The organism is Microcoleus sp. PH2017_08_TRC_O_A (assembly GCF_020738665.1).
Classification (GTDB): domain Bacteria; phylum Cyanobacteriota; class Cyanobacteriia; order Cyanobacteriales; family Microcoleaceae; genus Microcoleus.
In genome coordinates this window covers 1-40967 of record NZ_JAEQCE010000067.1, presented here as the reverse complement: position 1 = coordinate 40967, position 40967 = coordinate 1, and the positions used below count along the sequence as shown (strand labels likewise).

49 protein-coding genes and 1 pseudogene are annotated in these 40967 nt (G+C 44.5%); 27 read left to right on the top strand and 23 right to left on the bottom strand.

Translation table 11 applies throughout. The annotated features are described in order from the left end of the window. The first annotated feature begins 204 nt into the window (after positions 1 to 204). Both JGK22_RS22075 and JGK22_RS22070 read left to right on the top strand, forming a co-directional pair. On the top strand, positions 205 to 2073 hold the full coding sequence (locus JGK22_RS22075) for a 3-oxoacyl-[acyl-carrier-protein] synthase III C-terminal domain-containing protein (protein WP_293313674.1): 1869 nt from the start codon (positions 205 to 207) through the stop codon (positions 2071 to 2073). After that, complete coding sequence (locus JGK22_RS22070; protein WP_293313671.1) at positions 2073 to 2999, top strand: hypothetical protein; 927 nt, start codon at positions 2073 to 2075, stop codon at positions 2997 to 2999. The genes JGK22_RS22075 and JGK22_RS22070 overlap by 1 nt, the downstream gene beginning before the upstream one ends. 399 nt (positions 3000 to 3398) lie before the next feature. Here the strand turns inward: JGK22_RS22070 and JGK22_RS22065 are convergent, their stop codons facing one another. Continuing rightward, positions 3399 to 3536: a hypothetical protein gene (locus tag JGK22_RS22065; RefSeq protein ID WP_293181883.1), complete on the bottom strand. Its 138-nt coding sequence runs from the start codon at positions 3534 to 3536 to the stop codon at positions 3399 to 3401. A 315-nt stretch (positions 3537 to 3851) separates the two neighbouring features. Between JGK22_RS22065 and msrA the strand changes: the two genes are divergently transcribed. From msrA to JGK22_RS22045, 4 genes are all read left to right on the top strand, one after another. Next, the gene (gene msrA / locus JGK22_RS22060; protein WP_293181881.1) at positions 3852 to 4505 is read left to right on the top strand and encodes a peptide-methionine (S)-S-oxide reductase MsrA; all 654 of its coding nucleotides are present in this window, start codon (positions 3852 to 3854) and stop codon (positions 4503 to 4505) included. A gap of 311 nt (positions 4506 to 4816) precedes the next feature. Continuing rightward, on the top strand, positions 4817 to 5146 hold the full coding sequence (locus JGK22_RS22055) for a hypothetical protein (protein WP_293181879.1): 330 nt from the start codon (positions 4817 to 4819) through the stop codon (positions 5144 to 5146). A gap of 35 nt (positions 5147 to 5181) precedes the next feature. After that, positions 5182 to 5523, top strand: a complete 342-nt coding sequence (locus JGK22_RS22050) for a YtxH domain-containing protein (RefSeq protein ID WP_293181877.1) — start codon at positions 5182 to 5184, stop codon at positions 5521 to 5523. Positions 5524 to 5703: 180 nt separating this feature from the next. Beyond that, positions 5704 to 6282 carry a DUF948 domain-containing protein gene (locus JGK22_RS22045; protein WP_293313668.1) on the top strand — a complete coding sequence of 193 codons (579 nt, stop codon included), beginning with the start codon at positions 5704 to 5706 and terminating at the stop codon, positions 6280 to 6282. A gap of 245 nt (positions 6283 to 6527) precedes the next feature. On the opposite strand, the gene JGK22_RS22040 is transcribed toward JGK22_RS22045, so the two are convergent. Continuing rightward, positions 6528 to 7031 (bottom strand): DNA-binding response regulator, encoded by a 504-nt coding sequence (locus tag JGK22_RS22040; RefSeq protein WP_293197419.1) that lies wholly within the window; start codon positions 7029 to 7031, stop codon positions 6528 to 6530. A 630-nt stretch (positions 7032 to 7661) separates the two neighbouring features. Here JGK22_RS22040 and JGK22_RS22035 point away from each other — a divergent pair. From JGK22_RS22035 to JGK22_RS22025, 3 genes are read left to right on the top strand one after another with little or no spacing between them, the layout of a single operon-like run. After that, complete coding sequence (locus JGK22_RS22035; RefSeq protein ID WP_293313665.1) at positions 7662 to 9053, top strand: FHA domain-containing protein; 1392 nt, start codon at positions 7662 to 7664, stop codon at positions 9051 to 9053. 27 nt (positions 9054 to 9080) lie between these two features. Further along, complete coding sequence (locus tag JGK22_RS22030; protein WP_293313663.1) at positions 9081 to 10592, top strand: caspase family protein; 1512 nt, start codon at positions 9081 to 9083, stop codon at positions 10590 to 10592. A 25-nt stretch (positions 10593 to 10617) separates the two neighbouring features. Next, a complete protein-coding gene (locus JGK22_RS22025) occupies positions 10618 to 12075 on the top strand; it encodes a hypothetical protein (protein WP_293313662.1) in 1458 nt (485 codons plus the stop codon). A gap of 175 nt (positions 12076 to 12250) precedes the next feature. On the opposite strand, the gene JGK22_RS22020 is transcribed toward JGK22_RS22025, so the two are convergent. Together JGK22_RS22020 and JGK22_RS22015 are read right to left on the bottom strand one after the other, a co-directional pair. Beyond that, positions 12251 to 12649, bottom strand: coding sequence for a PIN domain-containing protein (locus tag JGK22_RS22020; RefSeq protein WP_293313660.1), 399 nt, complete (start codon positions 12647 to 12649; stop codon positions 12251 to 12253). Continuing rightward, complete coding sequence (locus JGK22_RS22015; RefSeq protein WP_293181865.1) at positions 12646 to 12846, bottom strand: type II toxin-antitoxin system VapB family antitoxin; 201 nt, start codon at positions 12844 to 12846, stop codon at positions 12646 to 12648. The genes JGK22_RS22020 and JGK22_RS22015 overlap by 4 nt, the downstream gene beginning before the upstream one ends. Positions 12847 to 12928: 82 nt before the next feature. On the opposite strand from JGK22_RS22015, the gene JGK22_RS22010 reads away from it, so the two are divergent. Next, complete coding sequence (locus JGK22_RS22010) at positions 12929 to 13093, top strand: hypothetical protein (RefSeq protein WP_293181863.1); 165 nt, start codon at positions 12929 to 12931, stop codon at positions 13091 to 13093. Here JGK22_RS22010 and JGK22_RS22005 read toward each other — a convergent pair. The 4 genes from JGK22_RS22005 to JGK22_RS21990 are packed head-to-tail and all read right to left on the bottom strand — an operon-like array spanning position 13061 to position 14254. After that, on the bottom strand, positions 13061 to 13324 hold the full coding sequence (locus tag JGK22_RS22005) for a DUF4926 domain-containing protein (protein ID WP_293181861.1): 264 nt from the start codon (positions 13322 to 13324) through the stop codon (positions 13061 to 13063). The two genes, JGK22_RS22010 and JGK22_RS22005, sit on opposite strands and share 33 nt — an antisense overlap. Further along, positions 13308 to 13652 carry a DUF6883 domain-containing protein gene (locus tag JGK22_RS22000; RefSeq protein ID WP_293181858.1) on the bottom strand — a complete coding sequence of 115 codons (345 nt, stop codon included), beginning with the start codon at positions 13650 to 13652 and terminating at the stop codon, positions 13308 to 13310. The genes JGK22_RS22005 and JGK22_RS22000 overlap by 17 nt, the downstream gene beginning before the upstream one ends. Before the next feature lie 12 nt (positions 13653 to 13664). Beyond that, positions 13665 to 13964 (bottom strand): DUF5615 family PIN-like protein, encoded by a 300-nt coding sequence (locus JGK22_RS21995; protein ID WP_293313658.1) that lies wholly within the window; start codon positions 13962 to 13964, stop codon positions 13665 to 13667. Further along, positions 13961 to 14254, bottom strand: a complete 294-nt coding sequence (locus JGK22_RS21990; protein ID WP_293181854.1) for a DUF433 domain-containing protein — start codon at positions 14252 to 14254, stop codon at positions 13961 to 13963. The genes JGK22_RS21995 and JGK22_RS21990 overlap by 4 nt, the downstream gene beginning before the upstream one ends. 630 nt (positions 14255 to 14884) lie before the next feature. On the opposite strand from JGK22_RS21990, the gene JGK22_RS21985 reads away from it, so the two are divergent. Then, entirely contained in the window at positions 14885 to 15223 is a 339-nt protein-coding gene (locus JGK22_RS21985; RefSeq protein WP_293181850.1) for a hypothetical protein, read from the top strand. Next, positions 15220 to 15609: a type II toxin-antitoxin system VapC family toxin gene (locus JGK22_RS21980; protein WP_293181848.1), complete on the top strand. Its 390-nt coding sequence runs from the start codon at positions 15220 to 15222 to the stop codon at positions 15607 to 15609. Before JGK22_RS21985 ends, JGK22_RS21980 begins: the two co-directional genes overlap by 4 nt. Positions 15610 to 15700: 91 nt before the next feature. On the opposite strand, the gene JGK22_RS21975 is transcribed toward JGK22_RS21980, so the two are convergent. From JGK22_RS21975 to argB, 3 genes are all read right to left on the bottom strand, one after another. Then, on the bottom strand, positions 15701 to 16141 hold the full coding sequence (locus tag JGK22_RS21975) for a hypothetical protein (RefSeq protein WP_293181846.1): 441 nt from the start codon (positions 16139 to 16141) through the stop codon (positions 15701 to 15703). 1 nt (position 16142) lies between these two features. Continuing rightward, positions 16143 to 16622: a hypothetical protein gene (locus tag JGK22_RS21970; RefSeq protein WP_293181844.1), complete on the bottom strand. Its 480-nt coding sequence runs from the start codon at positions 16620 to 16622 to the stop codon at positions 16143 to 16145. Positions 16623 to 16764: 142 nt separating this feature from the next. Continuing rightward, positions 16765 to 17664: an acetylglutamate kinase gene (argB, locus tag JGK22_RS21965; RefSeq protein WP_293181842.1), complete on the bottom strand. Its 900-nt coding sequence runs from the start codon at positions 17662 to 17664 to the stop codon at positions 16765 to 16767. 38 nt (positions 17665 to 17702) lie between these two features. On the opposite strand from argB, the gene JGK22_RS21960 reads away from it, so the two are divergent. Both JGK22_RS21960 and JGK22_RS21955 read left to right on the top strand, forming a co-directional pair. Continuing rightward, positions 17703 to 17840, top strand: coding sequence for a hypothetical protein (locus tag JGK22_RS21960; protein WP_293313655.1), 138 nt, complete (start codon positions 17703 to 17705; stop codon positions 17838 to 17840). Positions 17841 to 17938: 98 nt separating this feature from the next. Then, on the top strand, positions 17939 to 18730 hold the full coding sequence (locus tag JGK22_RS21955) for an HAD family hydrolase (protein ID WP_293207506.1): 792 nt from the start codon (positions 17939 to 17941) through the stop codon (positions 18728 to 18730). Positions 18731 to 19258: 528 nt separating this feature from the next. On the opposite strand, the gene mreD is transcribed toward JGK22_RS21955, so the two are convergent. From mreD to JGK22_RS21940, 3 genes are all read right to left on the bottom strand, one after another. Next, complete coding sequence (gene mreD, locus JGK22_RS21950) at positions 19259 to 19825, bottom strand: rod shape-determining protein MreD (protein ID WP_293181838.1); 567 nt, start codon at positions 19823 to 19825, stop codon at positions 19259 to 19261. Then, positions 19822 to 20628 (bottom strand): rod shape-determining protein MreC, encoded by an 807-nt coding sequence (gene mreC / locus JGK22_RS21945; protein WP_293181836.1) that lies wholly within the window; start codon positions 20626 to 20628, stop codon positions 19822 to 19824. The genes mreD and mreC overlap by 4 nt, the downstream gene beginning before the upstream one ends. Before the next feature lie 87 nt (positions 20629 to 20715). Beyond that, positions 20716 to 21723, bottom strand: a complete 1008-nt coding sequence (locus tag JGK22_RS21940) for a rod shape-determining protein (protein ID WP_293181959.1) — start codon at positions 21721 to 21723, stop codon at positions 20716 to 20718. Positions 21724 to 22053: 330 nt separating this feature from the next. On the opposite strand from JGK22_RS21940, the gene JGK22_RS21935 reads away from it, so the two are divergent. The 6 genes from JGK22_RS21935 (at position 22054) to JGK22_RS21910 (ending at position 26681) form a co-directional block, all read left to right on the top strand. Continuing rightward, positions 22054 to 22413: a single-stranded DNA-binding protein gene (locus JGK22_RS21935; protein WP_293181834.1), complete on the top strand. Its 360-nt coding sequence runs from the start codon at positions 22054 to 22056 to the stop codon at positions 22411 to 22413. A 48-nt stretch (positions 22414 to 22461) separates the two neighbouring features. Beyond that, positions 22462 to 22983, top strand: coding sequence for a tetratricopeptide repeat protein (locus JGK22_RS21930; RefSeq protein ID WP_293181957.1), 522 nt, complete (start codon positions 22462 to 22464; stop codon positions 22981 to 22983). A gap of 92 nt (positions 22984 to 23075) precedes the next feature. Then, entirely contained in the window at positions 23076 to 23681 is a 606-nt protein-coding gene (locus tag JGK22_RS21925; RefSeq protein ID WP_293181832.1) for a hypothetical protein, read from the top strand. A gap of 215 nt (positions 23682 to 23896) precedes the next feature. Continuing rightward, on the top strand, positions 23897 to 24055 hold the full coding sequence (locus JGK22_RS21920) for a hypothetical protein (protein WP_293181830.1): 159 nt from the start codon (positions 23897 to 23899) through the stop codon (positions 24053 to 24055). Positions 24056 to 24228: 173 nt separating this feature from the next. Then, positions 24229 to 25533 (top strand): TldD/PmbA family protein, encoded by a 1305-nt coding sequence (locus tag JGK22_RS21915; RefSeq protein WP_293218500.1) that lies wholly within the window; start codon positions 24229 to 24231, stop codon positions 25531 to 25533. A 320-nt stretch (positions 25534 to 25853) separates the two neighbouring features. Further along, entirely contained in the window at positions 25854 to 26681 is an 828-nt protein-coding gene (locus tag JGK22_RS21910; RefSeq protein WP_293181826.1) for a DUF3153 domain-containing protein, read from the top strand. Here JGK22_RS21910 and JGK22_RS21905 read toward each other — a convergent pair. Beyond that, positions 26678 to 26860, bottom strand: a complete 183-nt coding sequence (locus JGK22_RS21905; RefSeq protein ID WP_293181824.1) for a hypothetical protein — start codon at positions 26858 to 26860, stop codon at positions 26678 to 26680. The two genes, JGK22_RS21910 and JGK22_RS21905, sit on opposite strands and share 4 nt — an antisense overlap. A 48-nt stretch (positions 26861 to 26908) precedes the next feature. Between JGK22_RS21905 and JGK22_RS21900 the strand changes: the two genes are divergently transcribed. The 4 genes from JGK22_RS21900 to JGK22_RS21885 all read left to right on the top strand — a co-directional run bounded on the left by JGK22_RS21900 (position 26909) and on the right by JGK22_RS21885 (position 30063). Beyond that, positions 26909 to 27283, top strand: coding sequence for a LapA family protein (locus JGK22_RS21900; RefSeq protein WP_293153976.1), 375 nt, complete (start codon positions 26909 to 26911; stop codon positions 27281 to 27283). A 110-nt stretch (positions 27284 to 27393) separates the two neighbouring features. Next, entirely contained in the window at positions 27394 to 27552 is a 159-nt protein-coding gene (locus JGK22_RS21895) for a hypothetical protein (RefSeq protein WP_293181821.1), read from the top strand. Positions 27553 to 27643: 91 nt separating this feature from the next. Then, complete coding sequence (locus tag JGK22_RS21890; protein ID WP_293191638.1) at positions 27644 to 28456, top strand: segregation/condensation protein A; 813 nt, start codon at positions 27644 to 27646, stop codon at positions 28454 to 28456. Between the two features lie 443 nt (positions 28457 to 28899). Further along, on the top strand, positions 28900 to 30063 hold the full coding sequence (locus tag JGK22_RS21885) for an NDP-sugar synthase (RefSeq protein ID WP_293181817.1): 1164 nt from the start codon (positions 28900 to 28902) through the stop codon (positions 30061 to 30063). Positions 30064 to 30364: 301 nt separating this feature from the next. Here JGK22_RS21885 and speA read toward each other — a convergent pair whose 3' ends face one another. The 4 genes from speA to JGK22_RS21865 all read right to left on the bottom strand — a co-directional run bounded on the left by speA (position 30365) and on the right by JGK22_RS21865 (position 34897). Next, positions 30365 to 32374, bottom strand: coding sequence for a biosynthetic arginine decarboxylase (gene speA / locus JGK22_RS21880; RefSeq protein ID WP_293197431.1), 2010 nt, complete (start codon positions 32372 to 32374; stop codon positions 30365 to 30367). Between the two features lie 161 nt (positions 32375 to 32535). Next, the gene (locus tag JGK22_RS21875; protein WP_293203312.1) at positions 32536 to 32784 is read right to left on the bottom strand and encodes a hypothetical protein; all 249 of its coding nucleotides are present in this window, start codon (positions 32782 to 32784) and stop codon (positions 32536 to 32538) included. A 1-nt stretch (position 32785) separates the two neighbouring features. Then, positions 32786 to 33928, bottom strand: a complete 1143-nt coding sequence (locus JGK22_RS21870; protein WP_293181811.1) for a helix-turn-helix domain-containing protein — start codon at positions 33926 to 33928, stop codon at positions 32786 to 32788. Positions 33929 to 34306: 378 nt separating this feature from the next. Further along, positions 34307 to 34897, bottom strand: a complete 591-nt coding sequence (locus tag JGK22_RS21865; RefSeq protein ID WP_293313652.1) for a DUF3611 family protein — start codon at positions 34895 to 34897, stop codon at positions 34307 to 34309. Between the two features lie 165 nt (positions 34898 to 35062). Here JGK22_RS21865 and JGK22_RS21860 point away from each other — a divergent pair, with 165 nt between their 5' ends. The 3 genes from JGK22_RS21860 to JGK22_RS21850 all read left to right on the top strand — a co-directional run bounded on the left by JGK22_RS21860 (position 35063) and on the right by JGK22_RS21850 (position 36582). Beyond that, a complete protein-coding gene (locus JGK22_RS21860; RefSeq protein ID WP_194065476.1) occupies positions 35063 to 35233 on the top strand; it encodes a hypothetical protein in 171 nt (56 codons plus the stop codon). 507 nt (positions 35234 to 35740) lie between these two features. Then, on the top strand, positions 35741 to 36037 hold the full coding sequence (locus JGK22_RS21855; protein WP_293181807.1) for a hypothetical protein: 297 nt from the start codon (positions 35741 to 35743) through the stop codon (positions 36035 to 36037). 116 nt (positions 36038 to 36153) lie between these two features. Further along, on the top strand, positions 36154 to 36582 hold the full coding sequence (locus tag JGK22_RS21850; protein ID WP_293181806.1) for a heavy metal-responsive transcriptional regulator: 429 nt from the start codon (positions 36154 to 36156) through the stop codon (positions 36580 to 36582). Positions 36583 to 36893: 311 nt separating this feature from the next. On the opposite strand, the gene JGK22_RS21845 is transcribed toward JGK22_RS21850, so the two are convergent. From JGK22_RS21845 to JGK22_RS21830, 4 genes and pseudogenes are all read right to left on the bottom strand, one after another. Further along, positions 36894 to 38117, bottom strand: a complete 1224-nt coding sequence (locus tag JGK22_RS21845; RefSeq protein ID WP_293313649.1) for a transposase — start codon at positions 38115 to 38117, stop codon at positions 36894 to 36896. A 290-nt stretch (positions 38118 to 38407) separates the two neighbouring features. Then, positions 38408 to 39433: a fused MFS/spermidine synthase gene (locus tag JGK22_RS21840; RefSeq protein ID WP_293199385.1), complete on the bottom strand. Its 1026-nt coding sequence runs from the start codon at positions 39431 to 39433 to the stop codon at positions 38408 to 38410. Between the two features lie 117 nt (positions 39434 to 39550). Then, positions 39551 to 40435 (bottom strand): DMT family transporter, encoded by an 885-nt coding sequence (locus JGK22_RS21835; RefSeq protein ID WP_325315380.1) that lies wholly within the window; start codon positions 40433 to 40435, stop codon positions 39551 to 39553. A gap of 46 nt (positions 40436 to 40481) precedes the next feature. Further along, a pseudogene (locus JGK22_RS21830) lies at positions 40482 to 40967 on the bottom strand (transposase); the annotation flags it as partial.

Sequence of the window (40967 nt, the reverse complement as noted above, 5' to 3'; positions counted from 1 at the left end):
TGACAGTTGACAGTTGACAGTTGACAGTTTGAGAGCGGCCTCTACCCTTAAGTCCGAGGATTGGAGTAATGAATAGTCTGATTTTAATTTCTCCCGATCGGGCGGGCTTTCAACCAATTCTTTCTGGTTAAATTGATTTACACTCACTTACTTACTTAACAAACAACGAACTCGACTAAATTAGTATTTTGAGAGGTTGACGGTATGCACAGCGCTTATATCAATCGGATTGGGAAATTTTTGCCGGGAGAAGCGATTAATAATCATGAGATGGAGGAGTATCTAGGCAAAATTGCCGATCGCCCTTCGAGAGTCAGACAGCGCATTCTCAACAGTAACGGGATTAAACAGCGCTATTACGCGATCGACAAACAGCAGCAAACACTCTATTCTAACAGCCAAATGGCAGCGTTTGCTGTCCGGGATGCGATCGCCCAGGCAAATTTGGAACCAGGGGCGATCGACTTACTCGCCTGCGCTACCACTTTACCAGACTTATTAGTACCAGGATTTGCCAGCACAGTACACGGGGAACTTTCCGAATTATCTCCCCTAGAAATAGTTTCAACTCAAGGAGTTTGCTGTGCGGGAGTTACCGCCTTAAATTACGCCACATCTCAACTCGAACTCGGCAAAAAACAAACAGCAATCGCCGTAGCCTCGGAATTTCCCTCGCGCCTGTTCAAAAACAGCAAATTTGAAGTAGAAACATCAGTCCAAGCCGGAAAACCCCTACCTTTCGATACAGAATTTCTGCGTTGGATGCTATCCGACGGCGCCGGAGCATTTTTGCTCCAAAACCATCCGAATGCCTCAGGAATTAGCTTAAAAATAGAATGGATTGAATTGATTTCTCACGCCAACGCTTATCCAGTTTGTATGTATTCAGGATTAGCAAACGAAACATCAACCAAAAGCTGGTTAGATTATTCATCCTACCTCGATGCAGCCACAGCCGGAGCCTTTGACTTGCGGCAAAATATTCGCTTGCTAGACAATGTAATGAAATTAGGCGTTGAAGGTTGGCTGGGCTTGATTAAATCAGGGAGAGTTTGTCCGCAGGAAATTGACTGGCTGCTGTGCCACTATTCGTCTCACTTTTTCCGGGGACAAATTGTCGAACTTTTGGAACAAGCAGGCTGCATGATTCCCGAAGAAAAATGGTTTACTAACTTGTACTCGCGGGGAAATACAGGCTGTGCAGCGATTTATTTAATGTTAGAGGAATTGTTCAACTCTGGCAAGTTGCAGTCTGGACAAAAAATCTTTTGTTTTGTTCCGGAAAGCGGTCGCTTTACAACGGCATACATGATGTTAACTGTTGTGGAAAACACTAATAAATCTATGACTTCTCAAAGTTTTCAATCCCTTGATGTTCCCGAAGCTTCGCCTCTCGAAAGTGTTAAACCGGAAATGTTTTACTCTCCGCAAGCTTATTTGTTGCGGGAGTTAGCCTGGATTTGGCTGAGATTCGATCGCGAAATTCGTTCCGTTCCCATTGTCCGCAAATTGTACCGGGGAGAGTTTACAATAGAAGACTATCAAGCTTTGCTGTGCAATCTCCGCCCGCAAGTTGTCGAGGGAGCGCGCTGGATTGCTCGGGCTGCTTCTAACATGACTGACTTTCGTTTGCGATCGACTTTTATAGGACACGCCCAAGACGAACACCGCGACTATCAAATGCTCGAACGGAATTATGTTTCTGTCGGAGGCGAGTTGTCAAAAATTGTGGAATATGATAAGAATATTGGCAGCGAAGCACTGTCAGCTTTTATCTTCCACCAAGCATCGCGGGAAAATCCGGTTGATTTAATTGGCAGTATGTTTATCATCGAAGGATTGGGAAATCGGTTGGCGGGAAAGTGGGCAAAAGAAATCAAAGAAACTCTCGGTTTGCAAGACGAACAAGTATCATTTTTAGCTTATCACGGAGCTAATGACGAGTCGCATCTAGCGAAATTAGAAAATTTGATTAATGCCGAATGGATGACGGATGATATCGCCCGCCGCATTGTCAAAACCGCCCGCGTTACTGCTCGTTTATATTTGCTGCAATTGGAGGAAATCCGCTAATGCAAAAGCTGCAAAAACAAGATATCGAAAGTCTCCCCGATGAGCGGCAAATCCCCTATGCGACGAAACCGTACAACCGCCGAGATCCGAATGTTTGGGATGTCCTGTTTTGCGATCGGTCAATTCCCGTCGATTTAGTTGCAAAAGCATATATGATGCGGGATTTGCAAAACTGGACTCGCAATTATTTGCTCATCCCGATCAAAATAATTGCTAACTTGTTGCTAGCGGTAATTATGATCGCAAAGCGTTTGTTGCCCTTTCAATTTCGCGCTTACACTTTAATGCACAAATCGGCTGCATTTTTCCTAAATAACTTTGTCTCGCCCGAAGCTTGTTATTTAATTGTGCGGCACATCAGCATCGGTTCCAACATTATCAACTTCTTAATTGACAACGGCCCGGACACCGAGATTGAAAAGTCAAAACTTTATCCGCGTACAGTTAGCGATTTAGCAGAAAATGCCTTTCTCGAACACGATTTAATTTTGTATAACTTTGTCTGGGATTACAACCAGGCAATGCTGACAAATCCCAACTGGTTGCAGCTTGTCCAAAAACGCGGAATTAATTATGATAGCATTCAACCTGTAACAGTTGCAATAGATTTTGAAAGGCCGAGGTGGCTGAGGATTTTGGATTTAGAATCTGCGATCGAATTGTTTAAAGTATTTTATTCTCTCTGTTTGACTAGCGACGAATTTGCGCGAGCAGTAATGTCGCTTCAGTTAGATGAAAACTTCGGAGTGTACGTCAGCGAGATTACCGGAAATCATGACTGGAATCATGTAATTGTCAACCGCCATCCGCTAGCACCAAACAGTCCGTTTAATGCAGCACGAGACTTGTTTTTGCACGGAATAATTTCGGAATATCTCTATCGGTATTTAGAACTACAAAAAGAGATGAGCATTGCTGAAAATTAGGGTGCATCAGCTCTCGAATAAAAACACTCAAATAGGTTCGTAGTGAGGACTTAAGTCCGCATAATTTCAAGAGAACTAAATTCCTCACTACAAAAAATTTTACTAAGGATAATTGAGTGATATGATATGATACCATTTAGAAAAAATGTGGCAACTATAAAATTGTTGGGCGGAGTGAAACGGAGGGTTGTTTAGTTTACCCAATGTGTAAGGTGCGTCGCCCCACCGATTTTTACTCTTTTTTAGAGATTGTGGATGAATCCACACCCTGCATATACTCTTGCATTAATTTGGCAAATTGGTATAATTTGATTTCCTGAATCCTCGAAAACCTCTAAGCTGAGCCACCCAACAAGTTGCCAAACATTCTTGATTTCAAGATAAAATCAATAAAAAATCTCAAGCCAGTGCTAGCTGTGGTTGTTCTGCTAATTTCGACAAATCATGATAGATCACAATCCACTTACCTGTAATCGGATCGCGGTAAGTAATAAATGGATTAGATTTTAAAGGTTTATTGCAAGGTTTAGCTGCCATTTCTACACACTCCAAATAAATCGTATTGAATAATTCTACAACGCCATACTTTTAATGATCGCCTGTTTTGCAGAATATCCGGGTGATTGTTGCCTCAACAACAGGTGATATTTCAGGCATTTTATGGTGACAGATAGCACTATGTAGTGTGATTGAAAAATTCATTTATAGTGAGCGATATCACAAAAAAACTCCGAAAAACAATTCTGCCTCGTGCCTTTTATCGTCTATCTTCAAAAGGCCGACTATTTTCCGCAAAAATCTGATATTATTAAGTAAGGTAAAGACGTTTATCAGAGATCTCCTCACAAACTTATGGCGCTATTTGGATTTGGCAAAAAGTCGAGTCTGCCGTCTCCCCAAGACGCATTGCCGGGACGGGCAGAGTTGATGCCGATACCGGCAACTCACTTTGTTAATGGCAATCCCCTCAAGCCTCCGTTTCCAAACGGCATGGAAACTGCGATGTTTGGCCTGGGCTGTTTTTGGGGCGCGGAACGCAAATTTTGGCAGGAAAAAGGTGTTTTTTCGACTGCGGTTGGCTACGCTGCGGGGATTACTCCGAATCCTACTTACAATGAAGTTTGCAGCGGGATGACGGGACATAATGAAGTTGTTTTGGTTGTGTTCGATCCGAAAGTAATTAGTTACGAAACGCTGCTAAAGGTTTTTTGGGAAAGCCACAATCCGACTCAGGGAATGCGGCAGGGTAATGATTCGGGTACTCAATATCGATCGGGCATTTACACGTATTCAGCCAGCCACAAGCAGCTAGCTGAGGCTTCGCGTGATGCTTACCAGACAGCTTTGACGCCTGCTGGTTACGGTAAGATTACGACTGAAATTATTGATGCTCCTGAGTTTTATTACGCGGAAAGCTATCACCAGCAGTATCTTGCTAAAAACCCGAACGGTTATTGCGGTTTGGGCGGTACTAAGGTTTGTTTGCCGGCGATGTCTCAGGCTTGAGGTTTTATCCCGATTGATGGGGACACAATCATGTTCGTTGGTGTCAATTTAAGATAAGACGTAGTGCAGATTTGCTGTCTGACGATTAAGGCCTGATCCCCCCTAGCCCCCCTTAAGAAGGGGGGGACAGGAAGTTATCAAAGTCCCCCTTATTAAGGGGGATTTAGGGGGATCTTGCCTCAGATAAAAGCGAGATTTCTCAGGCTTCAGACTTGATTTGACACTAATGAACACTGCTGTGTCGCTACAACATAGGGCTATAATTTCGCCAAAAACAGCGGAATATGTTAATAATTGAAAATAGGTAAGAAATGCTGACGGCTGTTGTAATTATCAATTTAATGATATCTGTGATCGGTTTTTATATAGCTGCGAGAGTGTGGAAAATCAGACGGACGATCGCGCGTTTTGAAGTTCGGATCGCAGCAATCGAGCGCTGTAGCAGCAATGTCCTCGCAAAATCGCCGAATTTCTTTGCAAAAAGGCAGCAAGGTGCTCACCAATTACGCCGGGATTATCAACAACTGGAATCGCAACTGCAACAGGTTCAGCAACTTTTGGGATTGCTGGGTTTGGGGCGGATGCTTTGGCTCAGGCGCGATTCCCTACGGGATAGCTTCGCTTCACGACCTTTGAGGTAAGGTATCCTAAAGTTGTATGGAGAGAAGTTATAAAAATGTCAAGTAAACGTTCGGGATTATTTATTGGCGGTCTGTTGGTGGGTTCGGCGATCGGGGCCGTGACTGGCTTGCTGATGGCACCGCGAACGGGCAAGGAGACGCGGCAGATATTGAAAAAATCGGCCGATGCTTTGCCGGAGTTGGCGGAGGATTTATCGACTAGCGTCCAATTGCAAGCCGATCGACTTTCGGAGACTGCACTGCGAAATTGGGACGAAACTTTGGTTAGACTCAAGGAGGCGATCGCCGCCGGTTTAGAAGCGACTCAGCGGGAACGTCAAACACTGTCGGAAACTGAAGTCGAAGTGACTCCCCCGTCGCGCCCTCCCGTCCGCTAACTCGACCACTTTCAGCCATTATTCATTGCTGTTTGGGACGGGCAAGATGCCCATCCCACAAGAATATTCAGCCTTCGGGACGGGCAAGATGCCCATCCCACAAGAATTTCATGACACATTGACTGTAAAATTAAATCCACAGCAGCCTATGAATTCCCAAACCCCAAATCCGAGATTCAAGTGAGCGATCCCTTATTTTGGCTAGGACTTTCGATTTTGCTAGTGGCGGTTAGCTTAACTGCTGTTTTAGTGACTCTGATACCTGCGGTGCAAGCATTGACGCGGGCGGCGCGCAGCGTGGAAAAGCTCGCTGACACGCTTTCGCGCGAGTTTCCGCCGACTTTGGAGGCGATTCGGTTGACGGGGCTGGAAATTAGCGAGTTGACGGATGATGTCAGCGATGGGGTGCAAAGTGCGGGGGAGGTTGTCAAGCAGGTCGATCGCAGTATTGGTAGCGCCAAAAAGCAAGCCCAAAACGTGCAGGTAACTACTCGCAGCGTGGTGACTGGGATTAAGGCTGCTTGGAAAACTTTAACTCGCAAGCCAGCAATTTCTGGGACAAATCGCCGATCTGATCGACTGTCGCAGAGTCAAAGAAGTGCGATTTCGCTGAGGGATTCGGGTTTGGATGACAGGTATTCTGGGAATTACGCTGCGGGTGCGAGTAATGGGGAATCGCCGCGGTTGAGGAATGGCGAGGGTTCTGGTTTGCCGGCGGATGCTGAAGATTTTGAGCAAGTGCGATCGGGCGATTCTTGATGTTTTGGATAGTAGATCAAAGAAGCCTCGGCGGTGCCTCGGCGGTTGAAACCGCGCGTAGATCAACGAAGCCTCGGCGGTTGAAACCGCGCGTAGATCAACGAAGCCTCGGCGGTTGAAACCGCGCGTAGATCGAGGAAGCCTCGGCGGTTGAAACCGCGGCTATACAAACGATGTCCGCCTCCGCGGACTAAGAGAAGAGAGGGTTGATTTGTGGGATTTGTTTGGGTTGTGCGATCGCACATCTAACCGTTTTTATCTAAGTCTTCTTTTTTTGGAGTTTCTGAAGTTGAAGGGAATGTTAACTGAATATTGATATCCATCGATATTGTACTTTGTTCAAGCCAACCTATATTAACTATTTTTACTAATGCTTCTGTCGGCAAAGAATTATTAACTTTAAATTGTGCTGACGACTGAACTTTAAATCCTCCTTCCTCTAGCCGATCGCAAACATTTCTCCAATTTCCCACTGGTTCGTTCGGTAAATCTGCCAGTTTTTTAACATATTGGTATAAAGTCTTACACAGATAAACCTCTGCACTTTTGGGAGTCTGAAACATTTTTTTAGCTATTTCGGCGGGACTGCAACCGGAAAGTAGTCCTCGGAGATAAAGCTTTTCAGTGTCTGTTAGTCCTCTGCGCGATCGGGGAGAGATTTGCCGTTTAGCTTCTGCGAAAGCTTCGTAAAGCCTTTCTAAGTCCCAGTTTTGGGCTGCTTCGGCAAATAAGTCTTCTTTTTGTGCCATTTTCAGATTTTATGATATTTAGCTAACGCTAGCATAACCAAAATTGCTAATGTTCGTTAGTTGACATTTAAATTTACAAAGTGTAATGTTACAGATATCAACTTCAGTTGAGTTCGTTGATGCGGTGTGACGCCGAGTAGGAATACTCAGATTCAACAATGGGCGCGATCGCTGCAACGAACCTCAAAGCTAATATCTGCGAACGTCAGACGGCGCTGGATAAAGTTTTGTAACAAAAAACCAGTATTTTGCATAAAACTTGGGGACTGAGCCTGATAGATAAATAGAGCTTGAGAAGTACCGCTACTGTTGCGGTTCGTCGGGGCTTAGGGTGCATTAGGGCGATCGTTTCAATTAATCTCAAAACTACTATCTCCGAACGTCAGACGGTGCTAGGTAAAGTTTTATAACAAAAAAGCAGTATTTTGCATAAAACTTGCGGACTCAGGCTGATAGCTATATGGAAGTTCACAAGAACCTAGGGCAGCTAAGAAAAATTAGGGAGGACAACCCTTTTAAACTCAGTTTGTGTCTTACTTTTGGGGCTATTGGTGGTAATAATTCCACAGATGGCTGACTGAGACAGGCTCTAGATGATCTGAAAAATCTATTAAACTTTAACCAAAATTCATGCAACTCAAACTTAAGTTAGAACAAACTGGTCAAAGTTGGACGCTGAAGCCAAACGGGAGAGAGTACGTTATTGGCAGTGGCTCAGACTGCGACATTCCTCTACCCAACGTTAATGTTGTGGACACCCGCCATCTGAAATTCAGTTTTAACCAATATACGAATACTTGGCACGTCTGCGACTTAGGTAGTAAAAATGGCACTTTCATTGACAGTCAGCCGATAACTGATTATTCCATCAAAGCTGAAACGCGAATTGCGATCGCTGGTGGAGTTTTATTGGTCGCAACACCTATAGATAACAGCGTGAATGTAACTCAACAACAGACATCACAACCAACTGTTAATCAGAGTAAACCAGTGTCAGCACAGACAATTCCAAGTCCGTCAATCTACTCTCCATCCATACCAATATCGCATCCTGCTACCGTACCGCCACAAAGTTCACAAAGAATTTCACAAGAGCCAGATCGAAAGTTAATTCGAGCCTATTTTGAATGCTTAAGAAAACGCAATAATGCGGCAGTAGTCCTGGAAAGCATTATCAAAAAAGTGGTAGACGACTTTATAGCATCTATCAAGGAAAAGCGATTGCCTCTAGATGGAATTTTGGTCTATGTTTTCATGATGTTAATAATTATTACACTTTTCATTAATACTTGGTACACATTTCTGCTAAGTATTATTGCAGTCATTTTATATAATTTCAAAACTCTGCGTCCCCCAGTATCAGACGAGCAAATTCAGAAATGGCTAGAATACGATCTGCAACAACTGATTGATATTGGTCAGCAGGAATTGAGAATTGTGGAAGGAAATGGGGAAGATATCGGAAATATAATTGACGGCAAACCGATACCGCTGTTCAGTGGAGTTAGTCAGAAACTAAGCGATTCTAATTTTATTAATTGGAAAGAACTAATAGATACTGTAGGCATAAGTGATTATTTTTGCGAACCCGGAATTGACAAAAATAATAAATATAGCATTTATGACTTTATTGCGATATTTCCGTGTAAAAACTTCATAGCATATTACAGATGTAAGTGGAATTTTATCAGAGGAACCTCATTAAGAGATGAAACTTGTGAGTACCTTTATGATAGTATTGTCTCTGTAAAAACGATCGAAATTTCTTCATCCAATGTTTCACATTTACCAAAAGTTAGTAAAGAGATATATGGAGAAGCAATTCTGATTACGACTACAGATAGCAAGGAAGTTATATTCCCTATAATTGATATTCGCATGATTTCGGAATCAAGTTCAAGATCTTATAATTCAACTGCCAGAGATGCAGCTCACAACATTCGCCAGCAGGTGAGACAAAGAAAACCTGGTTTTATCAGAACAGAATCAATGAGCGAACGACGCCAGAGTCTTTTTGATTAAATAAACTAACTTGGAGAATTACTAAAGATGTCTAATACTTTCAACCATGGCTATGCACTACTTATTGGTGTTGGTGAATGTGCTAACTATAAAAACTGGTCGCTTCCCGTTACTGTCAAAGACATTAATGCACTTAAATTTATCCTCACAGATCCCAATTTCTGCTCCTACCCAGACAATCAGCAACACATCCGTTTACTTCACAATACTAAAGCTACACGCGATCAAATTTTGGACGGTTTAGTCTGGTTGCAAGAACAAGCTGCGAAAGACTCAGAAGCCACTATTTTTGTGTATTTTTCCGGTCACGGCTTACTTCACGATACTGGTAAATACTATCTAATAACGCACGATGTCGAGCCTTTCGACATCCCAAATACTACGCTTTCGGCTGAAGATTTTAATAGTGCATTACGCCAAATTCAAGCTAAGCGACTGTTCGTTGTAATTGACAGTTGCCACGCACGGGGGATGGCAAGTGCTAAAAGTGAAGAAGCTGCAATGAAACTGCCATCTGGTTTTGTACAAACTGCACTGCCTAAAGAGATAACTGCCAACCTCAGTCAAGGTAAAGGACGAGCGGTTTTTACATCCTGCGATGGAGGGGAACAATCTTACATTCGTACCGATAATAAGATGAGTATCTACACTTACCATCTTATTGAAGCGCTGCAAGGTGCAGGGAATCAGCCTCATGATACCAATGTGTGTCTTTCTAATATTATGAATTATTTAGCGAAAGCTGTGCCGGAAAGCGCCCAGATTCAATGCAACGCTAAACAAACGCCTAATTTCGACATTTCTAGCGAGGACTTTACTGTTGCTGTTGCTATGTTACAAGGTGGCAAAGGTTTGCCGGTAGATGGATGGGAATCTGTGAAGGAAAAAACGGCTGAGAAGATGAATCAAATTATTCAAGCATCAGGCGATCGCAGTATAGCATCTGGTCGCGATGTTGTGGGCAATCAGGGAACGAACACAGGAAATATAGCTCTTGGAGGTGATATTCAAAACAATCATGGCGAAACTATTTATAATACTCAAGGTGGAAAAATGAACGTTGAAAATCGCAATGGGGACACTTACAACCAGCAGGATTCTACTAATTACAACAATCAAGGGGCAAACTTTCACAGTGAAGTCCAATTTGGCGATCGCATTTATCAGACCCCTGAAAAACCAAAAGCAGGTTTTGACAACCTTGTTAAAGGAATTTTTAACAAGTATCGATATTTAGAAAACCTGGAGCCTTATGACGCTGATGATGTCTGGAAAATGTTGCGATCAGCTTCTCCAGAAGAATTTGGGACTTTTGAATTAAAAGTGTTTAAGTTAGTCGTCAGTTACTGCTGTTATTATTGCAAACGCCGTCTTACACAATCAACAGAATATAAGCATTTTGGAGAAATTGACTATTATCAAAGAGCGAATGAATTATCGCGAGAAGGAAATTTAAGATGGAGCAGTCATCGGTTAAGTTCTATCATTAAAGCCACACAAATGGCTGAAATTATCAAAAGTATAGAGTTAAATAATTAGGAAGTATCTAAAGGAATAGTGGTTTATGCAAAATCAGAGCCAAGGAATACCTTATCGCATTGTGTTAAGCAATCGCCAGGGGCGAGGCTTTTCTGAGCCAGAAGTGACAGAATTTTTGCGACAAGTGCTGCCACAATTGGCACAGTTGCACGATCAGGGATTGGTACACGGCGCTATTTCTCTGGATACTTTCGTACAAGAGAAAGTGAGTTTAAAAGCGGTTTTAGTTCAGGCTAGTAGTTTTGTCATTTCTAGTTATGTGGCACCGGAGCAATTGCAGACAGGGCAAGTGAGTTTTGCCGGAGATATTTATGCTTTAGGAGTAACAATAATTGTGCTATTGACAGGGAAAAGTTCTGAAGTTTTGCGAAATTATGACGGGACTTGGAATTGGGAAGATCGCTGCACTATCAGCGACCAACTAGCAGCAGTTATCAACCGTATGATTGTAGGTAAATCGCCGAACAGCTTTGCTTTAGCTAATGAGGTTTTATCTGCCTTGAACTTTTCTCCAGCTCAATATGGCTATGCCGATACCATACAAGTGCTACCGGCAATTGACCAAAATCCAGCGGAGTTTTATGTACCTGCAACTGCGATTGAATTTGATAATCATGAGTCGCAAAAACCGCAACCAAAACTATTAGTTTGGCAGTGGATAGCGATTGGTGTGGGAGCAACTTTGTTCGCAGGTATAGCTGGGTTTGGGATTGCCAAAAAATTGAATTATCAATCTGAAGTATCAACTACTTCGGGGGTCACACCTCAATCTCAATCATCGCCCTTTGAATCATCTCCCGAATCGCGATCGCCTACATCTCTGACTTCAGTTAGCACCGAACGAGTTAGCTTTGCGATTGGCAGCACTGGAAGCACAGTTACAGGTAACATTTCGCCTGCTCAGATTAAGCGTTACTTAGTCAACAGCGGAGAAGGGCAACAGTTTAGTGTCCGAATTTTGCAAGGAAATGTGAATGTTGCTGTCATCGATCCATCGGGAATGACGCTGGGAACTGCAAGAAATAGTTCAACTTTTTGGCAAGGGCGACTGCCCCGCACGGGAGACTATATAGCAGAAATTACTTCCCAAAACAACTCAAATTATACCATTATCATTGAGATTTTAGCAGCCGTAACACCTCCAGCAAATTCTGATTCCACTGCATCTCGTCCAGTTAATTCATTTGATAGCGTCAGATTTCCCCAGAGTACGTGTGGCGATTCTCCGCCAACCTCTGCTAACGCTTATCCTCTTAATTTTTATCCGGTTTTTGTACCCTATAGTGAGGCGAATTTACAAACAGTTAAATCGCTATTTTGCGGTGACGCTTATCCAACTGTGAGAAAAACTTTAGGAATAGAAGCAATCCAAGTCGCATCTTTTACCAGCTTGGAAAGAGCAGAATCATTCAAACAATTTATGAACAACAAGGTGCGAGGTGCAGAGGTCGGAGAACCACGAAGAGTAGAATCAAGAGAATGATAAATAATTTGAGAATGCGATCGCCCTTTTCCCCCAAATAACCAAAAGGGCGATCGCCTTTCCCATGTCGAATCCCAAAGGGCGATCGCCCTTATTGTCCCAAAGGGCGATCGCGCTTATTGTCCGAAAGTGCGATCGGCATCTTTAAGTTAAGATATAAACTGAGAAATCACCCTCATAGTAATACGACAGGAATGTGCGATCGGAAATTCTCAAAATCTTTATCAGTAGTCAAAATGCTGTAGCCGCGACGATGAGCAACAGCACATAGCAGAAAATCAGTATTTGAACCCTGAACGCCGTTACTGCGACAGGTATTGAAAAACTCTGCGGCTAACTCAAAATCTTCAGTTGTTAAATCTAAATCAGGAAAAGCACGAAGATACTCTTGCAATCGAGTGAATTGTTCCTTGTAGCGCACCCCAGAAAGCACCTCCTGACGAATAGCCCCCAGTAAAACAACTCGTCCATCTGCAATCAAATCGCGTAGGACTTTAACGATCGCGATCGCATCATTTGTTGTGTTGCGCCGCAATGCCAGCGACCAAACGGAACTATCAACAAGAACATTCATGTTGTTTGTCGCTGTTCCTTGTAGTTATAATTTTCATCGTATTCAATAGTACCAAACAATTCTAATATTTTTAATTGTTTGCGACGTTGGATGTACTCGCGTAAAGCCGCTTCGATTAATGTAGTAGGTGTTGGATGGTTACTCAAATCAAGGGCTTCTTGAAGAAGAGTTTTGTCAATTTCGAGCGTAGTTACCATGTATTTTCCTCGTGCAAGTAGGGTATGACGCAATTGCCACCGAACAATGCTGTAATTTTAGTGTAGCACTGAAACTCCATCAATGGGCGACAGATACACGGGAGTGAATGACCCTAAAGATGAATCTTTAGCTTGCGTCACTCAGTTTGTCGGCATCTATGAAGACTCGTCAAAGTGCGATCGCCCTTATCGAACTTCTATTCCCCTCACATTCCTAAGCAACTGCAAGTTCATATTGCAGAACTAAAATTTCATCTGCCTTCAAAATAGCCATAGCATATTCAATCCCTTGACTATCAGCAAACTCCACTAAATACTGACATTCCCGAACCGTATCATACACTTCGACAATAGTTCCCACAAGTCCTACTGGCAAACTAGAAACAGATTCGTATTCCGGTTCCACTAGCGTTAATCGCGTATTTGAAACCGGCTTGAGAATCGCCACAGAATCCAAAAGTCTAAAGTTTTTTATCATGGTTTAAAAAAGCTGAAATCAAACGAGGGTTAGAATTAGTCAGAGTAATTTCCCAGATTGTCCGAAGCTCAATCCCCGCTGTATCGGGTACAGTCCAATCAACTTTAAACTGTTGCCCAAAATCAGTAGTATTTTCTTGGACAACTTCACCTTCAATGGCTGCTTTTTGAATAAGCTCTTGCAAAACTTCTGCATTATTAGCCGTGATTCCCAAAACCGATGCAAAGACTCTGGCTTTGTGTTTTCCGCGAGAATGCTCTGGATTTAAGCAGTAGCCGACTAGCTTTTGCAGAGAAACTTCAGCCCGATCGCCATTGGGTAGTTTCATTATAACTCCTGCTCACCCCCTAATTATTTTCAATTGGACAATCTCATAGGCGTTCTTTTGAGGAGTCACAATAATTCCAGAATGTTCCCGTCCTTCTGTCATATATTCTAGGTGTAATCGCTCAAAATCCACACGATTGTGAGTCAGCAAACATCGAACGACAGATGCAGCATAAGCCAATTGTTGGTTATCCAATTGACTCAACATTCCCTGTTCGCTCGTTGTCGTCACATCAAAACCTCTAGCCCGCAGCAAAGTCGCTACGAGCCTAGAAACATCTTCATCTGTATGAATAGTTGCAAATAGTTTCACGGTTTTTTCATGGCAGCTTTCACAGCAGGATGAATCAATTCTTCGGGAATTCGATTGCGCTCAATATAAGTATTTATTTCTTCCTGGTTATCCAAATAAAAGCTCAGTGCGTCAAAAATTTGAGCTAATTTCAGATGAGGTAAGTGCATCGGGATTTCTTCAGGAGTAATACCCAAACGCCACAATTCCACGATCGCACGAACGGAAGTTCTCGTTCCTGCGATAATTGGTTCCCCTTGCAAGATTCCAGGGTGACGTGCGACATAACGCGAAGCAGATTGTGTAGTCATGGGAGATTAACCGGACACATCGATCTTGATTATAACTTACGCTAAAACGCCATCTGGCTAGTTGTAGTTTAACATAACCTAATTTTCACCTTTCAAATGTTAAGCTTATTTAACTATAAAGCCGGGTTTCGCTGCTACTTTCAGTGAGGGAAAAGACATGAAAATTAGAGAATCAGTTGGTCAAAGTGTCTGGAATCATTCTGAGGGCTGGACTGGGATATCGAAGAAATTGGCGAAAAAGCAGGTTTTGATATTCAGTACAGATACACGGGAGTCAATGACCCGAAAGATGAATCTTTAGCTTGCGTAAGTCAGTTTGTTGGCATCTATGAAGACTTCTCAAAGCTCGATCGCGCGATGGAAGCTTTGATTGCAGCAGGCATCCCCAGTCATTTATTCAAAATACTTACTTCCAACGATGATATCGATTTGAAGCCAGTAACGCAATACCTCAAAGCAGTCTCATAATGTTTTGGGTGTAGCGTAATTGTTTCTTTTTCCCAAAGTACGATCGCCCTTTTTGTCCGAAAGTGCGATCGCTCTATAATTTCAGCATGGCAACAACTGTCAAATTCAACAGAGCGATCGGTATAATTAAAAAACCAACATCAAATATAGTCAATTAATGCCATGATTGCTAATTTACCCCTCAAACTGCCTCACTTACCCAACAGCTTGCCCAGCGAAGGTTCTGTCCACATTGAGTTGGTCAACGGACTCTTAATATTCAGCGCTTCTATTCAAACCCAGGAACGAATTAAAAATTTAACAGCTCAACAACAAGTATCAAATCTAACTTCCGAAGAACAAACAGAATTGGATGGATATCGAGAATTCATTAGCTATCTAAATTTGGTAAATGAAACCATGAAAAATACTTTTCTCTATCCTTTGCGTGGTACAGTCATTCATTATGATGAACCGTTTGAACCTGCGGTTTCGTTGGAAGATTGGGAAGTCTTACAATGATTGTACTAGATACTCATATATGGATTTGGTGGGTTGACGATAACACACGACTGACTCAGAAACATCGGGACTGGATACAACAATATCAATCTCAAGGTTTAGGAGTCAGCATCATTTCTTGTTGGGAGGTTTCTAAATTAGTAGAAATGGGAAGACTTACTTTGTCAGTTACAGTTGATGAGTGGTTAAAACAAGCTTTGGCTTATCCCGGAGTGCAGCTACTCGAACTCACCATTCCCATCATTGTTGAGTCAACTAAACTCACCGGTTTTCACCGCGATCCAGCAGATCAAATCATTGTGGCAACTGCGAGAATTTGCGCGTGTCCGTTACTAACTGCTGATGCAAAAATTCTGGCATATCCTAATGTACAGACTCTTCAGTGACAGGTAAAAAATGCCTTAAGACGAATCTTTAGCTTGCATTAGTCAGTTTGTCGGCATCTATGAGGACTGGTCAAAGTACGATCGCCCTTTCCTAATTTACCGCACGTTTGAGAATTTGACCGATAATTCCGTACCTGTCGCCAACCAATCCATCGAGTTCATGTTCAATATCTTCTAACCAGCCAAGCTTACTCGTCCACTTACCATTCGCTAATTGTCTAGCTGCATGAGTTGGAATACCGATCGAATTAACATATATCGCTATTTTCTGATATCCAATTTCTAATCCATCGCCTTTACAAATTTCATATCCCAGCGTTTGATAAGCCTGAATATACGCTTCTAGAGTCTCCTCTTGCGGCACACCGTCAGGCCAATAAAATTGCTCTTCAGGTATCGGTTGCCACCAACGATCGTCTTCCCCAGCAGCCCATGCAAAGCAGTTATATTCTTGAGATTTCGGACTGGTAACTTGATAATCCGTGCCAGACAAATTCGGCCACTTAAATTCAAATTCTGGTATTCTATACATTCTATTCAATCGCGTAGCCTTGATTTCTACCCCACTCTATCCAAGCTGAAGCCATCTGTTTTATCCTTCCCCTTTGTTCTGGTTTAATCGGATTTTCACCCGTAATTGCACCCAAAGCCGACAACCAGTAAACAGGATTTTTTTTCAATTCTGATAGCAACAGCGGTAGGATTTGAGTTCCCATACTAATAATTTCCTGATAGGCAGGATGCTGAGACATTTGGGCAGTTGAAGACAGTCCAGCAACATCTTCCTCCCAATCCGAGGCTAGTGCATAAAATTTCTCAACTATCTCAGGGGAGATTTCAGCATTTTTGTTGAGAATATTTTGAGCGGTATTTTGTGAAGAAACTTCTTCCTGTGCGAGTAAGTTTTCTATGCCTATTAAAACTAACTCTTCTATCGAGACATTTAAGTTGTTCGCGACTTGTTGTAATTTTAGTAGGCGTTCATCTGAAAGGGCGATCGCGATCGTGTTCATCTGACTTACAAACTAGCATGATGCCTTAAGTATAGCAAGTCAATTACTCACCTTTTATGCGATTTGACTATTGGTTGCTACAGTTTTGAAAAAAGGACGATCGCACTTATTGTCCGAAAGTGCGATCGCCCTTCAATACATTTTACTTCGTCCCACCGTATCCCGAAGCAACAATCATCGACCCAATACCCGAATCGCTGAAAATTTCTTGCAGCAAAGCGTGTTCCAGGCGACCATCAATAATATGAGCAGCCTTAACGCCCTGAGCTAAACTCCGCACGCAACAATTAACCTTCGGAATCATCCCCCCAGAAACAATCCCAGACTCAATTAACTGTCGAGCCTCTTGAATATCTAACTTCACAATCAAACTGTCTGGGTTGTGATAATCCTCCAAAATTCCCGCAGTATCAGTCATCAAAATTAACTTTTCTGCTCCCAAACCAGCCGCAATCTCTCCAGCCACCGTGTCAGCATTAATATTGTAAGATTGACCGTTTTCGTCCGCAGCCACACTCGACACCACCGGAATATATCCGCTGTTGACCAAAGATTCCAAAATCTGGATTTTTACGCCGCTGACTTCGCCCACAAACCCAATCCCCTCCCGGCCATCTGGACGAGCTTGAATCAGATTGCCATCAATGCCGCACAACCCTACTGCCTTGCCACCAGCTTGGTTAATTAACGAAACAATTTCCTTATTCACCTTCCCCACCAAAACCATCTCCACGACTTCCATCGTCGCGGCATCAGTCACCCTCAAACCATCCTTAAATTGCGGCTCAATGCCCAGCTTTTCCAGCCAAATATTAATTTCCGGGCCTCCACCGTGAACCACCACCGGACGCATCCCCACGCAGGATAGCAGCACAATATCTCGGATTACCTTTTCTTTGAGACGGCCATCCTTCATTGCCGCGCCGCCGTATTTGACCACAATCGTGCGGCCGGCAAACTGTTGAATGTAAGGCAGTGCTTCTGAAAGCACCTGAACCCGATTGGTTTCTACGTTCCGCGCAAAATCGCTGTGTTTGAGCATATGAGGACAAATGGCTAAAAACTTAAGTCTAAAGTTTAATGTCTCCAGCTATCATCAACAAACGCAAAAAGAATGAAGAAGTCATTAGTCAGCAGTCACCACACAGATTAATGTCCATGCACCATGCCCGATCGCCCGTTGGCGCAGCCCTCGAAGAGGATCCCGAATTTAAATAGGTTTTCTTAATAATCTAAGTTTAATCTTTCTATTCTAACTTATACAATTCTTGCTAAAGTAAATAAATGTATCGCTACCCAGATTTACTTAACCTTTTATGTTAACTGCTGTCACACCGGACTCCGAAAACCTTCAGTACAAGCTACCATCAGACGCTGACTCGTCCCCCCGGATGACCGTATTTTGCGATTTAGACGGGCCTATTGTCGATGTGTCCGATCGCTATTACACAACCTATCAACAGGGATTAAGCGACACTCAAGCAGCCTACGGGGTTCAGGGAATCAACCTCAAACTCCAAATTCTCAGCAAACAGCAGTTTTGGCAAATGAAGCAAAACCGAGTGCCCGATGCTGAAATAGCCAAAAGTTCCGGCTTGTCGGGAGAAGAAATTCACATTTTTCTCGGATGCGTGAGTCGGATTGTCAATCAGCCAGACTTGTTGCACTTAGATCGCATCCAGCCAGGAGTACAATGGGCGATCGCACTTCTGCATTCTCGCGGCGTGCGGCTGATTTTAGTCACCTTGCGGCCGAGAAATCAAGCCGTTCAACTATTGCAAAATTACGGTTTAGCCAGACTGTTTACCAGCATTCGCGGCACTCAGATGCCGGATGCTGCATATCACAACTATACAGCCTTAAAAACTGAATTGTTGGCTGAAGTTGCAGAAGAATTTGAGTCATCCCTGAACTCGGCTTGGATGATCGGAGATACCGAAGCAGATATCCTCGCCGGACAAGCATTGGGAATACCTACAATTGCCGTTACCTGCGGCATTCGCAGCCGCTATCAACTGCAAAAGCACCAGCCGAATTTCATTCTTAGCGACTTGATTATTGCCGTTCATCACTTATTAGGTTCAGCACCACAAGTGATAGTAGACTGACTACAGTCTTGGACGCATTCCGAATTTTATAAACCGGGTTTTTTACCGAATCAGTGGGCTGATTAGAAGTATTTTCGTAAAAAACCCGGTTTCTCGCTACCCGTGTGTAAGCCCCAATTAAGCTAACTAATAGACCTCTTGCATAAGTCTTCGATCGATCCTTCAACCGCAGATTTCAGACAGATAAACACAGATAAACGCAGATAATTTCAGGGTGTTTTCCGATTTTTGCAAGAGGTCTAATGAAAACTGCCAACTGTTAACTGTCAACTGTCAACTGAGAGAGAGAGAGGGCGGGCACGCTGACGGGTGTAGTTTTTTGGTAAAAGCCTTATCCCATAAGAGTTTGAGATTTTAAGAGGCAAAAGCCCAAAACCTTTGCACTGTCTAGATTTGCTGGGTTTTGCCAGGGGAAAACCTACACCTGTCAGGGGCGGGAACGGGGGCACCGCCCCTACCAACTGTCAACTGTCAACTGTCAACTGTCAACTGTCAACTGTCAACTGTCAACTGTCAACTGTCAACTGACTAAGATTTTTCTAATTTCTTTGTCATTTCCCACAAGCGATTGAGGGGAAAATAAATCACCGGAGCCCAAAGACTGCTGAGAATAGCAGAACACAAAGCCACACGCTGGTGATAACTCCAAATGTCCAGTAAAGCCCGATCGCCCATAGCGAAAAATTGCAGGCCCATCACCGTTTCCGCCACCACCGCCATCCCAAACACAATTAAGGCGATCGGAATCGGATCTCTCTCAACAATATCAGCCGGAATCGACCAGCTTTTCTGCAAAACAACAGTTAAGACACCGACAACAACTAGACTTACAGCATGGGTGGGATGAGGAGCAGTCATCGCATCTTGAAGAAACCCCAAAGCCATACCCATGCTAGCAGCTCCCAAAACTGTACGCTTCCGCTTAATACTCCAAGCTACCAACCAAATTAACAGCCAATTCGGGCTAATTCCCAACAATTCCATTCCCGGCATCCGGGTGGGCAATATCAATATGCACAGCATCACAGAAACAAATGTAACGCCGAAGTTGAGAAATTGGCGCAATCGCGAAGACATCCGAGGTAAACGCTTCATTGCTGCTTTGCTCCCCCTGACGGTGCAGAAGATTCACCCTGCGAAGCCTTGAGTTCGGCTTGCTTATCGTGGGGGTAAACTACCCCCCATTCCAGAGAATTCATCGGTGCAGAAAACTCAACAATAGCTTCCGGGGCCGGAGTTTTATTCAGATCCACCGAAACCACTTTTCCCACCGGCAAACCAGCAGGAAATAACTGGCTGAAAGAAGAAGTTGAAACCACATCCCCAGGCTTGACATTGGGAACATTATCAAAAAACTCCATCACAGCCTGATTTCCGCCTTTACCGTGCATAAAACCCATGTTGCGACTGCGGGTAATTCCCACACCCAATTTACTTGTAGGGTCGCTAGCTAACAGCACCAAGCTAGTATTAGGAGTAACGCTGACAACCCGACCTACTAAACCGCCCGGGCCCATCACAGTAAAATCTGTTTTGATACCATCATTACTGCCGCGCCCCAAAGTTACTTGCTGCCACCAGTGGTCAGCACTGCGGCCGACAATAGGAGCGACAATCCCTTTAGATTTCTTAGCAGACACGTAACCTACAAGCTCTTTTAGCTTCTGATTTTGAGTTTCTAATTCTAATACCTGTGCTTGCAATTCTTGAGTGCGCGCCGAGATGAGCTGCTCTTGACCAGAACCGTTGGCGTGAAACGGACGAGTCACCCAATTGTAAACTTCAAATAGTGCAGCACCTTGTGTTTGTCGAACTCCCCAAGCGGCTGTTACAGCTAAACCTAAAAGAGCAATTTGTAGACGCAGATCCCACCACCTGCGGAGTGTGTTTTTTAGCATAATCTCACTAATCTAAAATTGTTATGTCAGGATTTTAGATTTTAGATGGCAGCCCTAGTTCTAAATCCAAAATCCCAAATTTGTTAACTACATATTGCGTGACGACTGCCCGCTGAAAACCCGTTCCAACTGTTTGTTTTCCAAGACCCTACCGGTTCCCAAAACTACGCAGCACAGAGGATCTGCTGCCACGTGAGTGACAATTCCTGTTTCGTGACTGATCAGAGTATCTAAACCTTTCATCAGCGCCCCACCACCGGCCAGCATAATTCCTCTGTCAATAATATCTGCTGCTAATTCCGGGGGAGTGCGTTCCAAAGTACGCTTGACGGCTTCCACGATTACTGAAAGAGGTTCCGACATACTTTCGCGAATTTCTGGGCCTTTGATCGTAACAGTTCGTGGCAAACCGGAGAGCAAGTGCAACCCACGCACTTCCATCATCACGTCGTCATCCTGTGGAGTTGGATATGCTGAACCAACCTGAATTTTAATTTCTTCAGCAGTACGTTCGCCGATCACCAAATTGTGAACTTTTTTCATGTATTGGACGATCGCCTCATTGAGTTCATCGCCCGCCACCCGGACTGACTCACTGATCACCGTACCTTGCAAACTCAAAACCGCAACTTCCGTCGTACCCCCACCGATATCTATAATCATATTGCCAGTCGCCTCAGCCACAGGCAGTCCAGCCCCGATCGCCGCAGCGATAGGTTCATCAATTAACCGTACTTCTCTAGCACCAGCTTGAGTAGCCGCCTCAATGACAGCCCGCCTCTCGACTCCAGTGACACCGCTGGGGATGCCAATAATGATCCGCGGCGAAACTAAGCTTTTGCCTTCGTGAACCCTGCGGATAAAAGTCTTGAGCATGAGTTCGGCAGTATCGAAGTCGGCGATTACCCCGTCACGCAGCGGGCGCAGTGCTATGACGTTCCCAGGCGTGCGCCCGAGCATTTTTTTAGCATCTTCTCCAACCGCCAGCGGTATTTTTAAGTCTTGATCGATCGCCACTACGGACGGTTCTTGCAGAACAATACCTTTGCCGGATACATAAACGAGCGTGTTAGCAGTACCGAGGTCGATACCCATATCTCTAGATAAGGAAAATCGATTGAGAAGACCCACTGATTTGTACCCCCCCAAAACTAAAATACTAATGTGTGCAATAATGTTGTTACAAAAGTGTAACCGAGGTGGATTCTATTACGTTTTTCATCCTGAGTCTAGTCAGAAATGTACATTGTCGAGCATATGTTGAATTCAGGCTCGCCAATCATCCACAATAAATATGTTCTGGTAAGTGGGTGTAAAATCAGGATGAAGCCCTGATTCGCGCTGTTCCAAGTTAATTTTGGAGGATCTCGCCGTTCAGGGAGATTTTAACTACATCACCAATCGAGCACATTCCCGAAAAAATTTATGAGTCTTAATGTTGTGACTTTGGTCGGCCGCGTCGGTGGCGACCCGGACGTGAAGTATTTTGAGTCTGGTACAGTTAAGTGCAAGTTGACGCTAGCAGTGAGGAGGCGATCGACCAAGACCGACGAACCAGACTGGTTTACCCTCGAAATCTGGGGAAAAACAGCCCAAATTGCTGCTGACTACGTTCGCAAAGGTGCTCAAATAGGGGTAACAGGCTCTTTGAAGTTCGATCGCTGGCAAGATCGGAGCACCGGAGCAAATCGATCGATGCCTGTCATCAGAGTAGACCAGTTAGACTTACTGGGTTCCAAGCGTGACAACGAGTCCGGTATGTCGTCAAACAACAGCGAATTCTAGGGTTTGGGGAATTTGGTAAAATAATATTTGTCAATTGGGTGGGCGCTGGTGACTTCAGAAAAGTTAGAAATAGTTGAAACTGAGTACCAAGCTGGTCGAGTAGCTTTTGAGAGCGGCCGCTACGGTCAAGCTATCCAAAGTTTAGAAACAGCGACAGGTTTGGTCGATCGCACTTCCCGACTAGGTGGCGAGGTGCAGATGTGGCTGGTGACAGCCTACGAAGCCTCTGGCGACACAGAAAGGGCGATCGAGCTTTGCCGCAAACTCACCCGCCATCCCCGCCAAGAAACCCGCCAACAAGCAAAGCGCCTGCTATTCATTCTCGAAGCCCCCAAACTCAGTATCCCTGACGAATGGACAGTAAAAATTCCCGATTTAGCAGCTTTGGATGAAAATAAATCAATCAATTTTCAAGCCAATCCGAACGCTGATATCAAGTACGCCAAACCCAAGCCAGTTGTAGCCGAACCTGTAGATTTGAGCCAAGTTAATACGAAAGATAACAGGTTTATCTGGGTGGCGTTAATTGCGATAGTTTTGATTTTAGGTGGCTTATTTATCAATTATTAATCATTTGATTTGTGAAGGCGAGCTGCGCGACTTCTTTAAGAGGTTGGGGAGCTAACACAAGAACGTTTTACGTTATTCAGATAAGTTAAGCAATGCCTTTTAGCAGTTATAAAAGCATCAGCGCCGTCGCCAAGGAATTCCAGATTAATTACCTGCGGGATAACTTCATTGTCGAAACAGAATTTGCAGTCAGCGACATTTTTCGGAATGAATTAGAACTGATTTTCAATGAGGGAGTATTTGACAACTCGGAAATCGCCATTTGTGAAAATATCATTTATCCTGTTTTGAAAGAAGTTTGGAAAATTTATCGCAGTAATTTCCTCCTCTGGAGTCACCAAACCTTAGTCTACAATGAAAATTTGTCAGGGATTCCAGATTATATATTGGCAAAGCGCTCCAGCCTTGGGACAGTAGTTTTTGATAAGCCCTATTTCATCTTAGTTGAAGCCAAGAAAGAGAGCGCCTTTGATGAAGGATGGGGGCAGTGTTTAGCAGCAACGATCGCTGTGCAGCGACTGAACAATGAACCAGAACAAACTATCTTTGGGATTGTTTCTAATGGGGCAATGTGGCAATTTGGCAAGCTCAAATTAGAAATGTTTACTCAAAATAAAGTTTTCTATACAATTCAGGACTTAGAGCGACTGTTTGCAGCGGTTAACTATGTTTTTCAACAGTGCGAATTACAATTATAGAGGAATGAACTTCGGCTTGACGCGCGGGTATCGAGAAACCTGGTTTTTATCTAATACTTCGCTGTAGCCGACAGATTCGCGAAAAACCCAATTTCTAAGTTTTGACGCGTGGATGTCCAGAAACCAGAATTTTCTGACAATACTTCGCTGTAGCCGGTAGATTCGCGAAAAACCCGGTTTCTAAGTTTTTGCAAGGAACAACTGCTACTTTCGCAATGCTTGGACAGTTGTTAGCAAAGCAGGGATATTTTGACCAAGCTTTCAATTATTTACAGCAATCTTTGGAGATTTTACAGCATTTGCGATCGCCCGACGTGGAGACAGTGAACGAAATTATTGCTAGAGTTCAGCAGATGGCTGGAGATCGATCGTAAGTTTGCGCGCGCGATTTAGAAACCCGGTTTCTCGCGAATATCTCGTGAGGATGCGTAAAATCTCGTAGAAACCCGGTTTCTTCGACTAGGCGTGCGGGATTTAGAAACCCGGTTTCTGGCCACACCCAAAATCGCTAAAATAAAATAAAGACCAAACCAGAAAGGCGATTATTGTGAGCGATTCAACCATAGAGCAGATTTTGAAATTGGCAAGTCAGCGAGCGGATGCCGCTGAAGTATACTATCTGTCCAGTCAAGACACGCCGATCGAATTTGAGAACAATCGCCTCAAATCCCTCCAAACCAAAGCCCTCCGAGGCGTAGCACTCCGGCTGATTTACAATGGCAAAATCGGCTTTGCTAGTTCCACCGATTTAACCCGGATAGACGATTTAGTCGATGCAGCCATTCAAACCGCCGAAATCGGCGACCCCGCAGAATTTGAACTGGCTTCCGACTTCCACCTAAAAGGCCCGGAAACCACCTATACTCCGCCCACAACAGCCGAATTAGTCGAAAATGGCAAAAACCTCATCGAGCAAGTCCACGCCTACAATCCCGATATTATGGTAGATGTCGGCTTTCACGTCCGCCACGGCCGCGTGAAAATTGCCACGACGCGAGACGTGTATGCCGAAAGAAGCAGCCAAATAGTCAGCGGGACGATCGCAGGCAATTTGGTAGTAGGAGAAGACTTTATGCAAGCATACAGTTACGACGTAGCGCGCGATCGACCCCTCGACACCAACAGCATCCTGCAATCACTCCTCGAAAAATACCGCCTCGCCGAACATTCAGCCACCATCGCCAGCGGTTCCTACCCAGTATTATTTACCCCCAGAGCCGCCGCCAGCACCCTCGGAGGCCTCTTTGATACCATCCTTTCAGGTCAAGCAGTAGTTCAAAAAGCCTCTCCCCTAGCCGACAAAATCGGCGAAACCTTATTTGACGAACGCTTCACCTTTTTTGAAGACCCCACTTTGGGCCCATCTGCTTGTCCCTTTGACGACGAAGGAACCCCCACCACCCGCAAAGTCTTAATTGACAAAGGAACTGTCACCGGATTTTATTGGGATCGCAGGTGGGCTGCTCGCGCCGGTGTACGATCAACCGGCAACGGTTTTCGTGGCGGATTGTCTCGCCCGGGCCCAAACTTGACCAACTTCTGCATTTCCCCAGGAAACACCAGCACCCAAGACTTGATTGCTAGCATGGATGAAGGTCTCATAGTAGAACAAGTTTTAGGTGCCGGTCAGTCCAATCAGTTAGCTGGCGAATTTTCTGTCAACTTGGACTTAGGCTATAAAGTAGAAAAAGGCAAAATTGTCGGTCGCGTCAAGAATACAATGGTGGCAGGCAGTATTTTTGAAGCCTTTAAAAATTTGGCAGATTTAAGCAGCGAAGCCGAATGGGTAGGCGGTGGAGCATATTTACCGAGTATGCTATTTCAACAGTTGGGTGTAGCTTCGAGGCAATAAGTTCAGTGCGGTTAATTTCAGGTGACTCCGACACAGCCACAAAAAAAACTGTTTCTGTCACCAATCGACTGCTATAAAATAGGTTTGTAGTGAGGACTTTAGTCCTCTTATCCTAGTTGAGTCAAGAAGGACTGAAGTCCTCACTACAAACCTGGCTTTGCAAAAAAACTGTTTCTGTCACCAATCGACTGCTATAAAATAGGTTTGTAGTGAGGACTTTAGTCCTCTTATCTTAGTTGAGTCAAGAAGGACTGAAGTCCTCACTACAAACCTGGCTTTGCTAATTCATGCAAATAGGAAAAAATAGGGAAAAAGGTACCATGAAAGAGCAAAATGTCAAGGATGGAACTGGGAAGAAGAAAAAGCACTTTTTCTTTCTTTTACCTTTGGTTTTTTGCATTTTAAATTTAGTGACTGGATGCGTTCAGTACGATGTCGGAGTCAACTTTGACAGTCAAACTCACGGCGCAATGGTGCAGCACATTAAACTGGGGGAAAGGTTGACAAGCTTCAGCAGCGAAACAGTTGGAGATTGGTTGAAAAGTGTAGAAAAGCGGGCGAGATTGCTCGACGGAAAAACTAAACGGCTTTCTGAGAGAGAAGTTATAGTGACGATTCCATTCAATAATGGAGCGGAATTAGAAGACAAGTTCAACCAATTTTACAATCCGATCGCACAAACTGCCAAATCTCGCGTCGCAAGTCCCCTAGAAACCGATTTGCCCAAGTTTGAATCTCACCTGAGTGTCAAGCAGAATAATTTGTTATTGGTGCTGCGAAATCGGTTAAGTTTGGAATTGGATTTGCGCTCTCTGGCTCTGGTTTCCTCAAACGGCAGTCCTCTGCTGAATCCGGGGGGACTTTTGGAGCTAGACTTTAGCTTGAACACGCCTTGGGGTGCCGAAAATATTGAAACGAATGTCGCCGGTGCGCTGGTTCCCCAAAGCTATCAGCAGGGAAAGCAGTTAGTGTGGAAGCTGAAACCTGGAGAAGTTAACTATTTGGAGGCGACATTCTGGATTCCAAGTCCCGTAGGAATTGGGGCGCTGATTATTGCCTTATTTGTGGCGGCGGGCATTGCTGTAAAATATCAAATATTGCCAGCCCTCTTAATCGGTAAAAAACAGCAAAACATCGGTCAAGCCTAAATATGTTTCTCAGTTGGAGGTCGCAGTTGGATGACTGAACTTTTGGTCATCCAAGGGAGAATCATCAAGATGCGATCGGATTTTTTATCAATTGAGTCGCCGGATACAATGATTAATTGACCAGACTTGATATTATTAAACAAACAGCCAGCATCTACTAAAAAATAGTTAGTTGACAAATAGCAAAGAATTTGCTTGACCCAAATTGAGAATTAGGAACAGAGAAAATGCGATCGCTAAATTTCTTCTTCATCTTTCTGATTTGCTTGGCTCTAGTATTGTTCAGCATCGAAAATACAGAGCCGACCACCGTTCAAATTATTAAAGGCGTCCAAGTTAAAGCCCCGCTGTGCGTAGAACTAATTGTAGCGACAGGATTGGGAGCTGTTTTAGCGTGGCTGTTCAGTTTGTGGTCGAGAATGCAGCGAACCCTCGCCTCTCGCCAAGAAATCCGCCAAGTTCGCGAAAAAGAGCAGCAAATTCAGGAGTTACAACAAGATATCGAACGCTATAAAGCAGAAGTAGAAGCAAAACAACCTTTGTTAGAAAGTGCAGAACTGACAAGTTTAGGAACAGCAGCAGCCGAGGTCAAAGCTGGTTAAATAATGTATCTGGCAATTAAATTGAGTTATTCGGGTGCATCTCACTTTAGAAGAGGGCGAAGCATGACCGCATATAAGTTATTAGTTATAATCTCATATTCACGGAGGTCATGCTTCGCCCCTACAAACATATTTTCAAAACTCAGATGCACCCAGTTTCTATCTGGTTTGTGGCGATGGAAAATCTCAAATCTCATTTCTGTACCCACGGTTGGCTAGAAACTAATACGGTTTGTCTGAGAACAACCCAAGCCTATTGGATTGATTAAAACCCTCAATTTCGGTTGAAAAACCCGATTTATTGGCGGGTGAGTGTATCAGCCCTAAATCTAAAATCTAAAACCTAAAATCTAAAATCGAATGGTTGTTTCCAGAGACCAAGATGGTTTAGAAACGATTTCTGAGGGGATCGCAATTTTAATTGATTTAGCAGAACGGGGAGAAATCGATCCTTGGGACGTTAAGGTAATTGAAGTGTTCGATCGATGTTTGAGCAAGCTGACCAACGCCTCTGATGCCGATCAGAGTTCGGATTTCTCCGATTTGTCCCACTCCGGCCAAGCGTTTTTGTACGCTTCAATGCTGGTTTTGCTCAAAGCAGAAAGTATTGTCCTCTGTGAACCCCCGCCGAATCCCGAATTGGACGAAGCAGCCCTCGAAGACACAGAGCACTCAGGAGGGCGACATTTGCCGCAGCATCTGGAGCGACAACTGCGCCGTCGCGGTGTAGCTCAACTCCCACAAAAACGCCCGGTAACTCTCCCAGAACTAATCGAGCAATTGCAGCTCATGAAAGCAGCAATGGAGCAGACAGTTGCTCCTCGGCGCCGCCCGACTTCAAAAATGCGATCGCAAGCTGCCCAAGCTATCTTTGAGCTAGCTCACCAAGAAAATCTCGTGGAAACTGCTAGCGAGCTCGATCGATTTCTGGCAGAACGGGGCCAGGAAATTGATGAGGGTTGGCTCGACTTGGACAAATTGCTGGAACTCTGGCACCATCACGGTTTTAACTCATCTGTCCACCCCGACCCCCCGCTATCGACTGAGGAAGTTCATTTACCAAATTATGACCGCGTGGGTGTTTTTTGGGCGTTGTTGCTGCTCTCGGCTCAGTCTAAAGTAGAGTTGCTTCAAGAGGAGTTTTACCAAGACCTCAAAATCCGGGCGCTTTGAGCTTGGATCTGCATCAGATAGGCTTATGGGGCCGGTTTACCAGTCCTTGGAACTCTTGACTTCCGGACGAACCTGCCTGTAGAGGACTTTTAGGTACATTCAACCGGACTTGAGATTATTTCTGATTTCTGATTCCTGGTTGGTTAAATCCAGGCAAATTCCGGATAAATGATTGATAGCCTGGTAGGATATCGCCTATAAACAGGTCAGTCGATTTTAGATTTTAGATTTTAGATTTTAGATTTTAGATTTACTCGCAGCGCAGTAAATCTGAGAGCTTGAACTAGCGTCTAAAATTTTGAAATCGATCCGAACGCTCGCGTCGGAAAATTATACCCGTTTTTGGGCGGGGTTATGATGGTGCTGCGATCGATAAAGGTCGCAACCGCTAGCATCTAATTGTTGAGTTGATATCAATTAACAGAGGGTTGAGGAAGTTAATCATGAAAGCGATGATTCTGGCGGCCGGTAAAGGCACTCGCGTCCGTCCCATTACTCACACGACACCAAAACCGATGATTCCCATCCTGCAAAAGCCTGTGATGGAGTTTTTGGTTGAATTGCTCCGCCAGCACGGATTTGACCAGATTATGGTCAATGTTTCCCACTTGGCCGACGTAATTGAAAACTACTTCCGCGACGGTCAAAAGTTTGGGGTACAAATTGGCTATTCTTTTGAAGGGCGAATTGAAGACGGACAAATGATTGGAGAAGCCGTCGGTTCGGCTGGCGGTATGAGGCGAATTCAGGACTTCTCACCGTTTTTTGACGATACTTTTGTGGTGCTGTGCGGCGACGCTTTGATTGACTTGGACTTGACTGCTGCTGTGAAGTGGCACCGAGAAAAAGGGGCGATCGCTACTATTGTAATGAAATCTGTTCCCCGCGATGAGGTTCCCAGTTACGGAGTAGTGGTAACAGACGATTCTGGCAGAATTAAAGATTTCCAAGAAAAACCTTCTGTAGAGGAAGCTCTGAGTACCGACATCAACACTGGTATTTATATTTTTGAACCGGAAATATTCAATTATATTCCCCATGATATGGAATATGATATCGGTTCGCAGTTATTTCCCGCCCTAGTAGCAGCAGGTGCGCCTTTTTACGGAATTAGCATGGACTTTGAGTGGGTGGATATCGGGAAAGTTCCTGATTATTGGCGAGCAATTCAGAGCGTGCTGTTGGGAGAAATTAAAAATGTTTCGATTCCAGGAATTGAAGTGCGCCCCGGCGTTTACGCTGGTTTGAATGTAGCTGTCAACTGGGACAAGGTTGATATTACCGGGCCTGTTTACATTGGTGCGATGACGAAAATTGAAGACGGAGCCAAAATTGTCGGCCCGACAATGATCGGCCCGAATTGTTGGCTTTGCAGCGGGGCGACTGTAGAAAACAGCGTGATCTTTGAGTATTCCCGTTTGGGGCCAGAGGTGCGGTTGGTTGACAAACTGGTGTTCGGGCGCTACTGCGTTGACAAAACCGGGGCGGCGATCGATTTGCAAGCGGCGGCTCTCGATTGGCTGATTACTGATGCCCGTCAAGTGTTACCAAATATACTAGGAGAAGAGCGACGGGCGATCGCAGATATTCTCAGCACTGCTGACTAATTGGTAATTGGGAATTGGGAATTGGTAATTGGTAATTGGTAATTGGTAATTGCTAATTGGTAATTGCTAATTGGTAATTGCTAATTGGTAATTGCTAATTGGTAATTGCTAATTGCTAATTGCTAATTGCTAATTGCTAAAGTTCTTCGTTTGCACTCTACCTAATAAGTCATTAGTCATCAGTTATCAACTAATGACTAATGACCTTGGATGAGGTTCGCGAGCGGAGACAGCACTCCTAATGACTAATGACTAATGCCAACTGCCAACTGCCAACTGCCAACTGCCAACTGCCAACTGATTAGGACTGCAAATAAGTATATTGGGTGAGACTCCGCTCATAATTTTGCAGTAAAAGTTGAGCCTCCGAAAGAGTAATTTTATTTTGCTGCAAAGCTGATTCTGTCTGACGGCGGATGCTTTCAACCAAACTTTCTGCATCGTACTGTACGTAGCTGAGAACTTCTTTCATCGTGTCTCCCTTCACAACGTGTTCAATATGATATCCCGAAGGAGTTAGCTGAATGTGAACCGTATTTGCATCGCCGAATAAGTTGTGAAGGTTGCCCATAATTTCTTGATAAGCACCTCCCAAAAACAGCGCTAAATAGTAAGGTTCTCCAGGTTTGATTGTATGCAGTTCCAGAACTGACTTGACATCTCGCAAATCAATAAATTGGTCGATTTTGCCGTCGCTGTCGCAGGTGAGATCTGCTAAAATACCGCGCTGAGTCGGTTCTTCATCGAGCCGGTTAATTGGCATAATAGGAAACAATTGGTTAATAGCCCAACTGTCTGGCACTGACTGGAAAACAGATAAGTTGATGTAATAAATGGACGCCATCACCTTTTCTAAGTCTTCCAAATCTTCCGATACATAGTCTTTTTGCCGCGCGATTGTCTGTATTTTATCGCAGCAAGCCCAGTACAACTGTTCGGTTTTCGCCCGTTCCGCAATTCCCAAATAGCCTAAGTTAAATAAACTGACTGCTTCTTCCTTGAATTGGATAGCATCGTGATAGACTTCTTGGTAATTTTCGGGAGTGATAGATTGGTAAATTTCGTAGAGATTGCGCGGAATTTGGTGGGCGTTTTCGTCTACTGGTTCTGGTACTTCTCTGGGGACATCGCTAGTTCCGAGTACGTCAAAAACTAGGACTGATTGGTGAGATGCGATCGCCCGCCCGCTTTCGCTAATGATAATTGGCACAGGAATTTTCCGCTCGTCACAGGCATCTTTGACTCCCGCTACTACGTCGTTGGCGTAGTTTTGCATATTGTAGTTTTTGGAAGCGTGGAAGTTGGTTTTAGAGCCGTCGTAGTCAACGCCGAGCCCGCCCCCTACGTCCAAATATTTCATGTTAGCTCCCAATTTAGCCAATTCTACATAGATGTGGCTGGCTTCTCGAATGGCATCTTTGATGACGCTAATTGAGGAAATTTGAGAGCCGATGTGGAAGTGCAGTAACTGCAAACAGTCGAGCATTCCAGCTTTTTCTAGTTCGTTGACTGCGCGGATAATTTCAGGAATTGTCAAGCCAAATTTTGCCCGATCGCCCGTGGAACCTCCCCAGCGGCCAACGCCTTTGGTAGTTAGTTTGGCTCGCACTCCCAAAATCGGTTTAATTCCTAATGCTTTGCTCGCTGTGATTGCGAGTTCTACTTCCTCAATTTGCTCCAGTACAATTACCGAAGTTTGACCGAGCCGCTGCGCTAAAATCGCGGTTTCTATGTATTCGCGGTCTTTATAACCATTACAAATTAACAAAGCCCCTGGAGTTTTTAAGGTCGCCAAAGCAATCATTAATTCTGGTTTCGATCCGGCTTCCAGTCCGAAGTGATGGGGTTGACCGAAACGCACCAAATCTTGAATTAATTGTCGGTGCTGGTTGCATTTGACTGGAAAAACACCGCGATAGACATTTTTGTAATTGTAGCGGGCGATTGCTCTGGCAAAACAGGAATTTAGGCGATCGATCCGGTCTTCCAAAATATCAGAAAATCGAATTAGCAGCGGCAAAGCCAAATTTCGCTGCTTGAGCGATTCTACCAGTTCGCACAAGTCGAGGGAACCGCCGCGATCGCCCTTGGGAGAGACTGTAACGTGACCGGCGGCATTAATCGAAAAATAGGGTTCGCCCCAACCTTGAATTCGGTACAGTTTCTCGCTATCTTCTATTGTCCAAGATTTTTGTGGCACTTGAGCAGCAGCTACCAAAGCACTGTGCGATACAGTCAAACTCGTGACTGTTTGTGCCTGAGTCGATAGCGGCTCGATATCGGAGGAAGCAGCGGTGGCTGGTGAACTCATCTTATCGGAAACCTCTTTTAGGACTGGTCAAATAGATAGTTTATCGCACATATTGGGTTTCCTGATGTACTTGAAAATTCACTTTGGGTGCAAGGCTGAGCGATTTGAGATTTGAGTTTTGAGTTTTGACTCCACAGATAGTTCAAGGTGAGGGATTGAACTTAAAATCTCAACCGCGATTGTTCTCCACAACTCATGTCTTCAAGCTGTGTATCCCATGTGGGTGAACTCCGAAACTCTGTTTGGGAGTTCAACTGCGCTAAGAGTCTTGTCGGACGATCGATCGCCCGACACACTCTCACCCAGTCCAATTTAGACAAGAAAGTTCGATCGGCAAAACCCTGCCAACAAAAGATACTGCGATTGCTTCGCTCCTGCCAATGACAACCGATCGCAATCGCGTGTAGCACTCTAACCAAAAATCACCTCCGGCGGTGCCATGTCAGCCCCCATAATCATGCCCCCGTGACTCTTAGACTTCTTCAAGCCCGGTTGAGGCGCTTTTTCTTGGCTTTTTGGAGACGGTGCAACAGAAGCGGGCGGTGTCACCTGTGGCTCCACTGCATTGGCCCCAGGTACAACGGGTTGCTGCGACAACCAACCCACACCCCCTATCGCCCCAGCCATCAAAGCAGTGTAGCCGATGTACAAATGCACCGGACTCATTTGAAAGCCTTCGCCGGAGTCGGAGTTGGAAGCAGACAAATAGGTACTGGGAATTATTGGACTCGGAGCGGGTTTTGGCAAAGCATTCGCCATCGCGGTGCCGTCTAGCCCTAAGGCGTCGCCCAATCTGCGGATAAAACCTCTAACGTAAATATCTTGGGGCAGTTTGTCGATTTCCCCATTTTCGATCGCTTCGATGTGGTGCAGCGGCACGAGAGTTTGACTGTGGAGTTGCTGGAGGGATAGCGATCGAATTTGCCGTCCCTTACGCAACTCTCTACCCAACTCCCGCAGGCACTCTTCTCGCTCTTGAACTGCTAAAGCTGCTTCCTCTTCCTTGGTAAGTTTTTTCTCCTTCTTGGGAAAACCAAACCCTGGGAAGGATTTAGCGGGGGCGATGACAGTTGCAGGTGCAGCCGAATCGACTTTAATTTCGTCTTTGAGCGCTTCTTTGTTTTCTTCTAAAGTGTTAGAATCTCGATCGCAATTTTCAGTCTCGGACTCTGTTGTAACAGGAGCTTCCACAGCAGCACTGCGCCAATAGAAAACAGGAGCAGGTACTGGTGGCTCTTCTTCTCTAACATAGGATGCGGTGTCACTTGGAGCCGCGACACTCTCTTGGACGACTTGCATTTCCGTTTTGTTTGGTTTGCCAAATCGATCGAATGCGAGCTTGACTGCTTCTCTGCTAACTGCTCTAATTAAAATTTCGGCAGCAGATGCTGCTTCGCCCAACATGGTTTGCAAGCTAGCTAGAGCTTGGCTGTAGGTGTCGCTACAGAGGAGTTCAGCTTCTATTTGACCGAGAACAGAACGAAAACTTTCTTGAGAAATTTCAATAGTTGCGTGATCTGTCACCCCAAAATAAGCCTCGGGTTTCAGTGCCATGATGTTTGTGTTGTCTTGCTAGAAGGTATCTGAGTACGTTCTTCTAAAGCTTGGCAGTGATTCCGGATGCCACTTGGGGGATAGTGGGATAGTCCGGGAGGTGGGATAGTGGCAGAGGGGGAGAGGGGGAGACGGGGAGAGGGGGGAGAGGGGGAGAGAAGACCAATTCTCAATTACCAATTACCAATTACCAATTACCAATTACCAGAAAGAATTGGTTGAAAGCCCCAAGCCTTTGAGGAAGAAATTAAAATCAGACTATTCATTGCTCCAATCCTCGGACTTAAGGGTAGAGGTCACTCTCAAACTGTCAACTGTCAACTGTCAACTGTCAACTGTCAACTGTCAACTGTCAACTGTCAACTGTCAACTGTTGAACTATTGCTTGTGGATGCGATCGAGCAACCAAAGACTACCGATAATCCCGACAAAGTGGGCAACAGTCGCGTGAGTATTGGCTAGCACCACAAATATGTCTAAAGGCTGAATAAATCTGCTGAAATCTACTGCCGCACCGAACAAAGCTTGCGGCTGAGCTAAAGATTTGGCTAAAAGCGTGCCGCTGATAGCTTCTGCACCGATCAGCGTCAGCAGCATTCCTGATAAGTTGCTCATCAGTGTCAACTGCACTTGTTTGATGGTGTCTGCTTTTTTGGGGCGAACAGGGTTGGCGGGCGATCGCAATTCTCTCGACAAGCGGGTGAAACGGAAAGCGCGATACACGCTGTAACCGAGCACGGCCAGCCCGCAAAGAGCAAAAAAGACACCGCCGCCGGTGCCGGCACTGGTTGAACTCCCAGGCGCAGTGGCGCTCGGGATAGCAAAGGGGATGGCAAAGAGCAAAATAATCGTCGCTACCACCGCCAGCACTGACTGCACCCAGAAGCACACCCAGCCTGCTGTCCGAAGGGCAAAGGCAACTCGCTGTGCGGCTACCGGAAGCTTATCGTTATCTAACTGATTAGTCATATTTTGAACGGATATAATTGAGTGGCTTTAATTGGCAACAGTTTTTTTAGCGTGGACGGTTGATGGCGGTTAACCCTCCTTATAATGGAAGCAGAAATGTTTAAGATTTGTAACTAACATTCGATTTCACATTTGAATAGCGTCGATCGCAAGGTATCCAAAGCAATGACACAACTACAACCTACCGTCACTCCCAAACTGGAACAACCAAAGTTTGGCTTCAACAGCTACGCGGAACGCCTGAACGGTCGAGCCGCGATGATCGGTTTTTCCCTAACTTTAATTATCGAGTATGTCACAGGGCAGGGGTTGCTGGCCTGGTTAGGTCTCAACTAATTTTAGCAAGGGCGCGGTCAGTCGATTTTAGATTTTAGACTTCGGCTAGCGCGAGCGTCGAACGATTTTAGATTTGATGCCACAGATTCATCTGGGAAAACGAACAGGATTCTAAAATTGGGGGATTGACCCTAAGCGAGCGTTGAGGGCTTGTACCCGTTTTTAGGCGGGTGAACCTCACACTTTGTCTGGACTGTCACTCGCAAGGGTGTCACCCTGCTGACCGCGACCACTTCGCGAATTGATTAGAATATTAATTAGGAACAAGCCCAACGACTTGTCGATCGAGAAACATCGGTTTAGACAATGCAAGAGCTAGCTTTGGGTTTGTATGTCGGATGAAATTTTGATTGGGCAAGCTTGGCAATTTGGCCTCGCTCCCGTACAATTCGCGACAGGCGAGAAGATTAATTGAGGTGAAGCTAGTTTCAAAGCTAGAAATCCCGATCGCACCGCCAACTCTAAGTTTTAGAGATTTTAGATAAATATAGAACAGAGTAAAACCACATGAATGCTTCGTGGACGCGACTTTTGAAGTCAGCTTACCGTAGAGAGCCAATTACCAGCTTTGTTATAACAGTGGGCGTTGTCGATGCAGCCATCGGCAGCATTGGTGCGAGCGGCTCTTTATTGGCTTTTGGACTGGGTACTGCTGGGGTAGCGATGGGTCTCCGTTGGTGGCAAGTTTACCGCTCTGAAGCCGAACAACCCGCCCCTGCTGCCGAATACTATCTTCCTCCTCAGTCTTCTCGACCTCAGTTGCCCACGCTCAACAACGTGTCTAAGAAAAATCCTCCTTATTAAGATTAGCGCGCAACGGCGACGGGGGTGAGGTGGCGATCGCGCCACTCTGCATCTGAGGCATTACTAAACATAGGATCAAAAAAGTCTTTCGATCTTCGATCTTTGAGGCTTGCTGTATGAATATTACTGTTGCCGAGAAACTGTACAAAATTGGCTCTGTAGCGGGTTGTAGCGGTTTATCGGTGAAAACTGTTCGTTACTATGACGAAATGGGCCTGCTGTCTCCGGCGGTAGAGCGATCGCCGGCTGGTTATCGCTTGTTTGGGGAAGCGGTATTCAACAGGTTGGCGTTTATTAAACGATCTCAGGCTCTGGGTTTGAGCCTTCAGGAGATTAAGGATATTTTACAAGTTCGCGATCGGGGAGAGTTGCCTTGCTCTGAAGCGAAGCAGCATCTAACGGCCAAGGTTGAGGCAATTTCCGGGCAAATTGCAGCGTTAGAAACTTTGAAAGGAGAATTGCAAGGAATTCTCAACCGCTGGCAAGAGAAACCCTCGCCGGAGTGTATTACTCGCACCATTTGTCCGAACATTCAGCGGGATTGAGCAACGGCAGAAAGATACAAAAAAAGGGAAGGAATTATCGGTTTCCTTCCCTTTGTGGTTTGGTTTGTGGTTTGGTGGGCGATCGTTTGGGCGATCGTGCTGAGCTTTTAACTTTTTTCGGAGAGTTTGCTGTTGCTTTTTGAGCTGTCTAGCTCTGGCCGAGCCACCTTTGCCTTTAGAGTTTCTGCCCTCGTTGCGGGGAGACTCCCAACTTTTTAGTCTCATGTTTTTATTATATGTGTACTACTTACATAATACACTATTACCATTGCACTGTCAAGTAGTTGGTTTAATAGCTGGTAAAAGTATAGTCATTTATAGACATGGGAGGCTTCAAGTCCCTCCCCCTTCACTTTCACTTTAAGCGGATTGACCCGCCTCGGCTGAACTACGCAGCTCGCTATCCCATCGCCGAACGCATTTGGGATTGCTTTTCTGAGAATCCGTTTTCCGGTAAATACAGGTTCTGTTTTTGTTTTTCCGTAAACAGGAATTGGATCTAAGCCCAAGAAATTGGCTTTGGAGGTAAAAGATTCCTCCTGCACGATTACCTTGATTCCAACCAAAAAACCTTTGTATTCTAGCATCTCAATTAATCGAGCGTGAGGAATGCTGACAAAGTTTTGGTTGGTCTGTTTTCCGAGGTTGATATCGGTTTTCCACTGTGCGTTTTTGCCAATTACTAACGTTCCAATTCGTTGCGCGACCAAAATATCAACAATCCTGCGACTCGTATGATGCAAATAATTGTCTACTTTTTGATTGCGACAGCGAGTTAAGCGTTGAATCCGAGGTGAAGTTTTGCGCCTCCCTTTCAATTGGGATTGTAATCGCGATGAGCGCTTGTTATAGAACTGATTGATCGATTTCAATGTCCGCCCGTTAATCAACAGCGGGATAAATCCCGGTTGATTTGAAGTTAGCGCCACTAAATTATTCAGCCCCAAATCAACACCGGCTGCAAAGTCGTTATATGAGGCGGTGGACTCCGGTTCACTTCGACTATGCTCAGTACAAGCATCATAAATTACCTCAATTACATAAGAATCACATTTCGGAACCAACCTAACTTGACAAATTCGATCGGGATCGACTTTGGTTTTGATTAAAAGTTCAGTACCCGAAAGTTTAACGATTCCTTTCTTCAACTGTTTACTACTAATCGCTTGAATCGTGTAGACGAGAAGGTTTCGCCCTTTGGTCTTGTCTTTGTACTTTGGCAATTTCGGGCGACCCGTGAATTTTGAAGAATCGGCTTTATAACCTTTAACGGCTTCAAAAAACGATTTCCAATTCTGATCTAGAACCATCAAGATTTGCTGGCTTACTTTAGCAGGTAAAGCCTTGTAGGCTTGATGAGACTTCATCAATCGGTTCATCTCGTTGTAATTAACGTAGCCCCATCCATAGATAAAGTTATGACGAATGACGTAGTTAGCAGCATTGTACAGATTTTTGGATTTGAAAGCTAGTTCGTCAATTTCGGCGAAACGGTGTTCCGTTGATTTAATGATGTGCCTCTCTGTTAGTTGCATTTGAGACTTCCGTTTTTTGGGCTATGCGTATTCCTTGTTCAACATTCTCAACAATATAATACCATTATTGTTTATAATTGCTTATAAACTCAATGAAGTTTTACAATACCAATTTCAACAATCAATGCAACAGTATCTGTAGGGTGCGTCGCCACTGCTAATCCTCAAAAAAGAGAAAAAATCTCATCGCGACGCACAACCGAGAATCTTTGAGAACACAACCATCCATTTAACTCTACTTAAATTTGGTGTTGTAGCCAGAAATTTTCATGCTTAGTATAATATTGCGATCAGTCCAAATATTCCCTCGGCATTGCAGCATCTGTAAAAATTGGTAGCGTTTCCCAAATTTTCAGCCATTCCGGCAATTCCGCTAATGTTTTGAGCTGAAACGACATTTCTATTAAGGAAAATTCTAAATTGTGGAAATCTTGAATAAGTTCGGCTTTCAAGAAGATTTCATTTCTAGCTAAATCTGGAGCATTAGTCGCGAACGCTATACTGTTACCAGCATCTAAATTGCAGATATAAACTTGTGCGAACACACTTTGAATTGTTTTAACCGCCGCCGCATTAAACTCTTGTTTGTGGAATAGGTGGATAGCTACAACGCCCGTATTTGACAAGTGCGTTTTGCAGAGTTGGTAAAATTCTTGTGTGACCAATGGATAGGGCATATAGCCGCTGCCAAAACCAGCATCCACAATAATTATATCATTTTTTATGGTGGGATTTTGTTCGGCAAGATATTGACGACCATCTTGAATGGCTACTTTTAGTCTGTCATTAAATTGAATGCCAAAAAACTTTTGAGCAACTTCGACAACTGTTGCGTCTATGTCAGCAGATTCGACTATCGCGTTAGGGAAATAGTGATGCAAAATTCTGGGAAGAGTGCCACCCCCAAAACCGATTATATAGATATTTTTTGGTTGAGTTTTCCAGAGTAATGCTAACAGCATTGCTTGGGAATATGGAAATATTAATTTAAGTGGATTGTTGAGGTCGAGGATTGATTGAGCTACACTTGTACTCAAAGTTTCTCTGTCTACCAAAACCAGGAGTAAGCATGATTTATCTTTTTTGATTGCTACAATGCTGTCGCCGGAATCTTGCTGAAATATAATGCCATCTGGCTGTTTTTTAAGCCAGTCAATCTGTTGGTTGGCAATTGCTAAATAATACCAATTATCTAAAATTGTGCAACACTCTTCGACCCCCCCTAGCCCCCCCTTGCTAAGGGGGGGGACAAGAATACTGTTATTTCGTTGAAAATTGGTATAATTATTGTTTTGCTTGCCTGCATCATAATTCATAGTATTCTAAATTAGACGTTTGAGATTAAAAATTGATGACTAAAATCGTGGTTGGGATCTGACGTATAGTTTCATTATTGTTGAGAACTTATATCAAATCTAAAATCTAAAATCGAATCACCTCAATCCCAATAATAGCGCGATTCCGCCGATCGCACAAACCACACCCACAACAGCCCGGAGACTAACCTTTTCGCCCGCGAGTACGGCTAGAGGCAGTATAAACAGGGGACTTGTAGAACTAAGTGCTTGAGCGATGGCTGCGGGTGCATATTTCAAGGAAGTCTGTTGCAGGAAAATTCCGAGATAGGTTCCCAAAAAAGCTGCTAAAATTATTGCACCTAATATTTTTGGCGCTTTTAATTGTTGGAAAGTGCCAAGGTTTGTGGGGTTGAGAAAGCACAGCATGACTGCCATACCTCCGCTCAAACGTAAGGCCGCTGTCCACAAGGGATCGATATCTATTTGAGCGAAGGCGGCGCGGGATAAAACTGCTCCGGCTGCGTGGGCTGTTTGTCCTAATAAACTAATGCCTAATCCTTGCCAAAGATGTTTTGATGGTAAGGTGGTTTCGGCTGTTCGTTCGGCAATCACCCAAGCTACGCCGCAGATTGTTAAAAGAATGCCTGTACAAGCAATAGGCGATAGCTTTTCTTGCAAAAATATCAAGCCGAATAAAGCTGTCAAAGGGGGAGATAGGGTTTCTAAAAGCAGCGCTCGCCTCGCGCCTAAATATTTTAATACGATAAAGAAAGCGGTGTCTCCGATGCCAATTCCTAGGGCGCCGCTGATGAGCAGCATTGCTAAAATATTCGGGTTTACGGATGGTAAGGATTTGCCTAAGATTATTATCGTGGTAAGAAGCATGACCAGGGCGATCGCACCTTTGAGCAAGTTTAGTACAACTGCGGGGATTTGCTGTCCGACTCGCTGCCAGATTGTGGAAGATAGAGCCCAGACAAATGCAGCACCTAAAGCCGCGATTTCACCGATAAAATTCATGTGATTTTAGATTTTAGTTTTGACATACTCCCCGGCGTAAACGCGCTCATCGACTGATGCTACCTTTCATAGTCTTACTCTGTCTCCGCGTACATTTAAGGTCGTGCCGATGCCCCATGCCGACCATTTCTATATTCCTAGCAGCATTTTCATCTCTATCTTGCTCAACACCGCAACTGACGCAAAGCACGCGATCGAATAGATAAATCAATCTTGCCCAATTTGAATCCACAATCTGCACAGATTTGGCTAGTCGGTTCCCATCTACTAATTACCTTGAATTCCCTGCCAAATTTCTCAGACTTACCCTCACAAAGAGTCCTGAATTCTCTCCATCCTTGCAGACTAATTGCCCTGGCAAGTTTACGATTCTTGACCATCCCCGACACGTTCAAATCTTCCAAAATAATTACTTGGTTTTCGTTGACTATTGTGGTTGACAATTTGTGTAGGAAGTCTTGGCGGGTGTCGGCAATTCGATTGTGTAACTTGGCAATTTTAATGCGAGTTACATTCCTTCTTTTAGAATCTT

Coding starts and splice junctions, on each gene's coding strand:
- JGK22_RS21955 (WP_293207506.1), top strand. CDS start 17,939: ATGTTAACTGCTGTCACACCGGACTCCGAAAACCTTCAGTACAAGCTA.
- JGK22_RS22025 (WP_293313662.1), top strand. CDS start 10,618: ATGCAAAATCAGAGCCAAGGAATACCTTATCGCATTGTGTTAAGCAAT.
- JGK22_RS21920 (WP_293181830.1), top strand. CDS start 23,897: ATGCTTGGACAGTTGTTAGCAAAGCAGGGATATTTTGACCAAGCTTTC.
- JGK22_RS22015 (WP_293181865.1), bottom strand. CDS start 12,846: ATGGTAACTACGCTCGAAATTGACAAAACTCTTCTTCAAGAAGCCCTT.
- JGK22_RS22035 (WP_293313665.1), top strand. CDS start 7,662: ATGCAACTCAAACTTAAGTTAGAACAAACTGGTCAAAGTTGGACGCTG.
- JGK22_RS21975 (WP_293181846.1), bottom strand. CDS start 16,141: ATGTATAGAATACCAGAATTTGAATTTAAGTGGCCGAATTTGTCTGGC.
- JGK22_RS21925 (WP_293181832.1), top strand. CDS start 23,076: ATGCCTTTTAGCAGTTATAAAAGCATCAGCGCCGTCGCCAAGGAATTC.
- JGK22_RS21900 (WP_293153976.1), top strand. CDS start 26,909: ATGCGATCGCTAAATTTCTTCTTCATCTTTCTGATTTGCTTGGCTCTA.
- JGK22_RS21835 (WP_325315380.1), bottom strand. CDS start 40,435: ATGAATTTTATCGGTGAAATCGCGGCTTTAGGTGCTGCATTTGTCTGG.
- speA (WP_293197431.1), bottom strand. CDS start 32,374: ATGAGTTCACCAGCCACCGCTGCTTCCTCCGATATCGAGCCGCTATCG.
- JGK22_RS21960 (WP_293313655.1), top strand. CDS start 17,703: ATGTCTCCAGCTATCATCAACAAACGCAAAAAGAATGAAGAAGTCATT.
- argB (WP_293181842.1), bottom strand. CDS start 17,664: ATGCTCAAACACAGCGATTTTGCGCGGAACGTAGAAACCAATCGGGTT.
- JGK22_RS22075 (WP_293313674.1), top strand. CDS start 205: ATGCACAGCGCTTATATCAATCGGATTGGGAAATTTTTGCCGGGAGAA.
- JGK22_RS21845 (WP_293313649.1), bottom strand. CDS start 38,117: ATGCAACTAACAGAGAGGCACATCATTAAATCAACGGAACACCGTTTC.
- JGK22_RS21970 (WP_293181844.1), bottom strand. CDS start 16,622: ATGAACACGATCGCGATCGCCCTTTCAGATGAACGCCTACTAAAATTA.
- JGK22_RS21865 (WP_293313652.1), bottom strand. CDS start 34,897: ATGACTAATCAGTTAGATAACGATAAGCTTCCGGTAGCCGCACAGCGA.
- JGK22_RS22050 (WP_293181877.1), top strand. CDS start 5,182: ATGTCAAGTAAACGTTCGGGATTATTTATTGGCGGTCTGTTGGTGGGT.
- JGK22_RS22070 (WP_293313671.1), top strand. CDS start 2,073: ATGCAAAAGCTGCAAAAACAAGATATCGAAAGTCTCCCCGATGAGCGG.
- JGK22_RS21940 (WP_293181959.1), bottom strand. CDS start 21,723: ATGGGTATCGACCTCGGTACTGCTAACACGCTCGTTTATGTATCCGGC.
- JGK22_RS22010 (WP_293181863.1), top strand. CDS start 12,929: ATGGGCGACAGATACACGGGAGTGAATGACCCTAAAGATGAATCTTTA.
- JGK22_RS21980 (WP_293181848.1), top strand. CDS start 15,220: ATGATTGTACTAGATACTCATATATGGATTTGGTGGGTTGACGATAAC.
- JGK22_RS22040 (WP_293197419.1), bottom strand. CDS start 7,031: ATGGCACAAAAAGAAGACTTATTTGCCGAAGCAGCCCAAAACTGGGAC.
- JGK22_RS21850 (WP_293181806.1), top strand. CDS start 36,154: ATGAATATTACTGTTGCCGAGAAACTGTACAAAATTGGCTCTGTAGCG.
- JGK22_RS21860 (WP_194065476.1), top strand. CDS start 35,063: ATGACACAACTACAACCTACCGTCACTCCCAAACTGGAACAACCAAAG.
- mreC (WP_293181836.1), bottom strand. CDS start 20,628: ATGCTAAAAAACACACTCCGCAGGTGGTGGGATCTGCGTCTACAAATT.
- JGK22_RS21840 (WP_293199385.1), bottom strand. CDS start 39,433: ATGAATTATGATGCAGGCAAGCAAAACAATAATTATACCAATTTTCAA.
- JGK22_RS22020 (WP_293313660.1), bottom strand. CDS start 12,649: ATGAATGTTCTTGTTGATAGTTCCGTTTGGTCGCTGGCATTGCGGCGC.
- JGK22_RS22065 (WP_293181883.1), bottom strand. CDS start 3,536: ATGGCAGCTAAACCTTGCAATAAACCTTTAAAATCTAATCCATTTATT.
- JGK22_RS22000 (WP_293181858.1), bottom strand. CDS start 13,652: ATGAAACTACCCAATGGCGATCGGGCTGAAGTTTCTCTGCAAAAGCTA.
- JGK22_RS21895 (WP_293181821.1), top strand. CDS start 27,394: ATGCTTCGCCCCTACAAACATATTTTCAAAACTCAGATGCACCCAGTT.
- JGK22_RS21985 (WP_293181850.1), top strand. CDS start 14,885: ATGATTGCTAATTTACCCCTCAAACTGCCTCACTTACCCAACAGCTTG.
- JGK22_RS21990 (WP_293181854.1), bottom strand. CDS start 14,254: ATGACTACACAATCTGCTTCGCGTTATGTCGCACGTCACCCTGGAATC.
- JGK22_RS21910 (WP_293181826.1), top strand. CDS start 25,854: ATGAAAGAGCAAAATGTCAAGGATGGAACTGGGAAGAAGAAAAAGCAC.
- JGK22_RS22030 (WP_293313663.1), top strand. CDS start 9,081: ATGTCTAATACTTTCAACCATGGCTATGCACTACTTATTGGTGTTGGT.
- JGK22_RS22055 (WP_293181879.1), top strand. CDS start 4,817: ATGCTGACGGCTGTTGTAATTATCAATTTAATGATATCTGTGATCGGT.
- JGK22_RS21885 (WP_293181817.1), top strand. CDS start 28,900: ATGAAAGCGATGATTCTGGCGGCCGGTAAAGGCACTCGCGTCCGTCCC.
- msrA (WP_293181881.1), top strand. CDS start 3,852: ATGGCGCTATTTGGATTTGGCAAAAAGTCGAGTCTGCCGTCTCCCCAA.
- JGK22_RS22005 (WP_293181861.1), bottom strand. CDS start 13,324: ATGATAAAAAACTTTAGACTTTTGGATTCTGTGGCGATTCTCAAGCCG.
- JGK22_RS21890 (WP_293191638.1), top strand. CDS start 27,644: ATGGTTGTTTCCAGAGACCAAGATGGTTTAGAAACGATTTCTGAGGGG.
- JGK22_RS21935 (WP_293181834.1), top strand. CDS start 22,054: ATGAGTCTTAATGTTGTGACTTTGGTCGGCCGCGTCGGTGGCGACCCG.
- JGK22_RS21855 (WP_293181807.1), top strand. CDS start 35,741: ATGAATGCTTCGTGGACGCGACTTTTGAAGTCAGCTTACCGTAGAGAG.
- JGK22_RS21870 (WP_293181811.1), bottom strand. CDS start 33,928: ATGGCACTGAAACCCGAGGCTTATTTTGGGGTGACAGATCACGCAACT.
- mreD (WP_293181838.1), bottom strand. CDS start 19,825: ATGAAGCGTTTACCTCGGATGTCTTCGCGATTGCGCCAATTTCTCAAC.